The organism is Reyranella sp., from assembly GCF_030651995.1.
In the GTDB taxonomy this organism is placed as follows: domain Bacteria; phylum Pseudomonadota; class Alphaproteobacteria; order Reyranellales; family Reyranellaceae; genus Reyranella.
Genome location: NZ_JAUSBN010000051.1, coordinates 1 through 42,177, shown reverse-complemented (window position 1 = coordinate 42,177; position 42,177 = coordinate 1). Strand labels below are relative to the sequence as shown.

General features: G+C 67.2%; 37 protein-coding genes. 20 read left to right on the top strand and 17 right to left on the bottom strand.

The window, feature by feature from the left end:
• The coding region (locus tag Q7V45_RS15355) for a hypothetical protein (RefSeq protein WP_304853651.1) at positions 1-313 on the bottom strand (313 nt) is incomplete at its 3' end.
• 110 nt (positions 314-423) lie between these two features.
• Between Q7V45_RS15355 and Q7V45_RS15350 the strand changes: the two genes are divergently transcribed.
• From Q7V45_RS15350 to Q7V45_RS15340, 3 genes are read left to right on the top strand one after another with little or no spacing between them, the layout of a single operon-like run.
• The gene (locus tag Q7V45_RS15350) at positions 424-2,001 is read left to right on the top strand and encodes an ABC transporter substrate-binding protein (protein WP_304853649.1); all 1,578 of its coding nucleotides are present in this window, start codon (positions 424-426) and stop codon (positions 1,999-2,001) included.
• Positions 2,001-2,987 (top strand): ABC transporter ATP-binding protein, encoded by a 987-nt coding sequence (locus tag Q7V45_RS15345; protein WP_304853647.1) that lies wholly within the window; start codon positions 2,001-2,003, stop codon positions 2,985-2,987. Before Q7V45_RS15350 ends, Q7V45_RS15345 begins: the two co-directional genes overlap by 1 nt.
• On the top strand, positions 2,984-4,069 hold the full coding sequence (locus Q7V45_RS15340; protein ID WP_304853646.1) for an ABC transporter ATP-binding protein: 1,086 nt from the start codon (positions 2,984-2,986) through the stop codon (positions 4,067-4,069). Before Q7V45_RS15345 ends, Q7V45_RS15340 begins: the two co-directional genes overlap by 4 nt.
• Before the next feature lie 6 nt (positions 4,070-4,075).
• On the opposite strand, the gene Q7V45_RS15335 is transcribed toward Q7V45_RS15340, so the two are convergent.
• Positions 4,076-5,632 carry a PLP-dependent aminotransferase family protein gene (locus tag Q7V45_RS15335; RefSeq protein ID WP_304853644.1) on the bottom strand — a complete coding sequence of 519 codons (1,557 nt, stop codon included), beginning with the start codon at positions 5,630-5,632 and terminating at the stop codon, positions 4,076-4,078.
• A gap of 91 nt (positions 5,633-5,723) precedes the next feature.
• On the opposite strand from Q7V45_RS15335, the gene Q7V45_RS15330 reads away from it, so the two are divergent.
• Positions 5,724-6,461 carry a pyridoxamine 5'-phosphate oxidase family protein gene (locus Q7V45_RS15330; protein ID WP_304853642.1) on the top strand — a complete coding sequence of 246 codons (738 nt, stop codon included), beginning with the start codon at positions 5,724-5,726 and terminating at the stop codon, positions 6,459-6,461.
• Positions 6,462-6,470: 9 nt separating this feature from the next.
• On the opposite strand, the gene Q7V45_RS15325 is transcribed toward Q7V45_RS15330, so the two are convergent.
• Positions 6,471-7,448 (bottom strand): tripartite tricarboxylate transporter substrate binding protein, encoded by a 978-nt coding sequence (locus tag Q7V45_RS15325; RefSeq protein ID WP_304853641.1) that lies wholly within the window; start codon positions 7,446-7,448, stop codon positions 6,471-6,473.
• Positions 7,449-7,623: 175 nt separating this feature from the next.
• Here Q7V45_RS15325 and Q7V45_RS15320 point away from each other — a divergent pair, with 175 nt between their 5' ends.
• Complete coding sequence (locus Q7V45_RS15320; RefSeq protein WP_304853640.1) at positions 7,624-7,905, top strand: type II toxin-antitoxin system ParD family antitoxin; 282 nt, start codon at positions 7,624-7,626, stop codon at positions 7,903-7,905.
• Between the two features lie 11 nt (positions 7,906-7,916).
• Complete coding sequence (locus tag Q7V45_RS15315) at positions 7,917-8,207, top strand: type II toxin-antitoxin system RelE/ParE family toxin (protein WP_304853639.1); 291 nt, start codon at positions 7,917-7,919, stop codon at positions 8,205-8,207.
• Between the two features lie 16 nt (positions 8,208-8,223).
• On the opposite strand, the gene Q7V45_RS15310 is transcribed toward Q7V45_RS15315, so the two are convergent.
• Positions 8,224-9,186 carry a ribonucleotide-diphosphate reductase subunit beta gene (locus tag Q7V45_RS15310; RefSeq protein WP_304853637.1) on the bottom strand — a complete coding sequence of 321 codons (963 nt, stop codon included), beginning with the start codon at positions 9,184-9,186 and terminating at the stop codon, positions 8,224-8,226.
• A gap of 103 nt (positions 9,187-9,289) precedes the next feature.
• Complete coding sequence (locus tag Q7V45_RS15305; protein WP_370692607.1) at positions 9,290-11,083, bottom strand: ribonucleoside-diphosphate reductase subunit alpha; 1,794 nt, start codon at positions 11,081-11,083, stop codon at positions 9,290-9,292.
• A 522-nt stretch (positions 11,084-11,605) separates the two neighbouring features.
• Here Q7V45_RS15305 and Q7V45_RS15300 point away from each other — a divergent pair.
• Positions 11,606-16,429, top strand: a complete 4,824-nt coding sequence (locus Q7V45_RS15300; RefSeq protein ID WP_304853633.1) for an NAD-glutamate dehydrogenase — start codon at positions 11,606-11,608, stop codon at positions 16,427-16,429.
• Positions 16,430-16,493: 64 nt separating this feature from the next.
• On the opposite strand, the gene Q7V45_RS15295 is transcribed toward Q7V45_RS15300, so the two are convergent.
• From Q7V45_RS15295 to Q7V45_RS15285, 3 genes are read right to left on the bottom strand one after another with little or no spacing between them, the layout of a single operon-like run.
• Positions 16,494-17,468 carry an alpha/beta fold hydrolase gene (locus tag Q7V45_RS15295; protein WP_304853632.1) on the bottom strand — a complete coding sequence of 325 codons (975 nt, stop codon included), beginning with the start codon at positions 17,466-17,468 and terminating at the stop codon, positions 16,494-16,496.
• 38 nt (positions 17,469-17,506) lie between these two features.
• Positions 17,507-18,376: a metal ABC transporter permease gene (locus Q7V45_RS15290; RefSeq protein WP_304853630.1), complete on the bottom strand. Its 870-nt coding sequence runs from the start codon at positions 18,374-18,376 to the stop codon at positions 17,507-17,509.
• 16 nt (positions 18,377-18,392) lie between these two features.
• Entirely contained in the window at positions 18,393-19,136 is a 744-nt protein-coding gene (locus Q7V45_RS15285) for a metal ABC transporter ATP-binding protein (protein ID WP_304853629.1), read from the bottom strand.
• 257 nt (positions 19,137-19,393) lie between these two features.
• Here Q7V45_RS15285 and Q7V45_RS15280 point away from each other — a divergent pair, with 257 nt between their 5' ends.
• The 6 genes from Q7V45_RS15280 to Q7V45_RS15255 all read left to right on the top strand — a co-directional run bounded on the left by Q7V45_RS15280 (position 19,394) and on the right by Q7V45_RS15255 (position 25,915).
• Positions 19,394-20,152: a thioredoxin family protein gene (locus Q7V45_RS15280; RefSeq protein WP_304853627.1), complete on the top strand. Its 759-nt coding sequence runs from the start codon at positions 19,394-19,396 to the stop codon at positions 20,150-20,152.
• A 58-nt stretch (positions 20,153-20,210) separates the two neighbouring features.
• A complete protein-coding gene (locus Q7V45_RS15275; protein ID WP_304853626.1) occupies positions 20,211-23,513 on the top strand; it encodes a helicase-related protein in 3,303 nt (1,100 codons plus the stop codon).
• Positions 23,514-23,537: 24 nt separating this feature from the next.
• On the top strand, positions 23,538-23,792 hold the full coding sequence (locus tag Q7V45_RS15270) for an RNA-binding S4 domain-containing protein (RefSeq protein ID WP_304853625.1): 255 nt from the start codon (positions 23,538-23,540) through the stop codon (positions 23,790-23,792).
• Between the two features lie 77 nt (positions 23,793-23,869).
• Entirely contained in the window at positions 23,870-24,205 is a 336-nt protein-coding gene (fdxA, locus tag Q7V45_RS15265) for a ferredoxin FdxA (RefSeq protein WP_304853624.1), read from the top strand.
• 290 nt (positions 24,206-24,495) lie between these two features.
• A complete protein-coding gene (locus Q7V45_RS15260) occupies positions 24,496-25,023 on the top strand; it encodes a CarD family transcriptional regulator (protein WP_298315789.1) in 528 nt (175 codons plus the stop codon).
• A gap of 82 nt (positions 25,024-25,105) precedes the next feature.
• Positions 25,106-25,915, top strand: a complete 810-nt coding sequence (locus Q7V45_RS15255) for a hypothetical protein (RefSeq protein ID WP_304853620.1) — start codon at positions 25,106-25,108, stop codon at positions 25,913-25,915.
• A 9-nt stretch (positions 25,916-25,924) separates the two neighbouring features.
• Here the strand turns inward: Q7V45_RS15255 and Q7V45_RS15250 are convergent, their stop codons facing one another.
• Entirely contained in the window at positions 25,925-27,343 is a 1,419-nt protein-coding gene (locus tag Q7V45_RS15250; protein WP_304853618.1) for a M48 family metalloprotease, read from the bottom strand.
• 111 nt (positions 27,344-27,454) lie between these two features.
• On the opposite strand from Q7V45_RS15250, the gene pip reads away from it, so the two are divergent.
• The 5 genes from pip (at position 27,455) to dnaJ (ending at position 33,592) form a co-directional block, all read left to right on the top strand.
• Entirely contained in the window at positions 27,455-28,465 is a 1,011-nt protein-coding gene (pip, locus tag Q7V45_RS15245; RefSeq protein ID WP_304853616.1) for a prolyl aminopeptidase, read from the top strand.
• Between the two features lie 15 nt (positions 28,466-28,480).
• On the top strand, positions 28,481-29,536 hold the full coding sequence (locus tag Q7V45_RS15240) for a TauD/TfdA family dioxygenase (protein WP_304853615.1): 1,056 nt from the start codon (positions 28,481-28,483) through the stop codon (positions 29,534-29,536).
• A gap of 86 nt (positions 29,537-29,622) precedes the next feature.
• Positions 29,623-30,225: a nucleotide exchange factor GrpE gene (locus Q7V45_RS15235; protein ID WP_304853614.1), complete on the top strand. Its 603-nt coding sequence runs from the start codon at positions 29,623-29,625 to the stop codon at positions 30,223-30,225.
• Positions 30,226-30,446: 221 nt separating this feature from the next.
• A complete protein-coding gene (dnaK, locus tag Q7V45_RS15230) occupies positions 30,447-32,384 on the top strand; it encodes a molecular chaperone DnaK (RefSeq protein ID WP_304853612.1) in 1,938 nt (645 codons plus the stop codon).
• Between the two features lie 83 nt (positions 32,385-32,467).
• Positions 32,468-33,592 carry a molecular chaperone DnaJ gene (gene dnaJ / locus Q7V45_RS15225; protein WP_304853654.1) on the top strand — a complete coding sequence of 375 codons (1,125 nt, stop codon included), beginning with the start codon at positions 32,468-32,470 and terminating at the stop codon, positions 33,590-33,592.
• Between the two features lie 54 nt (positions 33,593-33,646).
• On the opposite strand, the gene Q7V45_RS15220 is transcribed toward dnaJ, so the two are convergent.
• From Q7V45_RS15220 to Q7V45_RS15195, 6 genes are read right to left on the bottom strand one after another with little or no spacing between them, the layout of a single operon-like run.
• Positions 33,647-35,011: an NAD(P)H-dependent oxidoreductase gene (locus Q7V45_RS15220; protein ID WP_304853611.1), complete on the bottom strand. Its 1,365-nt coding sequence runs from the start codon at positions 35,009-35,011 to the stop codon at positions 33,647-33,649.
• Positions 35,012-35,034: 23 nt separating this feature from the next.
• Positions 35,035-35,835 carry a phytanoyl-CoA dioxygenase family protein gene (locus Q7V45_RS15215; RefSeq protein WP_304853610.1) on the bottom strand — a complete coding sequence of 267 codons (801 nt, stop codon included), beginning with the start codon at positions 35,833-35,835 and terminating at the stop codon, positions 35,035-35,037.
• A gap of 49 nt (positions 35,836-35,884) precedes the next feature.
• A complete protein-coding gene (locus Q7V45_RS15210) occupies positions 35,885-36,556 on the bottom strand; it encodes a GntR family transcriptional regulator (RefSeq protein WP_304853609.1) in 672 nt (223 codons plus the stop codon).
• Between the two features lie 39 nt (positions 36,557-36,595).
• Positions 36,596-37,519 carry a glycerophosphodiester phosphodiesterase gene (locus tag Q7V45_RS15205; protein WP_370692606.1) on the bottom strand — a complete coding sequence of 308 codons (924 nt, stop codon included), beginning with the start codon at positions 37,517-37,519 and terminating at the stop codon, positions 36,596-36,598.
• Entirely contained in the window at positions 37,506-38,453 is a 948-nt protein-coding gene (locus Q7V45_RS15200; RefSeq protein ID WP_304853608.1) for a M48 family metallopeptidase, read from the bottom strand. Before Q7V45_RS15200 ends, Q7V45_RS15205 begins: the two co-directional genes overlap by 14 nt.
• Positions 38,454-38,466: 13 nt before the next feature.
• Positions 38,467-39,021: a LemA family protein gene (locus tag Q7V45_RS15195; RefSeq protein ID WP_304853607.1), complete on the bottom strand. Its 555-nt coding sequence runs from the start codon at positions 39,019-39,021 to the stop codon at positions 38,467-38,469.
• 64 nt (positions 39,022-39,085) lie between these two features.
• On the opposite strand from Q7V45_RS15195, the gene Q7V45_RS15190 reads away from it, so the two are divergent.
• Positions 39,086-39,553 carry a nuclear transport factor 2 family protein gene (locus Q7V45_RS15190; RefSeq protein WP_304853606.1) on the top strand — a complete coding sequence of 156 codons (468 nt, stop codon included), beginning with the start codon at positions 39,086-39,088 and terminating at the stop codon, positions 39,551-39,553.
• Positions 39,554-39,563: 10 nt separating this feature from the next.
• Here the strand turns inward: Q7V45_RS15190 and Q7V45_RS15185 are convergent, their stop codons facing one another.
• Both Q7V45_RS15185 and dapD read right to left on the bottom strand, forming a co-directional pair.
• On the bottom strand, positions 39,564-40,553 hold the full coding sequence (locus Q7V45_RS15185; protein WP_304853604.1) for a TauD/TfdA family dioxygenase: 990 nt from the start codon (positions 40,551-40,553) through the stop codon (positions 39,564-39,566).
• Between the two features lie 7 nt (positions 40,554-40,560).
• The gene (gene dapD, locus Q7V45_RS15180) at positions 40,561-41,400 is read right to left on the bottom strand and encodes a 2,3,4,5-tetrahydropyridine-2,6-dicarboxylate N-succinyltransferase (RefSeq protein WP_304853603.1); all 840 of its coding nucleotides are present in this window, start codon (positions 41,398-41,400) and stop codon (positions 40,561-40,563) included.
• 32 nt (positions 41,401-41,432) lie between these two features.
• Here dapD and nudB point away from each other — a divergent pair, with 32 nt between their 5' ends.
• The gene (gene nudB / locus Q7V45_RS15175) at positions 41,433-41,924 is read left to right on the top strand and encodes a dihydroneopterin triphosphate diphosphatase (RefSeq protein WP_304853602.1); all 492 of its coding nucleotides are present in this window, start codon (positions 41,433-41,435) and stop codon (positions 41,922-41,924) included.
• Positions 41,925-42,177: the final 253 nt, after the last annotated feature.

Here is a 42,177-nt window from a genome sequence, read left to right as displayed (position 1 = left end):
CCGGCCGGCCATTCTTGCCGAGGTTGATGAGCCGGTCCGTGAGATCGAGCGAGACGTCGTCTGCGGGGACCATCGCGAGCGCCCCGCGCGGGCCCATTGTGGCATAGGCGCTGAGGCGGGCGCCCAGCGCCATGACATCGTTGTCGTCGTACTTGCCGGTGGCCGTACGGCCATCGATCAGCTTGCGATAGGGCAAGGCATCCTGGCCGATGATGGCGTCGCAGAAATCCTCGACGTCCTTCAGGACGATGACTCCATCGAACCGGGCGTCGACGAAGCGGGTCTTGTGATCGATCGTAAAGTGAATCGGCATATTCCGCTATTATGGGCAAGGAGCGGGCACGTCAATAAGGGGTAATCATCAACCCCTAATTGAGCTAGCCTCTCGCCATAGCCGGGCTCACACCGGCGGAGGGGACGCGCATGGTCAAGGGAGCGAGGAGCGCCGCACTGGCGCTCGCGATCTGGTTGGGAATCCTGGCGGCACCTGCTTCGGCGCAGACGCTGGTCAACATCCGCTCGCAGGACGCGCCGAAGTACGATCCACACAGCAACACGTCGAGCGGCATGGGTCATCCCATGTTCATGATGGGCGACACGCTGGTGGCGCTCGGCTGGGATCTCAAGAGCGTCCATCCGTTGCTGGCCAAGTCGTGGTCGGTCTCCGACGACAAGCTCACCTACACCTTCAAGCTGCGCGACGACGTCAGCTTCTGCAGCGGCAAGAAGTTCACCGCCGAGGATGTGATCTACTCCTTCAAGCGGCTGAAGAGTCCCGAACTCAAGGCACCGCTCGCCTGGCGCGCCGGCAACATCAAGGAACTGCGCGCGCCCGATCCCTACACGGTCGAATACGAGCTGAACGAGCCATTCGCCGACCTGCTGCTGCAGCTCACCATGTTCACGACGGCGATCCACAACAAGGAGAGCGTGGAGGCGCTGGGCAAGGACTACGGCGTCAAGGCGATCGACGGTACCGGCCCCTGGTGCTTCGAAAGCTGGCAGCCCCGCACCGAGATCGTGCTGAAGCGGCACGACGCCTACAAATGGGGGCCCTCGATGTATGCCAACAAGGGGCCGGTGAAGTTCGAGAAGCTCAGCATCAAGATCGTGCCCGAGGATTCGAGTCGCGTCGCGGCCATGATGGGCGGGCAGTTCGACGTCACGCACCAGATCCCGCTGCAGTTCATCCAGCAGGTCAAGGCGTCGCCCAACCTCAACGTCCAGGAGGCCAAGCCCAACTTCCAGCTCATGTACTACGGCTACAAGACCACGCGTCCCATGGTAGCCGACAAGCGCGTGCGCGAGGCGATGAACATCGCCATCAACCGCGCCGACATCGTCAAGGGCATCATGCTGGGCAATGCCGAGCCCGCCTACACCTTCATCGATCCCAAGGCGCTCGACTTCGCGGACTCGACCAAGGGCCTGATCAAGGAGGATGTCGAGCGGGCGAAGAAACTTCTCGACGAGGCCGGCTGGAAGGTGGGCAGCGACGGCATCCGCGAGAAGGACGGCGTCAAGCTGGCGCCCAGGGTCCTGTTCACCCAGGTCGCCTACTTCCCGCGCGTTTCCGAGGCGATCCAGGGCTACATGCGCAAGATCGGCATCGACTGGAAGATCGTGGGCTACGACTCGACCATCGCACCCGCCGAGATGAGCAAGCAGGACTTCGAGCTCTGGACGGTGACGTTTCCCTACATCTCGTCCGGCGACCTGCTTAATTTCTACTTCGATTCCAAGAACATGCCGGCGCCCAACCGCATGAACTGGAACGACGCCAAGACCGACGAGTATCTGAAGATGGGCCGCGCCTCGATCACCGAAGCCGACCGCGCCAAATACTATGCGCTGGCCCAGCAGAGGGTGACCGAGGAACATCTCTGGATGCCGGTCATGAACATCGCGATGTACACGACCAGCCTCAAGAAGCTGAAGGGCGTGCGACCGCACATGCTCTACCAGAACACCTTCTACAAGGGCCTGGACTACTCCTTCTGATGGAAAAGCTCCTCGAGGTCCGCGGTCTCCGCACCCACTTCCACACCGACCGCGGCCTCTTCCGCGCGGTCGACGGCATCGACTTCTCCGTCGGCCGCGGCCGCACCGTCGGCCTGGTCGGCGAATCAGGCTGCGGCAAGAGCGTGACCTCGCTCTCCGTCATGGGCCTGGTGGCGAGCCCGCCCGGCCAGGTCGAGGCCGATGCGATCCTGTTCGAGGGCCGGAACATACTCGGCCTCTCGGCCGACGAACGCCGTCGCCTGCGCGGCGGCAAGATGTCGATGATCTTCCAGGAACCGATGACCTCGCTCAATCCGGTCCATACGATCGGCCAGCAGATCGTCGAGGCGATCCTGGCGCACACGCAATTGTCGCCGCAGGCCGCCAAGGCCCGCGCCATCGAGATGCTCGAACTGGTGCGGATCCCCTCGGCGAAACAACGGGTCGACGACTATCCGCACCTCCTGTCCGGCGGCATGCGCCAGAGGGTCATGATCGCCATGGCGCTCTCCTGCGAGCCCGCTCTGCTGATCGCCGACGAGCCGACCACGGCACTCGACGTCACCATACAGGCGCAGATCCTCGACCTGCTGCAGGACCTGCAGCGACGGCTCGGCATGGCGATGCTGATTATCACCCACGATCTCGGCGTGATCGCCGAGATCGCCGACGAGGTGGTGGTGATGTATGCCGGCAAGATCGTCGAGAGCGCGCCGGTCGACGCGCTGTTCGCCGATCCGCAGCACCCCTACACGATCGGCCTGCTGGGCTCGATCCCGCGCATCGAGGTCGACCGCGAGCGCCTGTCGACCATCGAGGGCTCGGTGCCGAGCCCCAACAACCAGCCCAAGGGGTGCCGCTTCGCGCCGCGCTGCCCCTTCGCCGATCCGCGCTGCCACGTCGAGCCGCCGCCGCTGCGCGACCTCGGACCGGAGCATCGCGTGGCCTGCTGGAAGGCGCCGGTCGAACTGGCGAGGGCGGCATGAGCATGGCAACGGCAACGCCCGTCCTCCAGGTCGACGGGCTGGTAAAGCACTTCCCGGTGAGCCGCGGCCTGATCCGCCGCAAGGTGATCGGCATGGTGCGCGCCGTCGAAGGGGTGAGCTTCGAGATCGCGCGCGGCGAGACCCTGGCGCTGGTGGGCGAATCGGGCTGCGGCAAGTCGACGACCGGCCGCCTCGTGCTGCGCCTGATGGATCCGACCGCGGGCTCGGTGCGGTTCAAGGGCGAGGAGATCGCGACCCTCGACAAGCACGCGCTGCGCCGCCTGCGCCGCCACATGCAGATCATCTTCCAGGACCCCTACGCGTCGCTAAACCCGCGCATGACGGTGGGCGAGATTCTGGCCGAGCCGATGGCGGTGCACGACCTCCACACCGAGGCCGAGCGCGCGACACGGGTCAAGGACCTGCTCGCCGTGGTGGGTCTCCTGCCCGAGCACGCACGGCGTTATCCGCACCAGTTCTCCGGCGGCCAGCGCCAGCGCATCGGCATCGCCCGCGCGCTGGCGGTCAATCCCGACCTCATCATCTGCGACGAGCCGGTCTCCGCACTCGACGTGTCGATCCAGGCGCAGATCGTGAACCTGCTGCAGAACCTGCAGCAGCGGTTCGGCCTCTCCTATCTCTTCATCGCCCACGACCTCGCGGTGGTGAAGCACATCAGCGATCGGGTCGCGGTGATGTATCTCGGCCAGCTGGTCGAGATCGCCAGCAAACGTGACCTCTACGACCGGCCATTGCACCCGTACACGCAGGCGCTGCTGTCGGCGATCCCGCGCCCCGATCCCAGCGTGCGCAAGGAGCGCGTGCTGCTGGCCGGCGACGTGCCCAGCCCCTTCGCCCCGCCGCCGGGCTGCCGCTTCCACACGCGCTGCATCCACGCCCAGCCGCGCTGCCGCCAGGAGCAACCCGAACTGCGCGACGCCGGCAACGGCCATCGCGTGGCCTGCCATTTCTACGAGACGCTGCCGATCCCCGCGGCCGCCTCGACGGCCAGCACCTCGCTGGGCAAGCTCCCCGAACGCCTCGCGGCCTTCGAAGCGGCGAAGGCCGCGCGCGCGGGGTGACGATCCTCAGCGCCGCCCTTGGCGCTTCGGGCGGCCCGTCGCACCGATCACCACGTCGCGCAACTTCACCAGCGCGCGATCGATCTCCGCTTCGGGCGTCCCCGCATAGCCCAGGATGAGGCCGTGCCGCCGTGCGCGGCCGGCGTAGCAGACCGAGAGCGGCTGGACGGTCAGGCCCTCGGCTGCCGCGGCCGCCGTCACGGCGACGTCGTCGAAGCGCCGCGCAATCTCCGGGGTGGGGCTCGCGATCACGTGCATGCCGCCGGGATCGGGAGCGATCGTGAGAAGTCCGTCGAGACGGTGCGCGGCCGCCTGCAACAGCGCCTCGCGGCGGCCGGCATAGAGCTGTCGGGTGCGGCGCAGGTGCGTGGCGAAATGGCCCTCGGCGATGAAGCGGGCCAGTGCGCCCTGGCCCAGCAGCGGCGCTCGCACCGAGACACGATCCGTGATCCGCTCCGTGGCCTCGACCAGCGAGGCCGGCAGGACGAGAAAGCTCAGCCGCAGCGCGGGGAAGAGCAGCTTGGAGAAGCTGCTGAAGTAGGCGACTCGGCCGGAGCGATCGAGGGTGCGCAACGGCGCCAGCGGACGGCCGCTGTAGCGATACTCGCCGTCGAAATCGTCCTCGGCGATCCAGCCCTTGGCTCGTTCGGCCCAGCTCAGCAGCTCGAGCCGGCGCTGAAGGCTCAGGACTGTGCCCAGTGGAAAATGATGGGCCGGCGCCACGACCGCCAGGCGCGCGTCGGGCGCCTGCGCCTGCGCCGCGTCGGGCGAGAAACCCGACTCGTCGATGGCGATGGGCACGGCGTTGACGCCTGAGGTCGCCAGCGCCTCGCGCACGCCGACGAAGCCCGGCTCCTCGATCCAGGCCGTGTCGCCGGCATCGAGCACGACCTGCGCGAACAGGGAGAGGCCGTGACGGATTCCCGTTGTGACCACGACCTCGGCCGGATCGCAGGTGAAGCCACGCGCCACGCCGAGATAGGTCGCGATCGCCTCACGCAGGCCGGCATGGCCGAACGGATGCACGGCACTGGCCGCCTCGCTGCCGGGCCGGCGCCACTCGCGTTCCAGCAGCTTGGCCCACAGCGCGAAGGGAAAGGCCTCGCGGTCCGGCTGGCCGGTGGGAAAGGCCAAAGGAGGTCCGGCGGGAGCGGGCGGCGAGACCTCGGCCAGCAGCGCCCGCGTCCGGCGCGCGACGGCGGGTTTGGCGACGGACTTGCCCTGCGATGGCGTGCCGGTTCGCGGCACGGTCAGCATCTCGTCGGGCAGGTTGGCCGCGACCGACATGGCCGAGCCGGCCTGGCTCACCACGTAGCCCTCGGCGACGAGCTGGTCGAACGCCAGCACGACCGTCCCGCGCGCGCAGTCGAGATCCTGAGCCATCAGGCGCGACGAGGGCAGCCGCGCGCCGGGTTCCAGCCGCCCCTCGAGGATGGCGCGCCGCATCTGCTCGCCGATCTGGCGGTGCAGCGGCTCGGGCGACGAGGGATCGAGCGCGAGGCTGAGCGGCGGGACGCGGCGGGTGCGGGAGGTCGAACGCGGCTTCAAAACTGGTCCAGTCACTTTCGGACAAACTGGCTCTTTCACCTGATCCGTATCGCGACGATGGTCGGCCGGCAAGCAACCCCTTTTCCGGTGCGCCAAAGGTCAAGCCATGAGCCCTCCCGATTCAGTCACCCCGCCCGACAGCTATCCCGTCACCAACGTGAACAAGGTGAAGCGCGTCCACGAGCGCGGCCGCTACGACAAGGAAACCATCCACGCGATCCTGGATGCGGCCCTGGTCTGCCACATCGCCTACGTGATCGACGGCCGTCCCTATTGCACGCCGACCTCCTTCTGGCGCGAAGGCAGCCACCTCTACTGGCACGGCTCCTCGGCCAGCCGCATGATCCGCAGCCAGAAGGAAGGCGTCGACGTCTGCCTCACCGTCACCCATCTCGATTCGCTGGTGATGGCGCGCTCCGGCTTCCATCACTCGGTCAACTATCGCGCCGTCATGGCCTTCGGGAAGGCGCATGTGATCGACGATCCGGAAGAGAAGCTGAAGCTGATGGACCGCTTCATCGACCGCATCTATCCCGGCCGCTCGAAGCTCATTCGCCAGCCGAACAAGCAGGAGTTCAAGGCGACGACGATGATCGGCATGGAGATCGAGACGGCGTCGGGCAAGATCCGCGACAAGCACGTCGCGGACGAAGAGGAAGACTACGAGGGCGTTCCCGCCTGGTCGGCTCTCTATCCGGTCACGCAGGTTATCGGCGAACCCTCCGACTGCACGCGCCAGCTTCCGGGCCTCACCCGGCCGGACGAGATGGCCGACTTCGTTCCCGGCGCGCGCCTCGACGAGGTGATGAGCAAGACCTACCGGCGGACCTTCGGCGAAGGCTGAGAGCCTGCCCTACTCGGCCTTGATGCCGGCGGCCTTGATTACCTTCGCCCACTTCTCCGTGGCGTCGCCAAGGACCTTGGCGAACTCGGCCGATGTGCCTCCCATCACCGTGCCGCCCATGTCGACGATGCGGGTCCTGATCTTGTCGCTGGCGAGGCCGGCGTTCAGCTCCTTGTTGAGCAGGGCGATGATCTCGGCCGGCGTGCCCCTGGGCACGCCGATGCCGGCAAAGCCGCTGGCCTCGTAGCCCGGCACGAACTCCGCCACCGTCGGAACGTCCGGCAGCACGTCGAGACGCGCCGAGGTCGTCACCGCCAGCGCGCGCAGCTTCCCGGCCTTGACCTGCTGGATCGACTCCGACAGCGGCGCGAAGACCACCTGCACATGGCCGCTGATCAGATCGGCGATCGCCGGCGCACCGCCCTTGTACGGGACGTGCACCAGGTTCACGCCGGTCATCATCTTGAAGAGCTCGCAGGTGATGTTCTGCGGCGTGCCCTGTCCGGCCGATCCGTAGTTGATCTTGCCCGGGTTGGCCTTGGCGTAGGCGATGAACTCGGGCAGCGTTTTCGCCGGCACCGACGGGTTCACCACGACGAGGTAGGCCAGGCGCGCGGAATAGATGACCGGCGCGATATCGCGCATGAAGTCGAAGCCGAGATTGGAGTAGAGCGCGGCGTTGATCGCATGCGGCGTCACGACCTGCAGCAGCGTGTAGCCGTCGGGCGCCGCCTTGGCGACGGTCTCGGTACCGATGTTGCCGCTGGCACCGGGCTTGTTCTCGACGATGAACTGCTGGCCGAGGCGCTCGGTCAGCCATTCCGCCATCAGGCGTCCCTGGATGTCGGTCGCGCCGCCGGCGGGAAAGCCGACGACGATGCGGGCGGGCCGCGATGGATAGGCCTGCGCCTGCGCCAGGCCCGGCACGAGCGGCAACGCGGCGGCACCGATGGCGAGGTGCGCCAATGAACGGCGACGAATTGTCATGATTGCTGCCTCCACGGTTTCATTACGACGCACGTACGCAACGCAACGGGACGCTCAGCGGAGGAAGCCTACATCGGTCTCATGTCGGGGCGGAAGGGAGCAATGCCCTCAATAAGTTGACGCTCCTGGCAGTGTTTGGAAGGATGGTGTGATCAAGTCATACCGGCGAGAGAAGATGAGCAGGGTTTCGAAGCGTACGTTCAGCCTTCCGATCGAACAGGCAGCCTATATCGACTCGAAGGTCGAATCGGGCGCCTATGCCTCCAGCTCCGAAGTCATCCGGGCCGGTCTCCGCGCGCTGCAGGAGCGCGACGCCGCCGTCGAACGATGGCTACGAGAAGACGTGGTCCCCGTCTATGACGCGATGGCGGCGAACCCGGAGCGCAAGCTCTCGAGCAAGTCTGTTCTTTCAGAAGTGCGTGCGCGCTACGCCCCGAAGCGCAAGGCCCGTCGTTGAAGCGTCGTATCGTGACTTTCGCGCCGGAGGCCCGGGACGATCTCACCAGGCTCGGCGACTGGATCACGGAACGAGCGGGTGCCGAATTGGCGCTGAACTACATCGAGCGCCTGATGTCCTATTGTACTGGCTTCGAGATCGGCAGCGAACGGGGTCAGAGGCGCGATGACCTGCGTCCCGGCTTGCGAGTGGTGGGCTTCGAACGACGAATCGCGATCGCCTTCATCGTCTCCTCGACAGAGGTGACGATTCTTCGATTCTATTACGGTGGCCGGAACTGGGACGTGTCCGTCCCGGATTAATGCGCGTCAACCGCCGTCAGCCGAACGCCTCTTCCCAGGTGCCGCGCGTCGAGGCCTTGGAGTATTCGGTCGAGCGGTTCTCGAAGAAGTTGGTGTGCTCGATGGCGTTCAGCATCTGGTCCATCCACGGCAGCGGGTTCTTGGCGTCCGCGCGGTAGATGGGCTGCAGGCTGAGCTGGGTCAGGCGGCGGTCGGCGATGTAGCGGATGTAGCGCTTCACGTCGACGGCGGTCATGCCCTCGATGCCGCCCAGCTCGAAGGCGAGATCGATGAAGGCGTCCTCGTGGTCGACGATGGTCGAGCAGGCGACGTAGATCTCGCGTTGCAGCTCCTCGGTCCAGATCTCCGGGTTCTCCTGGATGAAGGTGCGGAACAGCTTGACCATCGAGTTGCAGTGCAGCGTCTCGTCGCGCACCGACCAGGTCACGATCTGGCCCATACCCTTCATCTTGTTGAAGCGCGGGAAGTTCATCAGCATCGCGAAGCTGGCGAACAGTTGCAGGCCCTCGGTGAAGGCGCCGAACACGGCCAGCGTCTTGGCGATGTCGGCCTTTGAATCGACGTTGAAGCCCTGCATGTAGTCGTACTTGTCCTTCATCTCCTTGACGGTGAGGAAGACGGAGTACTCGGTCTCGGGCATGCCGATCGTGTCGAGCAGGTGGCTGTAGGCGGCGACGTGCACCGTCTCCATCGACGAGAAGGCGGCCAGCATCATCTGCACTTCGGTCGGCTTGAAGACGCGGCTGTAGTGCCGCATGTAGCAGTTGTTCACCTCGACGTCGGCCTGGGTGAAGAAGCGGAAGATCTGCGTCAGCAGGTGGCGCTCGCTGTCGGTCAGCTTGTTGCGCCAGTCCTTAACGTCGTCGGCCAGCGGCACTTCCTCGGGCAGCCAGTGGATGCGCTGCTGCGTCAGCCAGGCATCGTAGGCCCAGGGATAGTGGAACGGCTTGTAGATCGGCTTGGCGTCGAGGAGTGACATGGCGCGCGTGTCCAATATGTCGGGCGAATGAATGAGTCGCTTGAAAATGAAATCCCCTGCCGTGCCTCCGGAACCCCGGAGGCACGGCAGGGGACGACGCTAGTTACTGGCAGCTAAGACATTCTTCGTAGTCATTGCTCTGCGCCGGCGGCGTTCCGGGAAACAGAGAAGAGGGGGCATCGATCTTTGGCGCCGTAAGAGCATGGTCGCCGAGCGGCGCGGCAAGGGCTTCGCCTGCCACGCTCTCGGCGCGCTGGATGGAGAGGGAGCGGCAGTAGTAGAGGCTCTTCACGCCGCGCTTCCAGGCCATCATGTGGATCTGGTGCAGGTCGCGCTTGTGCACGTCGGCCGGCAGGAAGATGTTCAACGACTGGCTCTGGCAGATATAGGGCGTGCGGTCGGCGGCATGCTCGACCAGCCAGCGCTGGTCGATCTCGAACGCGGTCTTGAACACCGCCTTCTCGTGATCGTCGAGGCAGTCGACATTCCGCACCGAGCCCTGGTCGGTCATGATCGCCGTCCAGGTGTCCTCGTCGTTCTTGCCCTTCTGGGCCAGGACCTTTTCGAGATACGGGTTGCGCACCACGAAGGAGCCCGAGAGGGTCTTGTGGTTGTAGACGTTGGCCGCCGACGGCTCGATGCCGGGCGAGGCGCCGCCGCAGATGATCGAGATCGACGCGGTCGGCGCGATCGCGAGCTTGTTGGAGAAGCGGTCCTGGAAGCCGAAGTCGGCGGCATCCGGGCACGCGCCGCGCTCCTTGCCGAGCGCCAGGGACGCCTCGTCGCACTGGCCGCGGACGTGCTTGAACATCTTCTTGTTCCACACCTTGGCCATCACGGATTCCAGCGGAATGCCGTTGGCCTGCAGGAAGGAGTGGAAGCCCATGACGCCGAGGCCTACCGAGCGCTCGCGCATCGCGGCATAGGTCGCGCGGGCGAAGTCGGAGCCCGCGGTGTCGATGAAGCCCTGCAGCACGTTGTCGAGGAAGCGCATCACGTCCTCGATGAACGTCGGATGCTCGTGCCACTCGAGATAGGATTCGAGATTGAGCGACGACAGGCAGCAGACGGCGGTGCGCTGCTTGCCGTGATGGTCGATGCCGGTCGGCAGCGTGATCTCGCTGCACAGGTTCGAGGTCTTGACCTCGAGGCCCGCGAGCTTGTGATGCTGCGGCCGGGCGTTGTTCACATGGTCGACGAACACCAGGTACGGCTCGCCGGTCTCGACCCGCGCGGTCAGGATGCGGATCCACAGGGCCCGCGCCGAGACGGTGCGCTGCACGGCGCCGTCCTTGGGGCTGACCAGCGCCCACTCCTCGTCGTTCTCCACCGCGCGCATGAAGGCGTCGGAGATCAGCAGGCCGTGATGCAGGTTCATCGCCTTGCGGTTGGGATCGCCGCCGGTCGGACGGCGGATCTCGATGAACTCCTCGATCTCGGGATGGTTCACCGGCAGGTAGACGGCGGCCGAGCCGCGGCGCAGCGAGCCCTGGCTGATGGCGAGGGTGAGCGAGTCCATCACGCGGATGAACGGCACCACGCCGGAGGTCTTGCCGTTCATGCCGACCTTTTCGCCGATCGAACGGAGATTGCCCCAGTAGGAGCCGATGCCGCCGCCGCGCGCGGCCAGCCACACGTTCTCGTTCCACAGCCCGACGATGCCCTCGAGGCTGTCCGTCGCCTCGTTGAGGAAGCACGAGATCGGCAGGCCGCGGCTGGTCCCGCCATTGCTGAGCACGGGCGTGGCCGGCATGAACCACAGGTTGCTGATATAGTCGTAGAGCCGCTGGGCATGGGCGTCGTCGTCGGCATAGGCCGCTGCGACTCGCGCGAACATGTCCTGGTAGCTCTCGCCCGGCAGCAGGTACCGGTCGTTCAGCGTGGCTTTGCCAAAAATAGTGAGGCGGGAATCCCGGGAAGAATCGGTAACAACCCGCGCACCGCTTCGAACTTGAACGACATCAAACACTTGCGGTCCCCATTTTCTTTTTGTCCACAGTTGTGGATAGAACACTCTGTGGAAGACACCTAGATGTGGGGAGAAGTTCGTCTCTCCCCACTATCCATAGTTTGTACCTTTGCCCCCGACCCTGTCATTGCGAAATTTAATCCCGGTTTGTGAATCTCAAGAATAGGTGGTTAAGCCTCTGAAAAAACATGCAAAAAATCGGTTTGAAATTCTGTTTCCCTGGAGGTTTTCGACTCTTCGCAGGTGCAGCATCAGACGAGAACAAAACGCGCTTTCCCGCGGATTCCGTGGGCCCGAGACAGAAACCGCAGCGAATCGGCTCAGCCCCTCGGGGTGACTCCGGAAAACGCGAGATTCGATGGGCGTTCTTGGCTTCGCCAAGAGTCCGTCGTCAGAATGTCACTGTCAGGCGTAACATCCGCCCCAGACTCCCGGAGGAATGCACAAAATATGGTCACCGCTTCGGTGCCGCGCGTCTACGGGCTGGACGCCATCTGCGCCGCCGCCCTGCAGGCCGGCGGAGAGGATTCCGCACAGTTTGCGCGCAGACTGTACAGTCGCCTGTCCGACAAGGACCTCGCCGCCTCGCCCGTCGACCAGCGGGCCGCCGCCGCGATCTCCCTGCTGGGCTTCGCGCGCCGCCGCCTGCCCGGCGTGGCCAAGGTCCGCATCCTCAACCCGTCCCTGGCCGACCATGGGTTCGAGAGCCGTCACACGATCGTGCAGATCGTGAACGACGACATGCCGTTCCTCGTCGACTCGATCGCCAACGAGTTCAATCGCCGCGAGATCGCCGTCCATCTGCTCGCCCATCCGGTGATGGCGGCGCGGCGCGATCTCGACGGCGACCTGGTCGGGATCGTGCTCGAGGCCGGTGAACGGGCGCGAGCCGAGTCGATGATGCATATCGAGATCGATCGCCAGATCGATCCCGTGCTGCTCGACGAGATCGCCGCAGCGCTCACGCGCGTGCTGGCCGAAGTGCGGCTGGCGGTCGACGACTGGCGTGCCATGCGCCGCGCCTGCCTCGATGCCATCTCCGACCTGGCGCCCGGCCGCGCACCGGGCCTCGCGGAGTACGAGGATTTCCTGCGCTGGCTCGAGGCCAACCACTTCACCTTCCTCGGCCATCGCCGCTATCGCTATGTCGAGGATGCGAGTCAGCCCGCCGGCCTGCGCTACGAACTGGTGCCGGGATCGTCGCTGGGCATCCTGCGGCGTGACGAGGTCCGGCTGTTCGATGTCGGGGTCGGCAGCGGCGAGGCGATGGCGCGCTTCGCCCGCGGACCGCACAACATCCTGATCGTGAAGACCGACCGCCCCTCGCTGGTCCACCGCATCGGTGCAATGGACTGCGTGATCGTCAAGACCTGCGACGCCGACGGGCGCGTGACCGGCGAGCATCGGCTCGTCGGTCTGTTCACTTCCGCCGCCTATCACGCGGCGGTGCACGACGTGCCGCTGCTGCGCGGCCGGATCGACACCCTGCTGCGCCGCTCGGGATTCGACCGGCACGGCCACGACGGCAAGACGCTGCTGGCGATCCTCGATTCCTATCCGCGCGACGAACTGTTCCAGATCGACGAGGACACGCTCTACGACCATGTACTGGGCATCCTGCAGCTGCAGGAGCGGCGGCGGGTGGCGCTGTTCTCGCGCCTCGACACGGTCGGCCGGTTCGCCACCGCGCTCGTGTTCGTGCCGCGTGAACGCTTCGACGCGGCCCTCTCCGACCGCTTCGCCGTCCTCCTGGGCAAGGCCTGGAACGGCGAGGTGACGTCGGTCGCGACGTCGATCGGCAGCGATTCCGCCCTCGTCCAGTCGCTTTACACGCTGAAGCTGCACACCCCCGAGCAGGCTGGCCCCGACCTCGCCACGCTCGAGCGTGACCTGGTCGAAGCAGCGACGTCGTGGAACGACAGGCTGCGAGCGGCCCTGCAGGAGAAGCTCGGCGAAGCCGAGGGGCGCGCCGCCGCCAAGCGCTGGCGCAATTGGTTCCCCCCGGTCTACCGCGAGACCTTCGATGCGGCTCAGGCCCTGCGCGACATCGAGGTGTTGCAGACCTTCGTGGACGGCGCGGAGTTCGGCGTGCAGGTCGGACGGCGGACCGGCATGCCGGCGCATCGCTTCGCGCTGCGCCTGTTCCATCCGCGCAAGCCGATCGCGCTCTCCGACATCCTGCCGCTCGCCGAGAATCTCGGCCTGCGCGTCATCAGCGAGGCGCCCTTCCTGCTGCGCAGGGAAGGTGGCGACGACCAGACTCACGGCGTGGCCATGCAGGTGCTGAGGGTCGAGACCGCCGACAAATCCCAGGTCGATCTCGCCGCCGCGGGTCCGCGCTTCGTCGACGCCATCGAGAAGCTGCGCGCCGGCGCGCTCGAGAATGACGGGCTGAACCGGCTGGTGCTGGGCGCCGGCCTCGCCTGGCGCGAGATCGCCATCGTGCGCGCCTATGCCAAGTACCTTCGGCAGGCCGGTATCCCGTTCAGTCAGGAGTATATGGAGCGCGCGCTGGCGGCCTATCCCAAGGTGGCGCGCCTGCTGGTCGACCTGTTCGTCGCCCGCTTCGATCCGGCGCTGGGCGACGCGGGCTCGGGCGAGCGCGCCGCCCGGATCGCTTCGATCGAGGCCGACTTCGTCGCTTCCCTCGAAGCCGTCACGACCCTCGACGAAGACCGCATCCTGCGACGCTTCCACAATGCCGTGCTCTGCACGCTGCGGACGAACTACTGGCAGGCCGACGGCACCAAGGGTTGGATCTCCTTCAAGATCGACAGCCGCGCCATCGACGAGCTGCCGGCGCCGCGGCCGCTGGTCGAGATCTTCGTCTACAGCCCGCGCATGGAAGGCATCCATCTGCGCGGCGGACGGGTGGCCCGCGGCGGCATCCGCTGGTCGGACCGGCGCGAGGACTTCCGCACCGAGATCCTCGGCCTCATGAAGACGCAGATGGTGAAGAACGCCGTCATCGTCCCGGTAGGCTCCAAGGGCGGCTTCTACGTGAAGCAGCCTCCCGCGGGTGGTACGCGCGAGCAGGTCCAGGCCGAGGGCATCGCCTGCTACCAGACCCTGATCCGCGGCCTGCTCGACATCACCGACAATTACTCGGGTGGTGGAATCGTGCCGCCCACCGATGTCGTCCGCCACGATGGCGACGACCCCTATCTCGTGGTCGCCGCCGACAAGGGCACCGCCACCTTCTCCGACATCGCCAATGCGCTGGCGCGCGACTACGGGTTCTGGCTCGACGACGCCTTCGCGTCGGGCGGCTCGGCCGGTTACGACCACAAGAAGATGGGCATCACCGCGCGCGGCGCGTGGGAATCGGTGAAGCGTCACTTCCGCGAGCTCGGCCAGGACATCCAGGAGACGCCGTTCACGGTCGCGGGCGTCGGCGACATGTCGGGCGACGTTTTCGGCAACGGCATGCTGCTGTCGCCGCATATCCGGCTGGTGGCGGCCTTCGACCATCGCCACATCTTCATCGATCCCGCGCCCGACCCCGCAGTGAGCCTCGCCGAGCGGCAGCGGCTGTTCGCTCTGCCGCGCTCCTCGTGGATGGACTACGACAGGGGCCTGCTGTCGGCCGGCGGCGCGATCTTCGACCGCGCGGCCAAGTCGGTGGCGCTGTCGCCCGAGGCCTGCGCGGTGCTGGGGGTCGACAAGCCCACCATGGCGCCGCTCGATCTCCTGCACGCCATCCTGACGGCGCCGGTCGACCTGCTGTATTTCGGCGGCATCGGCACCTATGTGAAGGCGTCGAGCGAAGGCCATGGCGATGCCGGCGATCGCGCCAACGATCCGGTGCGTGTCGATGCCGCGCAACTGCGGGCACGCGTGATCGGCGAGGGCGCCAATCTCGGCTTCACGCAACGCGGCAGGGTCGAGGCAGCGCTCGCCGGCCGCAAGATCAACACCGACGCGATCGACAATTCGGCGGGCGTCGACACGTCCGACCACGAGGTCAACATCAAGATTGCCACCGGCACCGCGATCGCTTCCGGCGCGATCGCGACGGAAGATCGCAATCCGCTGCTCTTCTCCATGACCGACGAGGTCGCGACGCTGGTGCTGCGTCACAACTACCAGCAGAGCCAGGCGGTCAGCGTCGCCGAAGGCCAGGCGGCCGAGGAGCATGATCGCCTTGAACGCTTCATGCGCGCGCTGGAACGCAAGGGCCGGCTCGACCGCGCCGTCGAGTTCCTGCCCGATTCCGCCGCCATGCGCCTGCGCGCGCAGAACCGCCAGCCGCTGACGCGGCCTGAACTCTCGGTGCTGCTGGCCTATGCCAAGATCGACCTCAACGAAGAGATCCTCGCGTCCGACCTGCCCGACGATCCGCGGCTGGAAGAGGAACTGCTGCGCTACTTCCCGACGGCTCTGCAGGACAAGTATCCGGCGGCCCTTCGGAGTCATCGCCTGCGCCGCGAGATTACCGCGCTGCAGGTCGTGAACTCGCTGGTCAATCGATGCGGCCCGACCTTCGTGCACACGGTGGCACAGCGCACCGGCGCCTCGGCGGCCGCCATCGCCCAGGCCTTCACCGTCGTCCGCGACGCCTGGAAGCTGCGCGACCTGTGGGCCGACATCGAAGCGCTCGATCCCGCGCTCAAGGCCACGGCGCAGATCCGGATGCTGATTGCCTCGCAGCGCTTCGTGCTGCGCGGCGTGCAATGGGTCCTGCGGCGCCTGCCGCAGCCGCTCGACACGACCGCGGCAACCGCCCAGCTCGGCCGCGCCGTCGCCGAACTGGGCGACCTGGCGGCGGATCTGGTGGGCGAGGCCGAAGGCGCGTCGCTCGGCGAACGCTCGGCCGCGCTCGAGGCGATGGGCGCGCCGGCCGATCTCGCCCGCCGCGCCGCCGCGCTCGAAACCTTGTCCGCCGCCGGCGACCTCGCCCTGGCGGCCGAGCTCAACGGATGCACGATCGGCAGCGCCGCGCGGCTCTACTTCCGGCTGGGGGAGCGGCTGTCGCTCGCGATGCTGGCCAACGCCGCGCAGAAACTGCCGCGCGAGGGGCTCTGGCCTTCGCAGGCCGCGCTCGCGATGCAGGATGAACTGGCGGCGCTCCATGCCGACCTGCTGCGCTCGGCCTTGCGCGCGAGCGGGAACAACGACTGCGATCCCGACACGGCTCTCGCCGCCTGGAGCGAACCGCGCAAGCTGGCGCTGGAGCGGGTGGACCGGCTCCTGAAGGAGGATCTCGCCTCTGCTGGCGCCATAGACCTCGCGATGCTGTCCGTCGCCACCGCCGAACTGCGCACGCTGGTTTAAGGCGCAACGGTTTCATAGGAGCGCGCAACTGGAGTTGGGCGCTCCATTGATGCGGCCGACCGCCTCAAAGGCCCTTGAGGAACTCGATCAGCAGGCGGTTCACCTCAGATGCCCGCTCCTGCTGCACCCAGTGGCCGGCGCCGTCGAGGATATGGCTGCCACGCAGGCCCGGCAGGGTCGTCGGATAGGCCTCGAGCTGGCTCTTGGCGGCCGGGAAGCGCAGCACGCCGTCGCGGCTGCCGGCGATGAACTGCGAGGGCTGGCGGATCGGCTGGCCGCGCCACGGCCCGCTGAGCTCCCAGTTGCGTCGCAGGTTGCGATACCAGTTCAGTCCACCGCGGAAGCCGGCACGGGCGAACTCAGCCGCGTAGTAGTCGAGGTCGGCGTCGCTCAGCCAGGCCGGGAGCACCGCGGGATCGACGGTGTTGGCCAGCAACGTGCCACCCGTGAGGCGGCCGAAGCCCTTGTCCTTCTCCACCATCTCGCCGCCGGCGGTGTAGTAGAGCCGCCGCAACGCGCCGCGAATGTCCTGCTGCAGCTCGGCCTCGGCAACGCCCGGCTTCTGGAAATACTGCAGGTAGAAGTTGTCGATGCCGAGCTTCTCCAGCGCCGAGAGTATGTCGACGTATCCCGGCGGTGCATAGGGCACGCTCATGGCCGAGACGGCGGTGAAGAGATCGGGCCGCCACAGCGCGGCATGCCAGGCGACGGGCGCGCCCCAGTCGTGGCCGACGATCACCGCCTTGGTCTCGCCGAGCGCCTTCACCAGCTCGGCCATGTCGCCCACGAGATGGAGAAGCGTGTACTGGTCGATCGACTCGGGCGATTGCGTGCCGCCATAGCCGCGCATGTCGGGCGCCACGGCGCGGAAGCCTGCAGCACTCACCGCCTGGAGCTGGTGGCGCCACGAATACCAGCTCTCCGGCCAGCCATGGCAAAACAGCACCAGCGGTCCGGCCCCGGCTTCGGCGTAGCGCATGTGGATGGTGTTGGCGGTCGTCGTCTTGAGCGTGACGCCCGGCACCGGTGAGCTGGTCATTCTGGTTTCCTCCGTGGAGGTCAGCCTAGCCTGACGCGTCAGCCGCGCAAGTGAACCGGCCGTGACAGGCGCGCCCGCACCGAGGCGCGCGAGCCGAAGAGCAGCGACAGCAGGAAGAAACAGCTGGCGAACAACACGATCACCGGACCCGAGGGCAGGCCGGCATGGAACGACACCAGCAGGCCGATCGCCGCCGACGCGAAGGCCATCGGCGCCGCGACCAGGCTCATCGACCAGACCTCGCGCGCCCAGAAGGACGAGGCGACGGCCGGCAGCAGGATGAGACCGAGCGCCATCAGGGTTCCCAGCGCCTGGAAGCCCGCCACCATGTTCAGCACCGCGAGCGACAGGAAGAGATAGTGGTAGAGCGAGCCGCGCACGCCCATGGCGGCGAGGAAGCCGGGATTGAAGCATTCGACGACCAGCGGGCGATAGATGGCGGCGAGGCCGATCAGGGTCACGGTCGCGGTCGACACGACGAGGACCAGCGCGCCTTCATCGACGGCGAGGATAGCGCCGAACAGGATGTTCATGAGATCGACCGCCGATCCGCGCAACGAGACGATGAGCACACCCAGCGCCATGGCCGTGAGGTAGGCGGCGGCGAAGCTCGCATCCTCGCGCATGCTGGAGAAGCGCGCGATGACGCCCGAGAGCAGCGCCGTCGCGACGCCGGCGATGAAGCCGCCGAGACTCATCGCCGGCAGGGACAGGCCACCGATCAGGAACCCCATGGCGGCGCCGGGCAGCAGCGAGTGCGCCAGCGCATCGCCCATCAGGCTCATGCGGCGCAGGATCAGGAACACGCCGATCGCCGAGCCGCCGATCGACAGCGCGAGGCTGGCGACCAGGGCACGGCGCATGAAGCCGAAATCGGCGAAGGGCGCGATCAGATACTCGTAGAACATGACGCGAAGCCTTCGATCAGGCGCTGAGCCGCATCGGCACGTCGCAGGCACCGGCATTGTCGTCCCAGGCCTCGGCCATCGCCCGGGCCCGCAACAGGTTCTCTGACGACAGGACGCGCGCGGTCGGGCCGGCATCGACCAGCTCGCGCGCCAGCAGCAGCGCGTGCGGGAAGTCGCGGCGGACCTGGTCGAAATCGTGCAGCACCGCGACGACGGTGCGCTTTTCCTCTCGCCAGCGGCGGATCACCACCATCAGGTCGGTCACGGTCTTGCTGTCGATGGCGGCGAACGGCTCGTCGAGAAGCACGAGGTCGGCGTCCTGCAGCAGCAGGCGGGCAAACAGCACGCGCTGGAACTGCCCCACCGACAGCGAGTCGATCGGACGGCGCTCGAAGCCCGAGAGGCCGACCGATTCGATCGCGCGCCAGGCATCATCCAGATCAGCCGGGCGGGCCGCGCCGAAGACGCCGAAACGCGACCAGCGGCCGAGCAGGACGGTATCGAGCACCGAGATGGGAAAGGATCGGTCTATTTCCGCCTGCTGGGGCAGATAGGCGATCCGCTTTGCCGTGCATTCGATGCGGCCTTCGACCCGCGGCGCCAGGCCCAGCAGCGCCTTGAGGAGCGTGCTCTTGCCCGCCCCGTTGGGACCGACGATGGCCGTCATCTCGCCGGCCGGGATCTCCGCCGAAACGTGATGGACCGCCGGGCGGCGATCGTAGCTCACGGTCAGGTTGGTGAGGCGCAGCGCGGCCGTCACGGCGGGCCTACAGCGCCCACCAAGCACAGAGCCAAAGCAGCGCCGAGAGGCCCAGCGCCGCCGCAATGCGGGCCGTGGCGCTCATGGCGAGCAGGAACGTGCCGGGGGAGTTCGGTCGGTGCATGCAAGGGATTGTTATAATATTACCCTTCGTGAGTCCAGACAGGGAGCCGACCCGTTGACGTCACCGGGCAGTGAACGGTGAGTGACCGATTGTTGATTGGCAGGGCGGGGCTGCTGCGCGCATCTTGTCGCTGATGTCGATCTCTCCCCTTCCTGGCCGCCGGTCGTTCCTGATCGGCGCTGCCGCTATTGCGGCCGGCCTGTCGCAACGGGCTTCGGCGCGGCCGGCGGGCGAAGGGCCATGGGCGGTCGAACTCTTCACGTCGCAGGGCTGCAGCTCCTGCCCGCCGGCCGACGCCCTTCTCGGCCGCCTGTCGATGCGGCCCGACATCGTCGCCCTCGCCTTCCATGTCGATTATTGGGACTATATCGGCTGGAGGGATCCGTTCGCCTCACGTGAGACGACGGAACGTCAGCGCGCCTATGCCCGCGTGCTGAAGCAACGCTACGTCTACACGCCTGAGATGGTGGTCGACGGCATCGGCCACGACACCGGCCGCGATCGCGCGCCCATCGAAGCCCTGCTTGCGAAGGCGCAGGCCCGGTCGCCCCGGCGGGCGACGCCCACGCTTTCGCGAAGCATCGGCGGCCCCCTCACCATCAAGCTGGACACCTTCCCGCTCGAGGGCCGAACGGCGGATGTGACGCTCGCGATTTACGACCGGCGGCACACCACACCGGTGAAGAGCGGCGAAAACCAGGGCCGCATGATCGAGAACTTCAACGTCGTGCGGCAGCTCGAACGCGTCGACCGATGGGACGGCGCGGCCAAGGGCTGGACGATTGCCGGTGATCGCATCGGCCCCACCCAGGGTGTCGCCGTCCTGGTGCAGCAAGCCGATCACGGCCCGATGATCGGCTGCAACAAGCTGGAGCCCGCCTACTCGGGCTGAGCCGACAGCCGAAGCTGTCTGCCTTGCTTCCGCCGCGGCCGCGCGCGAAGGTGCGCCCATGTCGTTCTCCGGCGCCTCCGGCCGCCTGACCGCCGTCCTCGGTCCCACCAACACCGGCAAAACCTATCTCGCGATCGAGCGCATGCTCGGCCACGATTCTGGCATGATCGGTTTCCCGCTGCGGCTGCTGGCGCGCGAAAACTACGACCGGATCGTCAAGTTGAAGGGCGCCGCCCAGGTCGCGCTGATCACCGGCGAGGAAAAGATCGCGCCCTCCAGCGCACGCTATTTCGTCTGCACCGTCGAATCGATGCCCGTCGACCGGCCGGTCTCCTTTCTCGCAGTCGACGAAGTGCAGATGGCGTCCGACCCGGAGCGCGGCCACTTCTTCACGGACCGGCTGCTTCATGCGCGCGGCCTGAACGAGACCATGCTGCTGGGCGCCGACACGATCCGTCCGGTGCTGAACCGACTGCTGCCCGACATCGACGTGGTGGCCCGCCCTCGCTTCTCAAGTCTCTCCTATGTCGGCTCTAAGAAGGCGACGCGCCTGCCGCGCCGCTCGGCGGTCGTGGGATTCTCGGCCAACGAGGTCTACGAGATTGCCGAGCTGATCCGCCGCCAGCGCGGCGGCACGGCGGTCGTGATGGGCGCGATGAGTCCGCGCACGCGCAACGCACAGGTCGAGATGTTCCAGTCGGGCGAGGTCGATTACCTCGTGGCGACCGATGCGATCGGCATGGGCCTCAACATGGACGTGAACCATGTTTGGTTCGCGTCGCTGCGCAAATACGACGGTCGCAGCTCCCGTCCGCTGCGGACCGGCGAGCTGGCGCAGATCGCCGGACGCGCCGGGCGCCACATGAACGACGGCACCTTCGGCACGACCGCGGGCATCAGTGGCCTCGATCCCGACGTGGTGGAGGCGATCGAGAACCATCGATTCGATCCGCTGCGCGACCTGCAGTGGCGCAACAGCGAGCTCGACTTCCGGTCGGTGCAGACGCTGGTCGCCGCCTTGAACGCCAGTCCGCCGCATGCCGCGCTCCAACGCGTGCGCGAGCAGGACGATCAGCTCGCTCTGCAGACCCTGGCCGCGCATTCGGCTTTTTTGCCGCGGCTGCATTCTCCCAAGCGGGTCAAGCTCCTGTGGGAGGTCTGCCAGGTCCCCGACTTCCGCAAGACGATGACGGAAGAACACACGAAGCTGCTCAGCCAGATCTTCGAACATCTGACGCAGGGCGGCGAAAGACTGCCGGAAGACTGGATCGACAGCCATGTGAAGCGCCTGGAGCGGTTCGACGGCGACATCGACACCTTGATGGCACGCATCGCGCACGTCCGGACCTGGACCTATATTTCACACCGGCCCGACTGGATTCAGCGTGCAGCCCATTGGCAGGAACGCGCGCGTGCCATAGAGGACCGGCTTTCCGACGTTCTGCATCAACGTCTCACGCAACGGTTTGTCGATAGACGCGCGGCTTTGCTTGTACGAAGATTGCGCGATGAGGGTGAAATGAACTCGACAGTCGCCGCTGCAGGCGAAGTCATCGTGGAAGGCGAGCATCTCGGACGCATCGAGGGCTTCCGCTTCGTGCCGGATGCGACGGAAGGCCAGACCGACCAGAAGGCGGTGCTGAGCGCGGCTCTGCGCGCGCTGCGCCAGGATCTGCCCGATCGCCTCCAGGCTTTCGTGAACAGTCCCGACGGTGAGATCGTCTTCGACAGCCAGCTCCGCGTCTGCTGGGGCGGAGGTCCGGTCGCGCGGCTGTTGCCCTCGGGTGACGTGCTGGCGCCCAAGGTCGAGGCCATCGCCTCCGATCTGCTCGACGGCCCGGCCCGCGAGGAAGTGCGCAAGCGCGCCGCGACCTGGGTCGAGACCCGCATTCGCCTCGGCCTCAGCGAATTGATGGATGCGCGCGCCACGGCCGAACTGCCCGCCGGCGCACGCGGCGTCATTTTCCAGCTCTGCGAAGGCCTCGGCGTGCTGCCGCGCCGGCCGGTCGAGGAACAGCTCGCCCAGCTCAGCGAGGAGGATCGCAAGGCGCTGGCGCGTCTCGGCGTCCGCATCGGCGTCTTCTCGCTCTACTTCCCCAGCATGCTGAAGCCGGTGCCGATCCGCCTGCGCGCCGGCCTCTGGATGATCGCCAAGAACCGCGAGACGATTCCGACGCTGCCGGCCGAGGGCCGCACCTCGATGGATTTGCCGCGCGATGCCGAGCGCGATTTCTACTCGGCCATCGGTTACCTGCCGCTGGGCGACCATGCGATCCGCGCCGACATGGTCGAACGGCTGGCCGCCATGGCGCGGGCCGCCGTGCGCGAGAGCCGCGAATCGTCACGCCGCACGCAGCAGCAGGACAAGCCTGAAAAGAAGCCCGCCGCCGAAGCGACGGGCGCCGCGCCGGCGATCCCCGCGCCCGCGACGGCCGACGAAATCAGCGAATGGGCGATCGTCGCCGCGGCATTCGGCGAGACCGAACCGGCACACGCGCCGGAGGCGGAGCCGGAGACCGAGCGGGCAGCCGCCGCTCCCGAGCCTGTGGCCGCCGACGAGCCGGTTGAACCTGCAGCAGAGCCTGTCGCCGAGGCTCCGGTCGAGGCCGTGGACGTGGCCGCCGCCGAGGCGACACCCGTCGAAGAGCCCGCGGTCGAATCGCCGCCGGCCGAGTCCGCGCAGGACGCCGCAGCAGAGGGCGCGCCCGCGCCGGTCGAGAGCGCCGCACCACGGGAAGAAACCCCGCCGGCGAGGAAGGAACCGCGGCCATTGCCGCCGGGCTGGTTCCGCGCGACCCCGCAGATGATGTCGCTGGTCGGCTGCTCCGAGCCGGAAATGGCCAACGTGCTGCGAGCGCTCGGTTACCGCGTGCATCCGCCGACGGAAGAAAGCGGACCGCTCTACGCCTTCTCGATCAAGCCGCGCTTCGTGCGCGAGCGCGAGGAGCAGCGCGAGCGGCAGCGTCAGCAGCAGCGCGAACAACGCGACCAGCGCGACCAGCGCCGCCGGGACCGGCCGGAGCGGCCGAACGAGCGTCAGTTCTTCGCCGACACGCCGCGTCCGCCGCGCGGCAGGGACGACGGTCCGCGCAGCGGGCCGCGTCCCGGAGGCGGCCCACGCGCCGATGCTCCGCGCCCCGACGGGCCGCGTACCGACGCGCCCCGGCAGGATCGCAACAAGGACGGCCGCCCGCCGCAGGAGAACCGTGGCCGAGACGACCGGCGTGGCCCGCGTCCACCGCGGCGCGACAGCGGCGGCCCGGCCCTGCGGCTCTACGCAACGACCGAGACGAAGGGCGATGCGACGGCCGATTCGCCCTTCGCCAAGCTGCTCGAGCTGAAGCTCGGTGCAAAGAAGTAGCCACCGGTGAATCGCTGAGACGCCATGCGGCTGGACAAGTGGCTCTGGCATGCGCGCTTCTTCAAGACCCGCACGCTGGCCGCCCGCTATGTCGAGAAGTCGCGCTGCCGGATCGATGGGCGAGCGGTCGAGAAGCCGCACGCGGCGGTCGCTCCCGGCATGGTACTCACCTTCGCCTTGGGCCTCCACGTGAAGGTCGTGCGCATCATCGCGCTCGGAGAACGGCGCGGTCCGGCGCCCGAAGCCCGTACGTTGTATGAGGAGATCGACTCGCCCTAGATCGCCCACCTCCATCGCCAGCCTTGCGTCGCCGGGGCTCGCGCGTTAAGCAGCCGCCGCTCGTTCCTGGAGCCTTTATGACCTATGTCGTTACGGAAGCTTGCATCAAGTGCAAGTACATGGATTGCGTTGAAGTCTGCCCCGTGGATTGCTTCTACGAGGGCGAGAACATGCTGGTCATCAATCCAGACGAATGTATCGACTGCGGGGTTTGCGAACCGGAATGCCCGCCTAACGCCATTCTGCCCGATACTGAAAAGGGTCTGGAGAAATGGCTGGAGCTGAACCGCAGCCTGTCGGTTTCGTGGCCGAACATCACCCGCAAGGGCGAAGCGCCCACCGACGCGGAACAGTTCAAGGACGAGAAGGACAAGTTCGAGAAGTACTTCAGCGACAAGCCCGCGGCGCGCTAGCCTTCATCTAGGCAAGACCTTTATTGTACCTTTTGCAATAGTCATGCAGTTTATGCATGGCTAGACAGTTGCTGAAATGCAACATAAAGCGCGACTCCGCGCTCATTTTCTGTTATGACAATCCCGCTGGAAGCGGGTCCGGAGTCCGGTCCGCCGCCGGCTCGGTATCCGTATCGGTATCCGAAAGAAACTTACCGATGCTTGGGACGCCGGGCCGAATACGCAGGGGAGCGTATGCGGTGGGTCTCCGTATCGCAGAAAGCGGGGCTGTTGTGAAGGGACTAGAGGATATGGCCAAGCCGAAGAAGGCGCCCGCCAAGCCGAAGGAATATGCCTTCGAGAAGGGCGATTTCGTGGTGTACCCGACGCATGGCGTCGGCCGCGTGATTGATATCGAAGCCAAGGAAATCGCAGGTCACAAGCTCGACCTGTTCGTCATCTCGTTCGAGCAGGAGCGCATGATGCTGCGCGTTCCGGTGGCGAAGGCGAAGATCTCGGGCCTGCGCAAGCTCAGCTCGCGCAAGATCATGGAGAGCGCGCTGGTCACCCTGAAGGGCCGCAGCCGCGTCAGCCGCGCCATGTGGAACCGCCGCGCCCAGGAATACGAAGCCAAGATCAACTCGGGCGACCCGGTGTCGATCGCCGAAGTCGTGCGCGACCTGCATCGCAATGCCGGCCAGCCCGACCAGTCCTACAGCGAACGCCAGATCTATGAAGCCGCGCTGGACCGGCTGGCGCGCGAACTCGCCGCCGTCGAGAGGATCGACAAGGATCTCGCGACCCAGAAGCTCAACAGCGTCCTGCAGAAGGTCGCCTAGGCGATCCTGGCGAGCATGACTTGATAGGCGGCCCGGCACTGCGATGTCGCGCCGCCTTTTTCATGCCCCGCCGCCCTGATTCATGAGCAGAGTCGCCTCGATCGCCCGCCTGCGTGACGGCGGCATCACCTGGGCGCTGGGCGCTCTGAAGGGCGATGATGCCGCGCTGGAGCGACTCGGCGGCGCCCTGATGCAGCGCTGGCAACCGGGCGACAGGCTGGTCGTGCTGGGCAGCATGCTGGGCGCGGCCGGCAACACGCCGCGGACGCTCGATCTCATGCTGCTGTTGCGCCGCCGGCTGCTGGCGCGGCCCGGTGCCGAGGTCGAGGATTTCGTCTTCCTGCGCGGACCGCAGGAGGAGATCTGGCACAAGGCACTACAGCTCCAGTTCGCCCTGGCCCCGCTCGACGTGCTCGACTGGATGCTGTCGCGCGGGCTGGACACCATCATCGAGGCTTACGGCCATTCGATCGCCGAGGGCCGTATCGCCAGCCGCAACGGATCGCTCGCCATTGCCCGCTGGACCTCGGGCCTTCGCCAGCGCCAGGCCACCCGCCCCGGCCACAGCGATCTGCTGAATGCCCTGTCGCGCGCGGCCCTCAGCGCCGACGGCCGTCTCGTGTTCGCCGCCACGGGCGTCGATCCGGGCCGCCCGCTCGACGGACAGGCCGACGCCTTCTGGTGGAGCACCCAGACCGACGCGGTGCTGGACGAGGCGCTGGGCAAGGCAAAGGACGGCGGCTGGCCCACCGTCGATCGAGTCGTGCGGGGCGCCGGTCCGACGAGGAACATCGCCCAGGACACAGGCCGCGTGCTGACCGTCACGCGCAACATGCCGGCGCTGGTGGCGCTCGATGCCGACGGCAGGGTGCTGGAGCGGATCGAACCCTGATCCGCTCGTTCAAGGCTGGACGGTCTTGATCTCGGACCGGCTGCCGAGATCGGCCGGCACTTGAGCCGCATTGAGCACCAGCAGGCGTTCCATTCTGAGATCGGGATAGGGCATTCGGGCCGCGAGCTGCGCCGGTGTCGATCCTGCCGGCGAGACGATGCGCAGCCGATAGGGCTGCAGCGAAGCGGCTTCGGACGGGGTGAGGGTGCGGAAGCTCCGTGCAGCCTGGACCATCGCGTCGATCTGCCGATCCTGGTCGACCCCCTCGCTGACCACGGCGAAGTTGCAGACCCGGGCGCCCTGCCGGATGACGATGTAGCGCGCCTGACCAAGTCCGGTATCCGAGCCGCGCGGCCGCGCGCCGATCGCTGCCTCGTTGCCGTTGATCTCCAGGGTCTGGATGTTGGTGGGCGTGGGCTTCAGCTTGCTGCGCATCCAGTCGTCGAGCGGACCCGCCACCGGCGTGGGCAGGCAGGAGAACAACATCAGCGAGCGGTCGCGATTGACGGCCAGCACCCCGTCGCTGTCGTTAAACAGCCGGAAGCCGGGCGGGACAGTGAAGGCAAGGCGCAGGGTCGGATGAAGGAACGAGCGGCCGCGGATGAAGCCCTCGCTCGGTGGATCGTCGACCGACATGCCGTCGATGGCCGCGAAATAACCCTTCTGGTTCGATTCGCCCGGCGCGCCCGCCTGCGGCAGGGCGGCGATCGCGGAGGTGCGTTCGAGCGGCGCGGGATGGGTCGACGCCGCGCTCGGCCGGTCGCCGATGTCGGGCGCCTCGCCCATGATCTGCGCCTCGAGCGCACTCTGCCGGCGCAGCCGGTCGATCAGGGAGCCCACCGCATCGCCGCGATAGCCGGCCTTGACGATGTAGCCGAGGGCGAGCCGGTCCGCTTCGAGTTCCTGTTCGCGCGAGTAGCGCCGCAAGGCCAGCAGCCCGTCCTGCGCCACCGCACGGCCGACGGTGATCGAGCCGCTGGTGGCGGCAGCCTCGACCGCGGCGTCGAGGACGCCCTGGCGCACGCGCGCGCGCTGCGCGGCATGACGCTGCACAAGATGGCCGAGTTCGTGACCGATCGCGGCCGCCAGCTCGGCCTCGTTCTCGAGCAGGGCCAGCAGTCCGCGCGTGACGAAGACGTATGACTGGACCGCATGCGCATTGGCGACCGGCGAATCCAGCACGACGAAGCGGAAGCCGCTGACGCCGGCGGCCGCGACCACGCGCTGGCCCACCCTGTCGACATAGGCCTGGAGGGCAGCGTCCGGGTCGGCCGGGCCGACGAGCTTCTCGATCCCGCGCGGCAGGACGATGGTTCCGCGTCCGGTCGCCGCAGCGGCGGTCGAGGTGGACGGCGGCTCGACAGACGGCGCGCAGGCGACGACGCCGGCCAGCAACGCGACCAGCGCCAGAATACGGCGAATTTCCACGAATCCTCCTCGGACCCCTCGACCTTAGACGGTCGACGGACCGGGCGGCAATTGCCCGCAAGGCTGGCACGAAGGCCGCCGCTATGGCACTGATGTCCCAAGGACAATCGCATGCCGCGTTCAGAGACTCCGCTCCGTTCCGACCTGTTTCCCGAGATCTCGCCATACGCCAGCGGCATGCTGCCGGTCGACGGCCGGCACACGATCTATTGGGAGCAGAGCGGCAATCCGGAGGGCGTGCCCGTCGTCTTCCTGCATGGCGGACCGGGCGCCGGCTCCGCGCCGGTTCATCGCCGCTTCTTCGATCCGCAATTCTATCGCATCGTCGTGTTCGACCAGCGCGGCTGCGGCCGCTCGATGCCGCTGGGCGAGCTGCAGGACAACACGACGGCCTATCTCGTGGCCGACATGGAGAAGCTGCGGACGCATCTCGGCATCTCGGGCTGGCTGCTGTTCGGCGGTTCGTGGGGCAGCACGCTCGCGCTGGCCTACGGCCTCACCCATCCCGAGCGCACCACCGGCTTCATCCTGCGCGGAATCTTCCTCGGCGCGCGGCCGGAGATCGACTGGTTCCTCCACGGCATGCGCACGATCTTCCCGGAAGCCTGGCGCGATTTCGCCGAGCACCTGCCGCCCGACGAGCGCGGCGATCTGCTGGGCAACTACTACCGCCGCCTGATCGACCGCAATCCCGACCTGCACCGTCCGGCGGCGCGCGCCTGGAGCCGCTACGAGGCGGCCTGCTCGACGCTCTATCCCACGGTGCGCGCGCCGTTCGAAACCGACCATGGCGGCTTCGCGCTCGCGCTCTCGCGCATCGAGGCCCACTACTTCGCCAACGGCACCTTCGTGCCGGAAGGCTGGCCCTGGACCGATCTCGGCCGCATCCGCCACCTGCCCGGCACGATCGTGCAGGGCCGCTACGACATCGTCTGCCCACCGGTAACCGCCGATGCGCTGGCCCGCGCCTGGCCCGAGGCGCGCTACGTCGTCGTGCCCGATGCCGGCCACAGCGCGCTGGAGCCCGGCATCAGGGCCGCCCTGGTCAACGCCACAGAGAGCCACCGGCTGTCGACCAGCGACACGGAACTTTTCGCGCCACGATTCCCGTGGGACGCCTGACGAGGACTATCGATCATGTCGTTCGAACTGCCGCCGGAGCAGACCGGCGCCGCCGCCTGGTACGGGCCCGAGATCGCCAAGCGCAGCGACTGGCAGATGCCTCTGAGTGCCGCCGAGGTGGCGGAAATCGAGGTGGCGACCCGTGCGCTGGTGGCGCGCGATGCCGACATCGCGGTGCTGAAGCCGCAGGATTTTCCGCTGCCGACGCTTGGCCCCAAGCTCAGGTCGAGGGTCGATGACGAGGTGCTGAACGGCCGTGGCTTCCTGCTGCTGCGCGGCCTGCCGGTCGAACGCTGGTCGATTCGCGAATCGGCGACGGCCTTCTTCGGCCTGGGCGCCCATCTCGGCAGCGCCCGCTCGCAGAACGGCAAGGGCCATGTGCTGGGCCACGTGCAGGATCTCGGCCTCGACGTGAACGATCCCAACGTGCGCATCTACCAGACGCACGAGCGGCAGACCTACCACACCGATTCCTGCGACATCGTCGGGCTGCTCTGTCTCAAGACTGCGAAGTCGGGCGGCCTGTCGGCGCTGGTGAGTTCGACCACCATCTTCAACGAGATGCGCCGCCGCCGGCCCGACCTGCTGAACCTGCTGTTCCAGCCGATCGCCACCGACCGCCGGGGCGAGGTGCCGGAGGGCCAGAAGCCCTTCTTCGAGATCCCCGTGTTCAACTGGCACCAGGGCTACCTGACGGCGATCTACCAGCGCCAGTACATCGACTCGGCCCAGCGCTTCCCCGAGGCGCCACGGCACACGCCGGAACTGATCGAGGCCCTCGACCTGTTCGACCAGCTGGCCAACGATCCCGCGCTCAACACGTTCATGGAATTCAAGCCGGGCGACGTGCAGCTGGTTCACAACCACACGATGCTGCACGACCGCACCGGCTTCGAGGACTGGCCCGAGCCGGAACGCCGCCGTCACCTGCTGCGCCTGTGGCTGGCCGCCGAGCGCGCCCGGCCGCTGCCTGAGATCTTCGCCCAGCGCTACGGCTCGGTCACCATCGGCGACCGCGGCGGCATCATCGTGCGCGGCACCCGGCTGCAGGCGCCCCTGCAGGCGGCTTGACCCAGTTGACCCGGGCCGGGGTCGTCCCTAAGTGAAGGCCGCGTCAAGCAACCAAAACACGCAACCAAAACACAAGGGGACAACACATGGCCAGCGATCCAACCGCGGGCGGCGCCCCGGCGGATATGCCGGTCGACCCCGACAATCTCGACATTCCGCCCCGCCCGGAAAGCGCCGCCGAGTGGCAGCGCCTCGTCGAGCAGCTCCAGGCCGAGAAGGCCGACCTCCAGGACAAGCAGCTCCGGGCCCTGGCCGAGGCGCAGAACGTGCGCCGCCGGGCCCAGCAGGACGTCGAGAAGGAGCGCAAGTTCGGTGTCGAGCGCTTTGCCCGCGATGTGCTTTCGGTGGCCGACAATTTCGGCCGCGCCCTCTCGGCCCTGCCGGCCGATGTCGGTGCCATGGACCCGGCCTTGCGCAACGTGATCGTCGGCATCCAGGCGACCGACCGCGAGCTGCAGTCGGTGCTGGAGCGCCACGGCGTCACCCGGATCGAGAGCCTCGGCAAGCCGTTCAACGCCGAGTTCCATCAGGCCATGATGGAGGTCGAGAAGGCCGACGTGCCGTCGGGCACCGTCGTCCAGGAACTGATCCCGGGATACCTGATCGCCGGCCGCCTGCTGCGCGCGGCCATGGTCGCCGTGTCGAAGGGTGGCCCGGCTGCCAGCCACGCGGCCAGCAATGAAAACTAGGCGGTTCGGCGCGCTGCCGGCCCTCCTGTCGCGAACCGCCAGTAGTGCCCCAAACGGCACTTTCCAGCGGAGAATTTGGTCCTTAGGTCCATTGTAGGCAGCCGGATAGGACCTATATAGCCCCTGTCCTGACCCGGGTTTTCCGGCAGGTAACCATTTTACGGGGGTCGATCGGGTGCCTTTGGGGTCCGGCCGATCTGCCGAGGGAAGAGAGTAGAATCATGGCGAAAGTCATTGGCATCGATTTGGGTACGACCAACTCGTGCGTCGCGGTCATGGAAGGCGGCGACACCAAGGTCATCGAGAATTCCGAGGGCGCGCGCACCACGCCGTCCATGGTCGCCTTCACCGACGGCGGCGAGCGCCTGGTCGGCCAGTCGGCGAAGCGCCAGGCGGTCACCAATCCGCTGAAGACCCTCTATTCGGTCAAGCGCCTGATCGGGCGCCGCTTCGACGACCCCATGGTCGCCAAGGAGAAGACGCTCGTCCCCTTCAAGATCGACAAGGCCCCGAGCGGGGACGCCTGGGTCGAGGTGAACGGCGAGCAGTACAGCCCCAGCCAGATCTCGGCCTTCATTCTGGGCAAGATGAAGGAGACGGCCGAAGCCTATCTCGGCGAGAAGGTCGAGCAGGCGGTCATCACCGTCCCGGCCTACTTCAACGACGCCCAGCGCCAGGCCACCAAGGACGCCGGCCGCATCGCCGGCCTCGAAGTGCTGCGCATCATCAACGAGCCGACCGCGGCTGCCCTCGCCTACGGCATGGACAAGCGCAAGACGGGCACGATCGCGGTCTATGACCTGGGCGGCGGCACGTTCGACGTGTCGATCCTCGAGATCGGCGACGGCGTGTTCGAGGTCAAGGCGACCAACGGCGACACCTTCCTGGGTGGCGAGGACTTCGACCAGCGCATCATCAGCTACCTGGCCGACGAGTTCAAAAAGGAGCAGGGCATCGACCTGCGCAACGACAAGCTCGCCCTGCAGCGCCTGAAGGAAGCGGCCGAGAAGGCCAAGATCGAGCTCTCCAACTCCAAGGAGACCGAGATCAACCTGCCGTTCATCACGGCCGACGCCAGCGGTCCGAAGCATCTCGTCATCAAGCTCTCGCGCGCCAAGCTCGAGTCGCTGGTCGACGACCTGGTGCAGCGGACGCTCGAGCCCTGCAAGGCGGCGTTGAAGGACTCCGGCCTGCAGGCCGGCCAGATCGACGAGGTCATCCTGGTCGGCGGCATGTCGCGCATGCCGAAGGTCATCGAGGTCGTGAAGCAGTTCTTCGGCAAGGAGCCGGCCCGCAACGTCAATCCCGACGAAGTCGTCGCGGTCGGCGCGGCGGTCCAGGCGGCCGTGCTGAAGGGCGAGGTCAAGGACGTCCTGCTGCTCGACGTGACGCCGCTGTCGCTCGGCATCGAGACGCTGGGCGGCGTGTTCACGCGCCTCATCGAGCGCAACACGACGATCCCGACCAAGAAGAGCCAGACCTTCTCGACGGCCGACGACAACCAGACCGCGGTGACCATCCGCGTGTTCCAGGGCGAGCGCGAGATCGCCGCCCAGAACAAGATGCTGGGCCAGTTCGACCTGGTCGGTATCCCCCCGGCGCCGCGCGGCGTGCCGCAGGTCGAGGTCACGTTCGACATCGACGCCAACGGCATCGTGCAGGTCTCGGCCAAGGACAAGGCCACCGGCAAGGAGCAGCAGATCCGCATCCAGGCTTCGGGCGGCCTCAGCGAGGCTGACATCCAGAAGATGGTGAAGGACGCCGAGCTGCACGCCGAGGAAGACAAGAAGAAGCGCGAGTTGATCGACGCCCGCAATCAGGGCGAGGCGCTGGTCCACTCCACGACCAAGCACCTGGCGGAGTACGGCGACAAGGTGAGCCCCACCGAGAAGGCCGAGATCGAGGGTGCGCTCGAGGGCCTCAAGACCGCTCTGGCGGGCGAGGACGTCGAGGCGATCAAGACCAAGACCAACGACCTGACCCAGGCCGCGATGAAGCTCGGCGAGGCCATGTACAAGGCCCAGCAGGCTGAGGCGCAGGCCGGTGCGGGGGCCGCGGGCGGCGCGCCGGGCGGCGGTGCGACTGACGCCAAGGGCGAGAAGGTCGTCGACGCCGAGTTCGAGGACGTCACCGACAAGAACAAGAAGACCGGGTCCTGAACCAGGACATCCTGGAAGGCAAGGCGGCCTCCCGCGCAAGCGGGAGGCCGACCTGTAAGGGGCGAGTAGGGGCTGCGTAGAACATCATGTCGCAAGACTTTTACGAGCTGCTGGGTGTCAGCCGCACCGCCAGTGCCGACGACATCAAGAAGGCGTACCGCAAGCTCGCGATGCAGTTCCATCCGGACCGCAACGACGGGAACGCGGAAGCGGAACGGAAGTTCAAGGAAATCAACCACGCCTACGACATCCTGAAGGATCCGGAGAAGCGTGCGGCCTACGACCGCTACGGCGCGGCGGCCTTCGAGGGCGGCGCGGGGCCGGGCGGGCCCTTCCAGGGCGGGCAGGGGTTCGATTTCGGCTCGGTGTTCGGCGACATCTTCGAGGAGATGTTCGGGGCCGGCGGCCAGCGCGGCCGCGGCGGACGCGCCGACATGCGCGGCCAGGACCTGCGCTTCAATCTCGAGATCACGCTGGAACAGGCCTACGCCGGCACCGAGGCCACGGTGCGCGTGCCCAGTTCCGTTTCCTGCGAAGTCTGCCACGGCAGCGGCGCCGAAGCCGGTTCCAAGCCGCAGCAGTGCCCGACCTGCCAGGGTCGCGGGCGCGTCCGCGCACAACAGGGTTTCTTCACCGTCGAGCGTGCCTGCCCCACCTGCCATGGCGCGGGCCAGGTGATCGACAAGCCGTGCAAGAACTGTGGCGGCCAGGGCCGCGTGCGTCGCGAGAAGACGCTCAAGGTCAACATCCCGGCCGGCGTCGAGGACGGCACGCGTATCCGCCTGAGCGGCGAGGGCGAAGCGGGCGCGCGCGGCGGTCCTGCCGGCGACCTCTACGTCTTCCTCTCGGTACGCCGCCACCAGCTGTTCGAGCGCGAGGGCGCCGACGTGCATTGCCGCGTGCCGATCTCGATGGTCCAGGCGACCCTGGGCGGCAACATCGAAGTGCCGACGCTGGACGGCAAGATGGCGCGCATCAACATCCCCGCCGGGGCGCAGGGCGGCCACCAGTTCCGCATGCGCGGCAAGGGCATGCCGATCATGCGCTCCAGCCAGCGCGGCGACATGTACATCGAGATCAACGTCGAGACGCCGACCAACCTCACCTCGAAGCAGAAGGAACTGCTCAAGGAATTCGAGAAGGCCGGCAAGACCAGCCCCGAATCCGAAGGCTTCTTCAGCAAGATGAAGGAAATGTTCGGAGGCTGATCGCTCTGCCGCATGAGCCCGTCGCCGGGCTCATGCGCACGCATGGGATGATCCTTACTGAGCCGCGATCTTTGCGGCCGCCGGAGCGAAGTCGCGCTCCATCTCGCGGCGCAGCTTCACCGCGGTCAGCGACTCGTCCATCACCACGTCGGCATAGGTCAGCGACTGGCCGGCCTTGATCGGCTTCACCAGCTTGACGTTGTGCGCGAGGCCGAGCGGCAGGCTGCCGAGACCGGTCGACTTCTCCGACGGGAACAGCTTGCCGTAGACCGTGTAGCCGCCCTCGCCGTCCAGGATCTCGCCGGGCTTGAGGTCCCGCTTGGCGGTGGCGATGACGTCGGCATGGAAGCCGATCGGCGTGCCGGTCGGTTCCTTGCGCAGGCCGATCGAGGCGACCGACATGCCGACCTCGAGGCCGATCAGGTGCCAGCGCTTGTACATGACCGAATACCGGCCGCTCGGGTCGGTCTGCAGCATGTACTCCTCGAAGCAGTTCTTCTGGTATTCGGTGGCCGCCTCGAACACGACCCACACGCCCTTTCGGATCTCGTAGGGGATGGCACGCCCGTCCTTCTCCAGCGACGAGGCCACCTCGACCTGGCCCTTGTGATGGAGCTGGCCGCCCTCGGAGATCGGTCGCATCACGAAGGGCAGGTCCTCGACCGAGCAGGGCGGGAAGGCGAGGCCGTCCGGCGCCGGCGTGAGGCCGGTGGCGTTGGCGACGGCAGTGCTCTCGATCGCGGGCTTGGAGCCGTCGAGGAACGAATTGAACATCTTGGGGTTCAGTCCGCCGCGCTTCGCCTGCTCCTCGTTGAGGCCCCAGTACTTCCACACGGTCTCCGGCGTCGACTGCGCGAAATGCGGCAACCACTTGTGGCCGCGGCCGGCTGCCGTCACCTCGAAGCCCGAGGTGCGCGCCCAGTCGACCAGCTCGCAGATCAGCGCCGGCTGGTCGCCATAGGCCAGACTGTAGATCACGCCGGCGGCGGCGGCGCGCTTGGCCAGCAGCGGGCCGCAGAAGGCGTCGGCCTCGACCGTCACCATCACCACGCTCTTGCCGTGCCTGAAGGCTTCGAGCGCATGCTCGACGGCGGCGATCGGATCGCCGGTCGATTCGACGATGATGTCGATCTCGGGATGGCTGACCAGGGCGCGCCAGTCGTCGGTGAGATGGGTGCTGCCATGCTTGCGCGCGTCCGCGAACGAGCTGGCCGAGGTCACGTCGGGCTTCCAACCCAGCCGCGCCAGGTTCTCTCGCGCGCGGTCGGGCGAGAGGTCGGCGATGCCCAGCAGATGGATGCCCGGCGTGGTCGGGATCTGCGACAGGTACATCGAGCCGAACTTGCCGGCGCCGATGACGCCGATGCGCAGCGGATTGGCTTCGGCGGCGCGCGCCAGAAGCATGCGATGGAGACTCATGGTTTCCTCCGGAGTTTTCTTGTCTATTCCGCCGCGACCTTGCGGTTGACGGCGCGGATCACCGCATCGTCTTCCCAGGCGTCGACCGGCGTGAAGTCGCGATGCGCGATGTATTCCGGCCGCTTGAACTGGCGGATCGCGTTGCTGACCGAATTGTAGGTCACATAGATGATCTGGCGATCCCACGGCGACATGTTGGGTCCGCTGCCGTGCACCAGCGTGCCGTGGAAGAAGATCGCCGAGCCCGGGCCGCCCTTGGGCGCGACGATGCCGCCCTGGTCGACCAGCTTGGCGATCGTGTCGTTATCGATCACCCAAAGCGGATAGGAGGTCGTGGTCAGGTCGTGGCTGGCCTCGATCGCGCCCTTCTTGTGGCTCCTGGGAATGAACCAGAGCGGGCCGTTGAACTCGTTCACCTCGTCGATGAACACCGCGAGGTTCATGGCGCGCGGCTCGGGCATGGCGTCGTCGGCCTTCCAGGTGCCGTAGTCCTGGTGCCACTGCCAGACGTCGCCGTCGAAGGCGGCCTTCCCGTTGATCTTGAACTGGTGGATGTAGGTCTTGTCCTTCAGGAGCTGCTCGGCCGGCTCCACGAAGCGCGGATGATGGACCAGCGCCTCGAACACCGGATGATAGGTGTGCACCGCGAAGGCGGTGCGCACGACGTCGCCGCTCTTCTCGCGCACGTTCTCGGGGCGGCGCTGCGCGAAGACCTCGGGCACCGAGGACTTGAGAATCTTCGTCTCTTCCGGCGAGAAGTAGTCCGGGAAGAAAAGATAGCCCTCTTCGTCGAATTGCTTCAGCTGCTCAGAGGTGAGCTTCATGGCGGTTCCTCCTTTGCCCAGTCGTTTTGCTTTGTAGAAAGCGCCGTCTTCAGGCGGCGCGGGAAATCACGACTTTCAATCGTCCCGTGAGAATGTCGGCCATCTGCTCGGCATGCCCGCGGCAGAGTGCTTCGGCCTCGGCGGCCTGGCCCGCCTCGAGCGCGCGCAGGATACCCTCGTGTTCATCCCACACACTGATCCGCAGATCCTGCTCGCTCAAGGCCGCGGCCATCACCCGGCGCAGGTGCTGCCAGTGCGGCTGCGCGGTCTCGCCGATCAGGGGATTACCCGAGGCCTCGTAGACGAAGAGATGGAAATCGATGTCGGCCTCGATGACCGACGGCACGTAGCCGCTCGCCACGGCGCGCCGTCCGACATCGAGCAGGGCACGCCCGCGCTGCACGAGATGGGGCGTGTAGTTCGAGGCGGCGAGTCGGGCGGCCGCACCGTCGAGCGCCGCGCGGACCACGTAGAGATTGCGCGCCTGCTGGACGTCGAGCGGGGCGACGCAGACACCCTTGCGCCCGGCGTCGATCAGGAAGCCCTCGCGGCGCAGCAGCATCATGGCCTGCAGCACCGGCTGGCGCGACACGCCGAACTGCTGGGCGATCTCCTCCTGGGTGATCCGTGCGCCGGACTTCAGCTCACCCGAGCAGATCGCCTCCAGGACGGAATCATGGATGCGCTCGGAAAGATCAGGTTCAGGAAGGATGGGCCGCATGTCTGTATACAGAACACAGACGCCCGCTGAGTCAACCGCCTAGCGAGCTTTCAGGCCCTTGGCGGCGAGAATCTGCGCCCCGCGATCGGGATAGTCGGTGATCAGCCCGTCGACGCCCAGGTCGATCAGCCGCCCCATCTCGGCCGGGACGTTCACGGTCCAGGGCACGACCTTCAGGCCGAGCGCCTGGGCTTCCTTCACGTTCTCCGCCGTGACGTTGCGCCAGAAGGGCGACCAGGTCGCGCAGCCGGCCGCCTTGGCCAGCCGGGGCACCGAGCCGCCCTGGGCGGCAAGGTCGAGCCCGCCCAGCCAGGGGGAGGGTCGGCCGCTGCCCCGCTGCACCGTGTCGAAGTTGCTGCCCTCGATGCTGAGGCAGGCGGTCGCGATCTCCGGCGCCAGCTTGCGGGCCTCGATCAGGCCCCGCCAGTCGAACGACTGCAGCGTGGTGCGGGCCTCGGCCTTGCCCTTGCGGATCTGCTCCACCGCCAGCCCGGCAAAGATGGCCGGGTCCGGCGTCAGGTCGGGCTTGCCCGGATCGGTCTTGATCTCGATGTTGAAGCGCACCGCGGGGGCCGCCTGCGCAAAGAATTCGGCAAGAGTCGGAAAGCGCTGGCCGTCGACCGGCTTCTGCTCGGGGTACTGCTGGCCGTACTTGCTGGCCGGGTTCACGCGACCGATGTCGTAGCGCATCAGTTCGTCCAGGCTCAGCGTGCGGATGGCGGGTCCCGCCGCCGTGAGCCACTGCCCGTCCGGTCCGCGCGTCAGGGCGGGATTGAGCACCGGATCGTGGCTGATGACGACGACGCCGTCGCGCGTCACCGCGAGGTCGGTCTCGAGGGTCGTGACGCCGAGATCCTGCGCCACCTTGAAGCCGGCCAGCGTGTTCTCGGGCGCCAGCCCCCGCGCGCCGCGATGGCCCTGCAGGTCGAAAGCCGCCGCGAGCCCGGTGCTAGCCGCCCAGATTGCGCAGGCGAGCGATGCGATCCGCGATATCGGGATGCGTGGCGAGCAGTGCCGGCGTTTTGGACGTGAACTGGTGGAGGGGATTGACGATGAAGAGATGTTGCGTGGCACGACTCACTCCGGGAAAGGGGGCTGCCTTCTCTGCGAGCTTGCCCAGCGCAGAGATGAGGCCATTGGGGTTACGCGTGAACTGCACGGATGTCGCATCGGCGAGATACTCGCGCTGCCGCGACACCGCCATCTGCACCGCCTTGGCCGCGAGCGGCGCCAGGATCGCGACCACCAGCAGCACGATGATCAGGATACCGCCGCCCGAGCTGCCCTTGCGGTCGTTGCTGCGCATCCGGCCCAAATTCATCGTGCGCAACGCCATGTCGCAGACCAGGGCAATCAGGCCGACCGTGACGCCGACCACGACCATGTAGCGCGTGTCGAGATTGCGGAGATGCGCCATCTCGTGCGCCACCACGCCCTGCAACTCGTCGCGGTTGAGCGAGTCGAGCAGCCCGCGCGTGACCGCGATCGTGCCGTTGCCGACCTTGTTGCCTGTGGCGAAGGCGTTCAGCGCATCGGTCTCCAGCACCATGACCCTGGGCATCGGCACGCCGGCGGCGATCGAGATCTCCTCGACCACGTTGTAGAGCTGCGGCGCGTCCTGCTTTTCGATCGCCTTGGCGCCGGCCATCGACAGCACCATCCGGTCTCCCACCGCCAGCGAGATCGCGCTCCAGCCGATGCTGACGGCCGCCATCAGGCCGGCGGCCGCGATGCCCAGCTGGCTGACGGCGGGCAGGGAGCCGGAGGACTCGCCTTCCAGCAGCGCGCCGACCAGATAGCCGATCCCGCCCGCCAGCAGGGTGAGCACCGCCAGCAGCACCATCGTGTTGCGGCGGTGCTGGTTCTGGGCGGCGACGAAGTCGGTGGTGGCGCTCATGCGCCTTGCCCTCTCAGCGTAGCGCGACCTTCGGCACGGCGCGCTCGGCCTCCGGCATGTTGAACAGGTCCATCGGGCCGAAGCCCAGCGAGGCCGCGGCCAGTACCGCCGGGAAGCTCTGGCGGCGGGTGTTATAGGTGTTCACCGAGTCGTTGTAGAACTGGCGCGCGAAGGCGATCTTGTTCTCGGTGGTCGTGAGCTCCTCCTGGAGCTGCATGACATTGTCGTTGGCCTTGAGCTGCGGATAGTTCTCCATCAGGGCGAACAGGCCGTGCGTCGCCTGGCTGAGCGCCGCCTCCGCCGGCCCGGCCTGCGCGGCGTTGCCGCTCGCGGCCACCGCGTTGTTGCGCGCCTGGATCACCTTGGTGAGCGTCTCCTGCTCGTAGCCCATCGCGTCCTTAACCACCTGCACCAGGTTGGGAATGAGATCGTGCCGGCGCTTCAGCTGCACGTCGATCTGGCTCCACGCGGTCTGCGCCTGGTTGCGGCCGCCGACGAGCCCGTTGTAGACGGCGATCAGCCACAGGCCGATGGCGACGACGATGCCGAGGAAGATCCATGAGCTCATGCCAGTTCTCCTTTGCCGCGGCCGCCAGTCTAGTCATGATCGGGGCCGTTCGGGAGGAATAACGATGGATACGTCAGAGCTGCTGAAAGCCTTCTGCTCGGCGGTGGAGCGCCGCGACGGCAAGGCGTTCGCGAGCCTGTTCACCGAGGACGGCGTCTATCACGACGTGTTCTACGGCGACTTCAAGGGCCGCGAGCGGATCGCCGAGATGATCGACGACTGGTTCCACCGCACCGCGCAGGAGTTCCGCTGGGAGATGCACCGGCCGGTCAGCGACGGCAGGATGCTCTACGCCTACTACACGTTCAGCTACGTCTCGAAGCTGCCCGGCGCCGAGGGCAAGCGCGTCGGCTTCGAGGGCTGCTCGATGATGTCGCTGCGCGACGGCCTGATTGCCGAGTACCGCGAGGTGGCCAATGTCGGGCCGGCCTTCGTCGAGCTGGGCTTCGCGCCCGAGCGCACCTCGAAGATCCTCGCCAAGGAAGGTGCGCATCTCAGGGCCCAGCCCGAGTGGAAGCGTCACCTGGCGTAACGGCGGGGCGTCAGCCGTTGTAGGCCCGGCTGCCGCCGTCGCGCAGCCACAGGCGTATCAGGAGACGCTTGCGCTCAGGCTCAGGCCAGTCGCGGAACCCCGTGCGCTTGTGGCCGAGGGCGCGGTTGTCGATGAGCTGCATCTGGCCGGGCTGGAAGACGAAACGCGCCGCCATGCCCGGCGCGTTCAGGATCGCCTCGAAGGCTTCCAGAGCGGCCGCGCCTTCCGGGTCGAGAGCGACGCCGGCCAGGGCGTGGCCGTTGGTCACCTGGAAGCGCGAGAGCCGGGCGATCAATCGGTCGCCTTCGCGCTCCATCATCGGGTGGTGAGTCGTCATGACATCGCCCGGCGCATGCTCGCGCTGGCGGTCGAAGTAGAAGGGCCGGTAGAGCCGAGGCAGCAGGTCGGGATGCTGACGGCGCATCTCCTCGTGCGCGGCGGCGAAGCTCACGATGCCGCTGACGCCGCCTTCCCTGGCCGTGCGCACGCACAGCAGGCCGACATAGTGCGGCGGCACGAGATTGTAGCTGTTGTCGGTATGAAAGTTCTGCTCGGCGTTGGTGACGTCGGGGCGAACACCGTTGCCCGGCGGCTTGCCGAGATCGGTGACGTCGTAGATCGAGGTGCCATCCCATTTCTGCGCCACGGGACGGGCGACCAGGGAGGCAAGCAGCCACCAGACGGCGCGCAGGCCGTCCCGCGACCAGCGGTCCACCGGCAGGCGGTCGATGATGGCGAAGCCCGGCCCGCTGTCGAGGCTGCGCTTGACGTCGCGCATGAAGGCGCACGACGCGTCGAGCGGGAAATCCTCCGGCCGCAGCAGGAGAAGCGGCAAGGGATCGCGATCGAGCGCGACAACGAGCCGGTCGAGTTCGTGCGCGACGCCGCCGGGAATCGCGATCCGACCGGTCTCCGGCGCCAGCGTGTCGCCCCGCCAGAGCAGCCGATCGGGCATTGCCTCGGGAGGCAAGGGCACGGAAAGGTCGGCTGCGTCGGGCATGGTCGCGCTAGTCGCGCAGCAGCTCGTTGATCGAGGTCTTCGAACGCGTGCGCTCGTCGACGGTCTTCACGATCACGGCGCAGTAGGTCGAGGGCCGGTCCGGGCCGCCGCCAATGTTGCCGGGCACCACTACCGAGTACGGCGGCACCTTGCCGATGTGGATCTGGCCGGTGGCGCGATCGACCACCTTGGTGGTGGCGCTGATGAACACGCCCATCGAGAGCACCGCGCCGGTACCGACGATCACGCCCTCGACGACCTCGGAGCGGGCGCCGATGAAGCAGTTGTCCTCGATGATGACCGGGTTGGCCTGCAGCGGCTCGAGCACGCCGCCGATGCCGACGCCGCCCGAGAGGTGGCAGTTCTTGCCGATCTGGGCGCAGGAGCCGACCGTCGCCCAGGTATCGACCATGGTGCCGGTATCGACATAGGCGCCGAGGTTCACGAAGGACGGCATCAGCACGACCGACGGGGCGATGTAGGAGCCGCGGCGCACGATCGAGCCGGGCACCGAGCGATAGTTCGCCTTGGCGAAGCGGGCGGCGTCCCAGCCCGTGGTCTTGAGCGGCACCTTGTCGAACCAGGGCGCGGCGCCCAGGCCGGGGAACGAGGCGCCGCCGTCCATCGGGACGGAATCGTAGAGGCGGAAGGAGAGCAGCACGGCCTTCTTCAGCCACTGGTTCACGACCCATTCGTCGCCGAACTTCTCGGCGGTGCGGTAGGTGCCGTCGTCGAGGCCGGCGATCGCCGCTTCGACGGCGTCACGGACTTCGCCCCTGGTGGCGCTGTTGATGCCGTCCCGTGCTTCCCATGCCGCGTCGATGGTGACCTGTAGCTGCTTGCTCATTGTTCCCTCGGAAATCTGCCGCGGGACCTTATATGCTGCGCCCGATGGCCTTCAAGCTCCCTGAATCGGTGCTGGTCGTGATCCACACGCCGCGCCTGGACGTCCTCGTGCTGGAGCGTACGGGGACCGGGCTCTGGCAATCGGTGACCGGCTCGCGCGAACCCGACGACCCGGACTTCGAGGCGACGGCCCGCCGCGAGCTCATGGAGGAGACCGGCCTCGTGGTTGGCACGCTCACCGACTGGCGGCAGACCAATCGCTACGAGATCCGGGCCCAGTGGCGCGCGCGCTACGCGCCGGAGGTCACCCACAATGTCGAGCATGTGTTCGGCTTCCAGGTCCCCGAACAGACCGTGGCGACCCTCGATCCGTCCGAGCATGTCGCCCAGCTCTGGCTGCCCTGGCAGGACGCCATGGAGAAGGTCTTCTCGCCGACCAACCGCGACGCGATCTGGCAATTGCCGAGGCGGGTCGTTCAAGGTCCTCTCCGCCACGCAGTGGGCTATCGCATTCACACATCGTAGTTGCGTCGAGTAAGACGGTTCGATTCTCTGTCCGAAGCACAGCGGGCGGAGAATTGGATGTCGGGGATCGAGTACGGTCTGGGCGGTTTCGGCGACCGGCGGCTGCAAAAAGGGGGGCCTTGTTGCATGCGGCGTTGGTGCTGCGGCCCGGGTCGTGCATCCGCCGGCTCGGGGGAACGCGGGCGCGGGAGATGCGGTTCACACGTCTGCTGCGGAACCGGTCGGTGACGGTGGAGGAGATGTCACGGCACGC

Bases quoted from the DNA above. Each gene is read 5' to 3' on its own strand.
- Q7V45_RS15295 (WP_304853632.1), bottom strand. From the start codon at position 17,468: ATGACCAGCTCACCGGTGCCGGGCGTCACGCTCAAGACGACGACCGCC.
- Q7V45_RS15210 (WP_304853609.1), bottom strand. From the start codon at position 36,556: ATGCGGCCCATCCTTCCTGAACCTGATCTTTCCGAGCGCATCCATGAT.
- Q7V45_RS15275 (WP_304853626.1), top strand. From the start codon at position 20,211: ATGTCGTTCTCCGGCGCCTCCGGCCGCCTGACCGCCGTCCTCGGTCCC.
- Q7V45_RS15325 (WP_304853641.1), bottom strand. From the start codon at position 7,448: ATGACAATTCGTCGCCGTTCATTGGCGCACCTCGCCATCGGTGCCGCC.
- Q7V45_RS15350 (WP_304853649.1), top strand. From the start codon at position 424: ATGGTCAAGGGAGCGAGGAGCGCCGCACTGGCGCTCGCGATCTGGTTG.
- Q7V45_RS15280 (WP_304853627.1), top strand. From the start codon at position 19,394: ATGTCGATCTCTCCCCTTCCTGGCCGCCGGTCGTTCCTGATCGGCGCT.
- fdxA (WP_304853624.1), top strand. From the start codon at position 23,870: ATGACCTATGTCGTTACGGAAGCTTGCATCAAGTGCAAGTACATGGAT.
- Q7V45_RS15270 (WP_304853625.1), top strand. From the start codon at position 23,538: ATGCGGCTGGACAAGTGGCTCTGGCATGCGCGCTTCTTCAAGACCCGC.
- Q7V45_RS15260 (WP_298315789.1), top strand. From the start codon at position 24,496: ATGGCCAAGCCGAAGAAGGCGCCCGCCAAGCCGAAGGAATATGCCTTC.
- dapD (WP_304853603.1), bottom strand. From the start codon at position 41,400: ATGAGCAAGCAGCTACAGGTCACCATCGACGCGGCATGGGAAGCACGG.
- Q7V45_RS15220 (WP_304853611.1), bottom strand. From the start codon at position 35,011: ATGAGTCTCCATCGCATGCTTCTGGCGCGCGCCGCCGAAGCCAATCCG.
- Q7V45_RS15215 (WP_304853610.1), bottom strand. From the start codon at position 35,835: ATGAAGCTCACCTCTGAGCAGCTGAAGCAATTCGACGAAGAGGGCTAT.
- pip (WP_304853616.1), top strand. From the start codon at position 27,455: ATGCCGCGTTCAGAGACTCCGCTCCGTTCCGACCTGTTTCCCGAGATC.
- nudB (WP_304853602.1), top strand. From the start codon at position 41,433: ATGCTGCGCCCGATGGCCTTCAAGCTCCCTGAATCGGTGCTGGTCGTG.
- Q7V45_RS15190 (WP_304853606.1), top strand. From the start codon at position 39,086: ATGGATACGTCAGAGCTGCTGAAAGCCTTCTGCTCGGCGGTGGAGCGC.
- dnaK (WP_304853612.1), top strand. From the start codon at position 30,447: ATGGCGAAAGTCATTGGCATCGATTTGGGTACGACCAACTCGTGCGTC.
- Q7V45_RS15185 (WP_304853604.1), bottom strand. From the start codon at position 40,553: ATGCCCGACGCAGCCGACCTTTCCGTGCCCTTGCCTCCCGAGGCAATG.
- Q7V45_RS15235 (WP_304853614.1), top strand. From the start codon at position 29,623: ATGGCCAGCGATCCAACCGCGGGCGGCGCCCCGGCGGATATGCCGGTC.
- Q7V45_RS15310 (WP_304853637.1), bottom strand. From the start codon at position 9,186: ATGTCACTCCTCGACGCCAAGCCGATCTACAAGCCGTTCCACTATCCC.
- Q7V45_RS15330 (WP_304853642.1), top strand. From the start codon at position 5,724: ATGAGCCCTCCCGATTCAGTCACCCCGCCCGACAGCTATCCCGTCACC.
- Q7V45_RS15290 (WP_304853630.1), bottom strand. From the start codon at position 18,376: ATGTTCTACGAGTATCTGATCGCGCCCTTCGCCGATTTCGGCTTCATG.
- Q7V45_RS15240 (WP_304853615.1), top strand. From the start codon at position 28,481: ATGTCGTTCGAACTGCCGCCGGAGCAGACCGGCGCCGCCGCCTGGTAC.
- Q7V45_RS15320 (WP_304853640.1), top strand. From the start codon at position 7,624: ATGAGCAGGGTTTCGAAGCGTACGTTCAGCCTTCCGATCGAACAGGCA.
- Q7V45_RS15200 (WP_304853608.1), bottom strand. From the start codon at position 38,453: ATGAGCGCCACCACCGACTTCGTCGCCGCCCAGAACCAGCACCGCCGC.
- Q7V45_RS15195 (WP_304853607.1), bottom strand. From the start codon at position 39,021: ATGAGCTCATGGATCTTCCTCGGCATCGTCGTCGCCATCGGCCTGTGG.
- Q7V45_RS15345 (WP_304853647.1), top strand. From the start codon at position 2,001: ATGGAAAAGCTCCTCGAGGTCCGCGGTCTCCGCACCCACTTCCACACC.
- Q7V45_RS15300 (WP_304853633.1), top strand. From the start codon at position 11,606: ATGGTCACCGCTTCGGTGCCGCGCGTCTACGGGCTGGACGCCATCTGC.
- Q7V45_RS15340 (WP_304853646.1), top strand. From the start codon at position 2,984: ATGAGCATGGCAACGGCAACGCCCGTCCTCCAGGTCGACGGGCTGGTA.
- Q7V45_RS15255 (WP_304853620.1), top strand. From the start codon at position 25,106: ATGAGCAGAGTCGCCTCGATCGCCCGCCTGCGTGACGGCGGCATCACC.